50 protein-coding genes and 1 riboswitch (2 of these 51 cut by a window edge) are annotated in these 57,671 nt (G+C 57.8%); of the genes, 28 read left to right on the forward strand and 22 right to left on the reverse strand.

Annotated elements, in window-relative coordinates; genetic code table 11:
- The 6 genes from thiC to M5M_RS11035 all read right to left on the reverse strand — a co-directional run.
- Nucleotides 1-111, reverse strand: the 5' portion of a protein-coding gene (gene thiC, locus M5M_RS11010; RefSeq protein WP_037433314.1) for a phosphomethylpyrimidine synthase ThiC. Its footprint begins 1,785 nt before the window's first position; 111 of the gene's 1,896 nt are visible here — the first part of the coding sequence; it begins with the start codon at nucleotides 109-111; its stop codon lies off the left edge, out of view.
- The gene (gene thiD, locus M5M_RS11015; RefSeq protein ID WP_015047570.1) at nucleotides 104-964 is read right to left on the reverse strand and encodes a bifunctional hydroxymethylpyrimidine kinase/phosphomethylpyrimidine kinase; all 861 of its coding nucleotides are present in this window, start codon (nucleotides 962-964) and stop codon (nucleotides 104-106) included. The genes thiC and thiD overlap by 8 nt, the downstream gene beginning before the upstream one ends.
- Nucleotides 965-1,017: 53 nt before the next feature.
- A riboswitch (TPP riboswitch) is annotated at nucleotides 1,018-1,113 on the reverse strand.
- Nucleotides 1,114-1,181: 68 nt separating this feature from the next.
- Nucleotides 1,182-1,763: a DUF4136 domain-containing protein gene (locus tag M5M_RS11020; protein ID WP_015047571.1), complete on the reverse strand. Its 582-nt coding sequence runs from the start codon at nucleotides 1,761-1,763 to the stop codon at nucleotides 1,182-1,184.
- Between the two features lie 36 nt (nucleotides 1,764-1,799).
- Nucleotides 1,800-2,453: a DUF3313 family protein gene (locus M5M_RS11025; protein WP_015047572.1), complete on the reverse strand. Its 654-nt coding sequence runs from the start codon at nucleotides 2,451-2,453 to the stop codon at nucleotides 1,800-1,802.
- Nucleotides 2,454-2,577: 124 nt separating this feature from the next.
- Nucleotides 2,578-5,199, reverse strand: coding sequence for a TonB-dependent receptor (locus M5M_RS19550; protein WP_015047573.1), 2,622 nt, complete (start codon nucleotides 5,197-5,199; stop codon nucleotides 2,578-2,580).
- Between the two features lie 102 nt (nucleotides 5,200-5,301).
- Nucleotides 5,302-6,936 carry a GMC family oxidoreductase gene (locus tag M5M_RS11035; RefSeq protein WP_015047574.1) on the reverse strand — a complete coding sequence of 545 codons (1,635 nt, stop codon included), beginning with the start codon at nucleotides 6,934-6,936 and terminating at the stop codon, nucleotides 5,302-5,304.
- Nucleotides 6,937-7,121: 185 nt separating this feature from the next.
- On the opposite strand from M5M_RS11035, the gene M5M_RS11040 reads away from it, so the two are divergent.
- Nucleotides 7,122-8,135 carry an AraC family transcriptional regulator gene (locus tag M5M_RS11040; RefSeq protein ID WP_015047575.1) on the forward strand — a complete coding sequence of 338 codons (1,014 nt, stop codon included), beginning with the start codon at nucleotides 7,122-7,124 and terminating at the stop codon, nucleotides 8,133-8,135.
- A 5-nt stretch (nucleotides 8,136-8,140) separates the two neighbouring features.
- On the opposite strand, the gene M5M_RS11045 is transcribed toward M5M_RS11040, so the two are convergent.
- Complete coding sequence (locus M5M_RS11045; protein ID WP_015047576.1) at nucleotides 8,141-8,704, reverse strand: DUF4136 domain-containing protein; 564 nt, start codon at nucleotides 8,702-8,704, stop codon at nucleotides 8,141-8,143.
- Between the two features lie 191 nt (nucleotides 8,705-8,895).
- Between M5M_RS11045 and M5M_RS11050 the strand changes: the two genes are divergently transcribed.
- Nucleotides 8,896-10,269 carry a TolC family outer membrane protein gene (locus M5M_RS11050; RefSeq protein WP_015047577.1) on the forward strand — a complete coding sequence of 458 codons (1,374 nt, stop codon included), beginning with the start codon at nucleotides 8,896-8,898 and terminating at the stop codon, nucleotides 10,267-10,269.
- An 87-nt stretch (nucleotides 10,270-10,356) separates the two neighbouring features.
- Here M5M_RS11050 and waaA read toward each other — a convergent pair whose 3' ends face one another.
- Nucleotides 10,357-11,622 carry a lipid IV(A) 3-deoxy-D-manno-octulosonic acid transferase gene (gene waaA / locus M5M_RS11055; RefSeq protein ID WP_015047578.1) on the reverse strand — a complete coding sequence of 422 codons (1,266 nt, stop codon included), beginning with the start codon at nucleotides 11,620-11,622 and terminating at the stop codon, nucleotides 10,357-10,359.
- A gap of 93 nt (nucleotides 11,623-11,715) precedes the next feature.
- Between waaA and M5M_RS11060 the strand changes: the two genes are divergently transcribed.
- The 4 genes from M5M_RS11060 (at nucleotide 11,716) to M5M_RS11070 (ending at nucleotide 14,520) form a co-directional block, all read left to right on the forward strand.
- Entirely contained in the window at nucleotides 11,716-12,912 is a 1,197-nt protein-coding gene (locus M5M_RS11060; RefSeq protein ID WP_016389359.1) for an FAD-dependent oxidoreductase, read from the forward strand.
- Between the two features lie 11 nt (nucleotides 12,913-12,923).
- A complete protein-coding gene (locus M5M_RS11065; RefSeq protein ID WP_015047580.1) occupies nucleotides 12,924-13,718 on the forward strand; it encodes an aldo/keto reductase in 795 nt (264 codons plus the stop codon).
- Nucleotides 13,711-13,872 (forward strand): N-acetyltransferase GCN5, encoded by a 162-nt coding sequence (locus tag M5M_RS20350; protein WP_015047581.1) that lies wholly within the window; start codon nucleotides 13,711-13,713, stop codon nucleotides 13,870-13,872. The genes M5M_RS11065 and M5M_RS20350 overlap by 8 nt, the downstream gene beginning before the upstream one ends.
- A 258-nt stretch (nucleotides 13,873-14,130) precedes the next feature.
- Complete coding sequence (locus M5M_RS11070; protein ID WP_015047582.1) at nucleotides 14,131-14,520, forward strand: GNAT family N-acetyltransferase; 390 nt, start codon at nucleotides 14,131-14,133, stop codon at nucleotides 14,518-14,520.
- On the opposite strand, the gene M5M_RS11075 is transcribed toward M5M_RS11070, so the two are convergent.
- Nucleotides 14,517-15,419: a histone deacetylase family protein gene (locus tag M5M_RS11075; RefSeq protein ID WP_024330319.1), complete on the reverse strand. Its 903-nt coding sequence runs from the start codon at nucleotides 15,417-15,419 to the stop codon at nucleotides 14,517-14,519. The genes M5M_RS11070 and M5M_RS11075 overlap by 4 nt on opposite strands.
- A gap of 109 nt (nucleotides 15,420-15,528) precedes the next feature.
- Between M5M_RS11075 and M5M_RS11080 the strand changes: the two genes are divergently transcribed.
- Together M5M_RS11080 and M5M_RS11085 are read left to right on the forward strand one after the other, a co-directional pair.
- Nucleotides 15,529-17,130, forward strand: a complete 1,602-nt coding sequence (locus tag M5M_RS11080; RefSeq protein WP_015047584.1) for an ExeA family protein — start codon at nucleotides 15,529-15,531, stop codon at nucleotides 17,128-17,130.
- Complete coding sequence (locus M5M_RS11085) at nucleotides 17,130-17,801, forward strand: general secretion pathway protein GspB (RefSeq protein WP_015047585.1); 672 nt, start codon at nucleotides 17,130-17,132, stop codon at nucleotides 17,799-17,801. Before M5M_RS11080 ends, M5M_RS11085 begins: the two co-directional genes overlap by 1 nt.
- Nucleotides 17,802-17,822: 21 nt before the next feature.
- On the opposite strand, the gene M5M_RS11090 is transcribed toward M5M_RS11085, so the two are convergent.
- From M5M_RS11090 to pilG, 8 genes are all read right to left on the reverse strand, one after another.
- Nucleotides 17,823-18,317, reverse strand: coding sequence for a chemotaxis protein CheW (locus M5M_RS11090; RefSeq protein ID WP_015047586.1), 495 nt, complete (start codon nucleotides 18,315-18,317; stop codon nucleotides 17,823-17,825).
- A gap of 42 nt (nucleotides 18,318-18,359) precedes the next feature.
- Complete coding sequence (locus M5M_RS11095; RefSeq protein ID WP_029879689.1) at nucleotides 18,360-19,280, reverse strand: chemotaxis protein CheB; 921 nt, start codon at nucleotides 19,278-19,280, stop codon at nucleotides 18,360-18,362.
- Nucleotides 19,281-19,315: 35 nt separating this feature from the next.
- Nucleotides 19,316-25,759, reverse strand: coding sequence for an Hpt domain-containing protein (locus M5M_RS11100; protein WP_015047588.1), 6,444 nt, complete (start codon nucleotides 25,757-25,759; stop codon nucleotides 19,316-19,318).
- A gap of 26 nt (nucleotides 25,760-25,785) precedes the next feature.
- Nucleotides 25,786-26,637 carry a CheR family methyltransferase gene (locus M5M_RS11105; RefSeq protein WP_244431086.1) on the reverse strand — a complete coding sequence of 284 codons (852 nt, stop codon included), beginning with the start codon at nucleotides 26,635-26,637 and terminating at the stop codon, nucleotides 25,786-25,788.
- 21 nt (nucleotides 26,638-26,658) lie between these two features.
- Nucleotides 26,659-28,827, reverse strand: a complete 2,169-nt coding sequence (locus tag M5M_RS11110) for a methyl-accepting chemotaxis protein (protein ID WP_015047590.1) — start codon at nucleotides 28,825-28,827, stop codon at nucleotides 26,659-26,661.
- Between the two features lie 88 nt (nucleotides 28,828-28,915).
- Nucleotides 28,916-29,470, reverse strand: coding sequence for a chemotaxis protein CheW (locus M5M_RS11115; protein WP_015047591.1), 555 nt, complete (start codon nucleotides 29,468-29,470; stop codon nucleotides 28,916-28,918).
- Between the two features lie 27 nt (nucleotides 29,471-29,497).
- Nucleotides 29,498-29,860: a twitching motility response regulator PilH gene (pilH, locus tag M5M_RS11120; RefSeq protein WP_015047592.1), complete on the reverse strand. Its 363-nt coding sequence runs from the start codon at nucleotides 29,858-29,860 to the stop codon at nucleotides 29,498-29,500.
- A 72-nt stretch (nucleotides 29,861-29,932) separates the two neighbouring features.
- The gene (gene pilG / locus M5M_RS11125) at nucleotides 29,933-30,328 is read right to left on the reverse strand and encodes a twitching motility response regulator PilG (RefSeq protein ID WP_015047593.1); all 396 of its coding nucleotides are present in this window, start codon (nucleotides 30,326-30,328) and stop codon (nucleotides 29,933-29,935) included.
- Between the two features lie 329 nt (nucleotides 30,329-30,657).
- On the opposite strand from pilG, the gene gshB reads away from it, so the two are divergent.
- Genes gshB through ruvX form a run of 4 tightly spaced genes read left to right on the forward strand, consistent with a single transcriptional unit; the run spans nucleotide 30,658 to nucleotide 33,579 of the window.
- Nucleotides 30,658-31,614: a glutathione synthase gene (gshB, locus tag M5M_RS11130; protein WP_015047594.1), complete on the forward strand. Its 957-nt coding sequence runs from the start codon at nucleotides 30,658-30,660 to the stop codon at nucleotides 31,612-31,614.
- Nucleotides 31,611-32,507 (forward strand): energy transducer TonB, encoded by an 897-nt coding sequence (locus M5M_RS11135; RefSeq protein ID WP_015047595.1) that lies wholly within the window; start codon nucleotides 31,611-31,613, stop codon nucleotides 32,505-32,507. Before gshB ends, M5M_RS11135 begins: the two co-directional genes overlap by 4 nt.
- Nucleotides 32,508-32,567: 60 nt before the next feature.
- Nucleotides 32,568-33,152, forward strand: coding sequence for a YqgE/AlgH family protein (locus tag M5M_RS11140; RefSeq protein ID WP_015047596.1), 585 nt, complete (start codon nucleotides 32,568-32,570; stop codon nucleotides 33,150-33,152).
- Complete coding sequence (gene ruvX, locus M5M_RS11145; protein ID WP_015047597.1) at nucleotides 33,136-33,579, forward strand: Holliday junction resolvase RuvX; 444 nt, start codon at nucleotides 33,136-33,138, stop codon at nucleotides 33,577-33,579. The genes M5M_RS11140 and ruvX overlap by 17 nt, the downstream gene beginning before the upstream one ends.
- 9 nt (nucleotides 33,580-33,588) lie before the next feature.
- Here the strand turns inward: ruvX and M5M_RS11150 are convergent, their stop codons facing one another.
- Both M5M_RS11150 and M5M_RS11155 read right to left on the reverse strand, forming a co-directional pair.
- Nucleotides 33,589-34,731 carry a PilT/PilU family type 4a pilus ATPase gene (locus M5M_RS11150; protein ID WP_015047598.1) on the reverse strand — a complete coding sequence of 381 codons (1,143 nt, stop codon included), beginning with the start codon at nucleotides 34,729-34,731 and terminating at the stop codon, nucleotides 33,589-33,591.
- Between the two features lie 12 nt (nucleotides 34,732-34,743).
- The gene (locus M5M_RS11155) at nucleotides 34,744-35,778 is read right to left on the reverse strand and encodes a type IV pilus twitching motility protein PilT (RefSeq protein ID WP_016389360.1); all 1,035 of its coding nucleotides are present in this window, start codon (nucleotides 35,776-35,778) and stop codon (nucleotides 34,744-34,746) included.
- Nucleotides 35,779-35,868: 90 nt separating this feature from the next.
- On the opposite strand from M5M_RS11155, the gene M5M_RS11160 reads away from it, so the two are divergent.
- Genes M5M_RS11160 through M5M_RS11170 form a run of 3 tightly spaced genes read left to right on the forward strand, consistent with a single transcriptional unit; the run spans nucleotide 35,869 to nucleotide 38,021 of the window.
- A complete protein-coding gene (locus M5M_RS11160; RefSeq protein ID WP_016389361.1) occupies nucleotides 35,869-36,555 on the forward strand; it encodes a YggS family pyridoxal phosphate-dependent enzyme in 687 nt (228 codons plus the stop codon).
- Nucleotides 36,556-36,610: 55 nt separating this feature from the next.
- Nucleotides 36,611-37,429 carry a pyrroline-5-carboxylate reductase gene (proC, locus tag M5M_RS11165; protein ID WP_015047602.1) on the forward strand — a complete coding sequence of 273 codons (819 nt, stop codon included), beginning with the start codon at nucleotides 36,611-36,613 and terminating at the stop codon, nucleotides 37,427-37,429.
- 1 nt (nucleotide 37,430) lies between these two features.
- A complete protein-coding gene (locus tag M5M_RS11170) occupies nucleotides 37,431-38,021 on the forward strand; it encodes a YggT family protein (protein ID WP_015047603.1) in 591 nt (196 codons plus the stop codon).
- 12 nt (nucleotides 38,022-38,033) lie between these two features.
- Here the strand turns inward: M5M_RS11170 and M5M_RS11175 are convergent, their stop codons facing one another.
- Nucleotides 38,034-38,999: a calcium/sodium antiporter gene (locus M5M_RS11175; protein ID WP_015047604.1), complete on the reverse strand. Its 966-nt coding sequence runs from the start codon at nucleotides 38,997-38,999 to the stop codon at nucleotides 38,034-38,036.
- A gap of 225 nt (nucleotides 39,000-39,224) precedes the next feature.
- On the opposite strand from M5M_RS11175, the gene M5M_RS11180 reads away from it, so the two are divergent.
- The 7 genes from M5M_RS11180 to M5M_RS11210 all read left to right on the forward strand — a co-directional run bounded on the left by M5M_RS11180 (nucleotide 39,225) and on the right by M5M_RS11210 (nucleotide 47,870).
- Nucleotides 39,225-41,219: a dynamin family protein gene (locus M5M_RS11180; protein WP_015047605.1), complete on the forward strand. Its 1,995-nt coding sequence runs from the start codon at nucleotides 39,225-39,227 to the stop codon at nucleotides 41,217-41,219.
- A gap of 182 nt (nucleotides 41,220-41,401) precedes the next feature.
- Nucleotides 41,402-42,568 (forward strand): homoserine O-succinyltransferase MetX, encoded by a 1,167-nt coding sequence (gene metX / locus M5M_RS11185; RefSeq protein ID WP_015047606.1) that lies wholly within the window; start codon nucleotides 41,402-41,404, stop codon nucleotides 42,566-42,568.
- 2 nt (nucleotides 42,569-42,570) lie between these two features.
- Nucleotides 42,571-43,158, forward strand: a complete 588-nt coding sequence (metW, locus tag M5M_RS11190; RefSeq protein WP_024330320.1) for a methionine biosynthesis protein MetW — start codon at nucleotides 42,571-42,573, stop codon at nucleotides 43,156-43,158.
- A gap of 14 nt (nucleotides 43,159-43,172) precedes the next feature.
- Entirely contained in the window at nucleotides 43,173-43,646 is a 474-nt protein-coding gene (locus M5M_RS11195) for a DUF4426 domain-containing protein (RefSeq protein WP_015047608.1), read from the forward strand.
- Nucleotides 43,633-44,226, forward strand: coding sequence for an RdgB/HAM1 family non-canonical purine NTP pyrophosphatase (gene rdgB / locus M5M_RS11200; RefSeq protein ID WP_015047609.1), 594 nt, complete (start codon nucleotides 43,633-43,635; stop codon nucleotides 44,224-44,226). The genes M5M_RS11195 and rdgB overlap by 14 nt, the downstream gene beginning before the upstream one ends.
- Entirely contained in the window at nucleotides 44,226-45,392 is a 1,167-nt protein-coding gene (hemW, locus tag M5M_RS11205) for a radical SAM family heme chaperone HemW (RefSeq protein ID WP_015047610.1), read from the forward strand. Before rdgB ends, hemW begins: the two co-directional genes overlap by 1 nt.
- An 81-nt stretch (nucleotides 45,393-45,473) precedes the next feature.
- Entirely contained in the window at nucleotides 45,474-47,870 is a 2,397-nt protein-coding gene (locus M5M_RS11210) for a response regulator (protein ID WP_015047611.1), read from the forward strand.
- Here the strand turns inward: M5M_RS11210 and M5M_RS11215 are convergent.
- Both M5M_RS11215 and M5M_RS11220 read right to left on the reverse strand, forming a co-directional pair.
- Nucleotides 47,855-48,412 carry an isochorismatase family protein gene (locus tag M5M_RS11215; RefSeq protein WP_024330321.1) on the reverse strand — a complete coding sequence of 186 codons (558 nt, stop codon included), beginning with the start codon at nucleotides 48,410-48,412 and terminating at the stop codon, nucleotides 47,855-47,857. The genes M5M_RS11210 and M5M_RS11215 overlap by 16 nt on opposite strands.
- A gap of 47 nt (nucleotides 48,413-48,459) precedes the next feature.
- A complete protein-coding gene (locus tag M5M_RS11220; RefSeq protein ID WP_015047613.1) occupies nucleotides 48,460-50,568 on the reverse strand; it encodes an FAD-dependent oxidoreductase in 2,109 nt (702 codons plus the stop codon).
- Nucleotides 50,569-50,698: 130 nt separating this feature from the next.
- Between M5M_RS11220 and ppk1 the strand changes: the two genes are divergently transcribed.
- The 6 genes from ppk1 to M5M_RS11250 all read left to right on the forward strand — a co-directional run.
- Nucleotides 50,699-52,759 carry a polyphosphate kinase 1 gene (gene ppk1 / locus M5M_RS11225; RefSeq protein WP_015047614.1) on the forward strand — a complete coding sequence of 687 codons (2,061 nt, stop codon included), beginning with the start codon at nucleotides 50,699-50,701 and terminating at the stop codon, nucleotides 52,757-52,759.
- A gap of 151 nt (nucleotides 52,760-52,910) precedes the next feature.
- A complete protein-coding gene (gene trxA / locus M5M_RS11230) occupies nucleotides 52,911-53,237 on the forward strand; it encodes a thioredoxin TrxA (RefSeq protein WP_015047615.1) in 327 nt (108 codons plus the stop codon).
- Nucleotides 53,238-53,584: 347 nt separating this feature from the next.
- A complete protein-coding gene (gene rho / locus M5M_RS11235; RefSeq protein WP_015047616.1) occupies nucleotides 53,585-54,844 on the forward strand; it encodes a transcription termination factor Rho in 1,260 nt (419 codons plus the stop codon).
- A gap of 76 nt (nucleotides 54,845-54,920) precedes the next feature.
- Nucleotides 54,921-55,748 carry a mechanosensitive ion channel family protein gene (locus M5M_RS11240; RefSeq protein ID WP_015047617.1) on the forward strand — a complete coding sequence of 276 codons (828 nt, stop codon included), beginning with the start codon at nucleotides 54,921-54,923 and terminating at the stop codon, nucleotides 55,746-55,748.
- A 76-nt stretch (nucleotides 55,749-55,824) separates the two neighbouring features.
- Nucleotides 55,825-57,303 (forward strand): 4-hydroxy-3-polyprenylbenzoate decarboxylase, encoded by a 1,479-nt coding sequence (ubiD, locus tag M5M_RS11245; protein ID WP_015047618.1) that lies wholly within the window; start codon nucleotides 55,825-55,827, stop codon nucleotides 57,301-57,303.
- Nucleotides 57,300-57,671, forward strand: the start of a protein-coding gene (locus M5M_RS11250; RefSeq protein ID WP_015047619.1) for a patatin-like phospholipase family protein. It continues 1,821 nt past the right edge of the window; 372 of the gene's 2,193 nt are visible here — the first part of the coding sequence; the start codon lies at nucleotides 57,300-57,302; its stop codon lies beyond the right edge, outside the window. The genes ubiD and M5M_RS11250 overlap by 4 nt, the downstream gene beginning before the upstream one ends.

Raw genomic sequence — 57,671 nt, forward strand, 5'->3', positions numbered from 1 at the left:
CTGTATACCCGCATGGGTTCCCTGCACAAAAATTTTCCGCGAGTTGGGAAAAGGTTGCACCGAGTCCTGGTCGACAGCCGCCACATCGGACAACTTTTTGGGTTCAGTCATGCTGTTCATCGTGTTCCTCTCGAGGGTATAGGGGATCGGGAAAATGCCAGAGCGGGCCTTTTCCTGCGTCAAAATCACCAATGGCGTAATGTTTGGACCGCGCCAGACAGGCGCGTTGAAATGTGATGGCGCTGGCCACTGCACGTGCGAGCGGTTGACCGCGCACCAGAAACGCGGCAATGGCACTCGCCAGCGTACAACCGGTGCCATGGCTATTGCGGGTATTGATCAACGGTGCGCGAAACCACACGGGCGCTGCACCCGGTTGCAGCAACAAATCCACAGCCTGATCAGCCCGGTGTCCGCCTTTGAGCAACACGGCTTGAGCACTCTGCTGCAACAATGTGGTGGCCTGGACCAGCATGTCGTTGTCGTCGCGCGCAACGGCCTGGCCGGTAAGCTGTGCGGCTTCCTGCAAATTCGGTGTAATCAGCGTGGCGCCCGCCAACAAGCGCGCGTAGGCCTGGTCGGGCGCGCCCGCAAACAGCGGACAACCCGCGCTGGCGCGCAAGGGGGTATCCACAATCCAGGGCACGCGGGCAAGTACCGGTTGCTGCCTCAGCGCATTCAGACATGCCACCTGTGACGGATCGGCCAGCATGCCGACTTTGACACAAGCGATCTGGTGATCGACCAACAAGGATTCGATTTGCGCGCGCAAGACCGCTGGCGGCACTGGGTGTACTTCAGTCACGCCCAGGCTGTTTTGCACGGTCAACGCCGACACGGCGGTCACTGCGTAGACCTGCAAGGCCGCAGCGGTTTTTAAATCAGCCTGGATTCCCGCACCGGCAGACGGATCGCTGCCTGCGATGCTGAGAAGCACGGGCTGCGGGTTTTGGACAATGGACATGAAGCCCTCGCAAAACGAGCAGCGGCTTCAAGAACAAGAAAAATGGGTGTATCACCCCGGACTGGCCTTGTTCCCTACGCCGGTACTAACCGGATCAGGTCAACGGGTCTATCTCAGCTCGGCTATGCCGGGCACCCCGCAAGTTGGCAGGCAGTCTAAAGAGCACAAAGGCCGCTGTAAAGCGGCCTTTGGCTGAATGGTTCATCCAATCATAAAATCACAGTGCTTTTGGCATTGAGCTCATGACCTTTTGTACCGCAAGGTCCAGACGTGCACGGCGCTGCTCATCGCTAAGCAGGTGATCTTCGTCCAGGAACACTTTAATGGCACCACGCCACAAGGCCTGCACGCTACCGGGGCGCGCCACAGCCACAATCAGCATGCCCTTGTGCAATTGGCTGTCGCGACCCAGGCTGGGATAGAGCCGGAACAATTCGCGCATTTCTTCGCTCAGCTTCTCATCGCCCACCTGTACGACGGCAATAATCCGATAGTCCACGTCCACGCCATGGCCCAATGTATAGCCTTTGCGGGTCAGGTTTTTCTCGATATCGGCCTGGATTAACTCGACGCCCTGGCTGTCTTCCGCGGTTTCTTCTTCGCCGACAAACACCACATCGGCAGTCCAGCTGATGGTGTCGCCACGGTTGGGCTTGAATTCAGGGTCGGTCACGCTGACCACGGAAAAAGCCGCCAGATCCGCTTTTTCCTTGGCCTGAGCGTCGGGCTGGGGCGCTTGCTGAGACGCGCAGGCACTGAGCAGTAATGTGGCCAATCCCGCCAGAAGATATTTTTGCATTGAGTTATCCCTAGGTTATTCGGTTCCGTGAATATGTTACTCGCCCTGGGGCTGGATGACATCCTCGATGTTGGTGCGCACAATGCGCGCCCAGGAGCCCATCAGCTGGTTTACCTGTGACCGCACCTGTACCGAGTTGATTTCGCGCCACTGACGGGTGGGCTCGCGTTTATCCGTGGCCTGCACCAGCAACTCGCCAGTCTTGCCATCCACAAAATCAAACTGAATGGTCATTTTGCCCGCCGTTTCGGCGTACACCCGGTTGCGACCGCTGGTTTCCATCAGACTGTCGGGCACATAAGTGGGCGCAATCTCCAACACCCGGGCTTTCAGCACCAGCGCACCTTCTTTGGCGGCGGGTTCTGCCACCAGAAAACCGTCTTCCGACAATTCACGGGTAAACGCTTTCTGGTAGAGCTCTTTCAATTGAGCAATACCTTTTTCCGACAGCGGCTTCTGATCGCGCTTGTGGGTATCGCGCGGGTATTTAATCTCTACACCGGTGAGATCCAGCGGCTCGACATAGATACCCGCGTAGCGGGACCAATCCACATCCGGCTTTTTATACACGGTGTCCAGGCGCTTGACCTTGACCTTTTCCATCCCTGCCGGAGCATCCGCATGGACCTGCGGAATCGCCAACACACAGCAGGCAACCAAGGGCATAACGAGGGTTTTCCAGACTTTCATAGCACTCTCCTGTTGGCGTTCAGCTATTGGATAATATGAGAGCGAAAGAGTTCCGGCAAATTTTGTCTTGATAGGCATAAAAAAGGGGGCAGAGCCCCCGTAAAAACATCACACGAAAACCGGGTCAGAATCGGTAGCGGCCGCGCAGCTCAAACGAACGCGGGGCTTCGACCATGTACTGGAAGGTGCCATTGAACAGGGGCGTATCGTTGACATAGCTCACCACTGTCTCGTTGGTGAGGTTTTTACCGATCAGTGAAATATCCCACTGCCCGTCCTGCGGACCAAAGATCAACGCGCCGTTAAGCTTGTGACTGGCATCCTGCAGCGCATTGGCGTCTAAATCCCCTGAACGATAGACCTCATCCATCCAGTTGAAATCCACATTGGCAGTAAGATCATACTGGCCGATTGGCTTCACATACTGGGTGGCCAGCGAGGCGGTCCATTGGGGCGTGTTTTCCGATGTGCCACCGGCCAGGTCATTGATACCGGCTGCCGCACAGGAGCCGTTGTTGTACAGCATGGCAGCACCGGCGGCTGCACCGAGACCGGCAGCCCCGCCCAGACTCAATCCGGCCTCATAGGCCGCCTGACGAGCGGCAGCAAATTGCGCGGCCGTACAGGCCTGGTTGGGGAACGCGTCAAATGTGAAATCCACGTAGCCGAGGCTCGCCATCAGGGTCAGGTTTTCAGTGGCGCGCCAGCGACCATCCAGTTCAACCCCCTGGCTGGTAGCCTTGGCCGCGTTCTGCACTTCGAAGGTGGTGCCACCGGTGAAAATGGCCGCCTGCAGGTCGTCAAACCGGGTATGGAAGATCGCGGCGTTGAGTTCTGCAGCGCCATCCAGCAAACGCAATTTGGAACCAATTTCGAAGGTGATCACGCGCTCTTCATCGAACGCCACGTCATTCGAATCAGCGCCCTGCCCCTGTGTTAATCCGGTGTAAAAACTATTGAAGCCGCCGGCTTTGAAACCGGTAGAGGCCGAGCCATACACCATCGTGGTGTCGTTCAGGTCGTGTTGCAGATTCAGCGACCAGGTCACACCACTTTCATCGCGCGACATACCCGGATCATCTTTGCTGAAGTTATGTGGAGTGAATTCCCCGGCCGCGGTCGCCAGACCAATAACAAACGGATTGGCCGTTGCGGTTTTATTGTTTTCACTGAAGTCTGTGGCGTAGGCTACATGGCTCGCCTCTTTGGTCTCGGCGGTATAGCGCAAGCCCGCCGTCAAGCGGGTGCTGTCGGTAAGGTGATAAGTACCCTGAGCGAACACCGCCCAGGTGCGGCTATCCTGGTCCAACATCAGATAGCGGTTGCCGCCATTGATACCCGCCTTGACCAACGGATCAAACGCCGCCGCCTGGCCGCAGGCGTTGGCAATAGCCGCCCCTTGTCCAAATCCGGCGCCGATTGCCGCGGCGGTTTGCGCCGCGGTAGTGCCTGCATCACCCGACACGAACACACTGTTGTAGTCCGCGCCTAACGCGGTCAGGCCATTAAAACAGGCGCCGTTCAGCAATGGCTGCAACGTCCCGGCATTGAAATAGCTCAGGCCGTCGGCCTCGAGATGGTTCTGCTGATAAAACGCACCCACAATGTATTCAAAGTCCCCGCCCACATCCGACGCAAGCCGCAACTCCACACTGGATTGATCGAAGGTTTCACTGTCATCAAATCGCACCGCATTGAGCGGGCCAAAGTCAGCGTCCAGGTAACGATCGTATTCATAGGCAGAATAGCCGCCCACAAAGGTCAGGATATGGCCCGATGCCAGCTGATGCTCAACGGTGAGCGAGGCCTCTGTAGTATCACCTTTCATGGTATTGTTGGAACCAAAATCCATTACGCCATTGGAGTCGTTGGCAAACCCGGTTGGGTTAGCGGGCGACTGGCCAAAGAACTCAAACGGCGGACGCACGGTATTGCCCATATCGGTGCGGTATTTCGCGCCACCTTCAACGCCAAACGCAGACAAACTGCCCGCCACCAGAATATCCCAGGGCAGGCCCTGTACATCAAAATTGCCGTGCTCGGCTTTTGCGGTCACCAGCGTGTTGTCGCTGGCATCCCATTCAAGGCTGATGCGTCCGGCGGTTTCTTCGGATACCGGCACGTCGTGGCTGTAGTGGACATTTTCCATCCAGCCCTTGTCCATGCGCCGGTCCTGAATCACCGCGCGTGCGCGCACAGTATCGGATAGCGCACCTGACACGTGACCTTTGACAAACGACTCTTCAAATTCCGGCGTATAACCCGCGCTCAGTTCACTTTCAAATTCCTCGGTGGGCTTGGCAGTGGTGATATTGAGTGCGCCGGCGATGGTGTTTTTACCGAACAAGGTCCCCTGCGGACCGCGCAAGACTTCTACCCGCTCCACGTCCAGAAACGCAAAACGCGACTGCACGCCACGACCGCGGTAAACGCCGTCGACAAATGTGCCCACTGATTGCTCAAAGCCCGCCTGATTGCCGGATTGAATACCGCGGATATTGATTTTGTCGCCCACCGGGTCTTTCACCACGGCAAAATTGGGTACGTAAGCGGCCAGGTCTTCAAAGCGTTGAATGCCGGCATCTTCCATGCGGGCCTGATCCAGGGCGGATACGGATATGGGGACTTCCTGCAACGTCTGGGGACGTTTTTGCGCAGTGACAGTGACTTCTTCCAAAACCAGATTCTGCGCCATCAACGGCGAACTGCTGATGCCTATGGCCAGAACGAGGGGTAATTTTTTCATGCCGTACTCTCATCATTATCGTTATCGGGAGTACTATTCTTAAAGGATTCTGGCGCCCGGATTTGACCCGGGGCGCCAACAATTTAGCAATTTACGCCAAAATCAGGCCGCGCTTTCTATCGCCGCTGTCGCGCCAGATTGCAATATCATGTCGGCCGCTTTTTCGGCGATCATAATGGTGGGTGCGTTGGTGTTTCCGCTGATCAAGGTGGGCATAATCGACGCGTCCACTACCCGAAGGTTGTCCAGACCGTGCACTTTCAGTTCAGCATCCACAACGGCCATAGCGTCACTGCCCATTTTGCACGTGCCCACCGGGTGGTACACATGGTTGGCTTTCATGCGCAGGAAGGTTTCTATTTCCGCATCGCTGTTGAGCTTATCGCCCGGATCGATTTCGCCATCAAAACTGAAATCCAGTGACTGGGCGCGGAACAAATCGCGCAGGATTTTTACGCCCTTGACCATGGCGCGGGTATCGCGCGGATCGCTCAGTAAATTCAGATCAATTCTGGGATCGTCTGCCGGGTTGCCGGAATTCAATGCCACACTGCCGCGGCTGTGTGGGCGTAAATAACACACGTGAACACTCATGCCGTATTTGAAATAGTAGGCGGGATTACGGCCGTGGTCATCCATTGCCAGCGGGGTAATGTGCAGCTGTAAATCGGGCGTGGGTACACTGTCATCGCTTTTGATAAAGGCGCCGGCCTCAGCAATGGTGGATGACAACATGCCGTCCCGGCGGAAAATATAGCGGAACAAATCGCGCACATTGCGCAGCATCTGCAATGGCCGCAATACCCCCCACGAGGTGGCGGTTTTATCTTTGGCGACCACCAGCACGTCCACGTGTTCCTGCAGATTTTCACCCACACCGGGCAGCTCATGCACCTGAGAGATACCGTGGGCAGCCAGCTTGTCGGCGGGGCCTACACCCGAGAGCAACAACAACTGGGGCGAACCAAAAGCGCCACCGGAGAGGATGACTTCGCGATCGGCATGAATGGTGTAAAGGCTGCCGTCGTGCTCCACTTCCACGCCCACCGCGCGCTTGCCCTCGAACAGGATTTTGTGGGTACGGGTATGGGTCATCACCGTCAGGTTCCGTCGCTCAGCCAACACCGGGTGCAGGTAGGCAGCAGCGGCCGAGTGGCGCTGGCCGTTTTTCTGCGTGGTCTGGTACCAACCAAAGCCTTCCTGGCTGGCACCATTGAAGTCGTCGTTGCGCGGGTAACCCATTTCGGCACCGGCATCGATAAACGCCTGGCACAAGGGGTGATGGTTACGGATTTCAGCCACGTTGAGCGGACCGCCAACCCCGTGCCACTGATTCTCGCCACGCTCCTGGTTCTGGGCTTTGCGGAAATAGGGCAACACGTCCTGAAAGGACCAGCCTGCATTGCCTGCCGCCGCCCATGCATCGTAATCCTCGGCCTGTCCTCGCACGTACAGCATGGCGTTGATGGAGCTGCTGCCTCCCAGCGTTTTGCCACGCGGGCAATAGATTTCGCGATTGCCCATGGTGGGCTGGGGTGGGGTATTGAATTTCCAGTTGAACAGGCCACCCGCCAGCGCGGCGATTACGCCCATGGGGGTGTATACCAGCGGGTTGCGGTCACTGCCGCCCGCCTCTATCAGGCACACCTGCACATCCGGATCGGCTGATAAACGGTTGGCCAGTACACAGCCGGCAGAACCCGCACCGACAATTACGTAATCGAAACGCTTGGTCATTGTTATTCTCCAGTTCGCTTAAGTAATACAAGCCATCCAAACGACCACAGGCTCGCCCATTGCCAGACAGTCTAGCGCCAGCGCCGGGATCAATTTGACCTTTGGCGCCAAACAATTGATATTATGCGCCAATATTGCTCATTATGTGGTCTAAACGGGACTTCTGAGCCGCGAGTGTCAGCGCCATGCATTACCCCCTAATCAGTAACGGTTTCCTGGAAGGCTACTGTGACTTGCTGCAGGAGCGCGGTGTAGACCCCAAACCGCTGTTTCAAACGGTGGGGCTTGATATCAGCCTGCTCGGGCTGCCCGACACGCTGATTCCCTTCGACCTGCACAATCAATTATTGATGCTGGCAGCCAATCGCCTGCAGTGCCCCCACTTTGCCCTGGCGCTGGCACAACGCCAGGGCCTGCACATATTCGGCCCGTTGGCGACCATGACCAGCCAATGCAGAACGGTGGGCGAGGCGTTGGCGGTGTTCCAACGGCATTTACCGATGATCGTACAAACGGTGGATTTACGCCTGACCACCAATGGTCCTCTGGCCACGTTTTCCATCCACGGGCATTTTCCCAAGGTAAGCCAGACCGTCACTTTTCAGGATCATGGACTGTCGCTCGCGTACGATTTGATCCGCATTTTTTGTGGCCGGGACTGGGTGCCCCGGGCCGCGTATTTTCAGCATGCCGAGCCCGCCAATACGCGCCCGTACACAGATTTTTTCCACTGTGTACTCGGGTTCAGCAACACCCAATTGGCACTGGTATTTGACGCCAGCATCCTGACCCAGCCCATACACAACGATGCCAATTTGTTACCCCGGCAATTGCGCCACTATCTGGAACAACGACACCAGGATGACCTGCTCAATCAGGTCAAGCACGTGATTGCACTGACGCTTGCGGCGGACGAATGCTCCTTACGTTCAGTGGCACAATCCATTGGCTACTCCACCCGCACGCTGCAGCGCCGGTTGTCGGAGGCGGAGACACAATTTCAGATGCTGGTCGATGAGGTACGGCAGGCACAGGCGATCACCTATTTGCGCCACCCTTACTACCGTCTTACTGACGTTGCCGCCATGCTCGGCTACTCCGAACTGGCGGCCTTTACCCGCAGTTTCAAGCGCTGGTTCGGGCAGAGTCCCCAGCGCTGGCGGCAGCAGGACAGAGCCGCCGCGCCCTCACACGGGTGAGCGGATCAATCAGCGGCGCGCGGTTTGAAATTGGTGAATAATTTTTTCACCACCCGGTCCACATTCGCCTGCATGTTGGCCACATCGCGCTTTTCATCCAGCATTTTTCCGGCGTAAATTTCCCACAGCCCCTGCTTTTTATCGGCGCTCAGAAACGCCAGATTGAGTACACCCATCGGGTATTCACTCATGCCGGGGTCGTTACTCCAACCCACGAACCGGCTGCCGGCCTGGTCGCGGGTCCAGCCATCGTAACTGCCATCCATTGTCGCGGTGGCGGTCTGGGTCTCTATCTCGCTGAAACGATAATCCACCAGAAACTCGGCCTTATCCGCCTCCACGCGCTGGTACCCACGCGCGCTCAATTCGGCGTCGACCGCACGTTTTACCAACTGATCAAAACGCGCCATCAAACTGTCGCTGGTGACCGGCTCGGCCGCCCAGGCATAGTAGTTCATCTGTGCCAGGCTACTGCTGGGTTTGTCAGCTTCCAGGATTTTGATGCCCGAACAAGCGGTTAACACCAGCAGACAAAAACAGAGCCAGACTTTTTGTACTGAAACAACCATAGCGTTTACTTCCTCCGTTGAAGCCTCCGAGTCTAGCACCGCCTCGTCTCAAAGGCCTGTCTTTTCAGCCTGTATGGGGCTTGCTGCCTAGGCTCGGGGGTACCTTTAATGTACTCTTGCCTCATTCCAAGCCCGGGGCGATACTGCCCTCGCAACAGGACTCATGTCATATCGTGAACAAGGAACCTTATATGTTTTCCCGAACTCCCCTGGCTGCCAGCTTGCGCTGGATTTGTGCCGCCGGCCTGCTGAGTGCAGCGCCACTCTCGATGGCCGACACCCTGAACCAGATTTATGAATTGGCGGTTAAGAACGACCACCAGATCAAAGCCGATGAAGCCGCTTACCGCAGCGCCCGCGAAGCCAAGACCATCGCCCGCGCGAATTTGCTGCCGCTGATCAGTGCAAATGCTTCCTACAGCCAGAGCGATCAGGACATTACCAGCTCAGGTGTAGGCCCCGTGCCCACCAAAACCAATGTGCAAAGCTGGGGCGCAACGCTCGCGCAACCGCTGCTCAATATGCCGGCATGGTTTGGTTACAAACAGGGCGAAGAGCTGACCAACAAAGCGGAAGCCGATTTCAGCGCCGCACAACAGGACCTGATTGTGCGCACCGCCACCGCCTACTTCAATGTGCTGCGGGCCATCGATACGCTGGAAGCCTCCATCGCGGAAGAAAACGCTAACTCGCATCAGCTGGCGCAAACCAAGCAACGCTTTGAGGTGGGCCTCACCGCCATCACCGATGTACACGAAGCGCAGGCGTCTTACGATATCGCCACGGCACAGACGCTGACCGACCGGGGTAATCTGGGCATTGCGTTTGAAGCGCTGGAAGTGCTCACCGGCAAACCGCACGATAAAGTGGCGCCGCTGAAAGAGGAGTTCCCGGTGCTGAAGCCCCAGCCCGAAGCGCGCAGCGAGTGGGTCGAATTTGCCCTGCAAAACAACTACAGCCTCAAGTCGGCTAAGTTTGCCTCCGAGGCTTCCCGCCGCGGCGCCCAGGCCAGCCAGGCGGCACACTACCCAACACTGACTGCATCGCTGTCATACAACGATTCAGACCGCGACATTCAGGACACCATTCTGGGTGACAATGTCACCACCGGCAGCAGTGCGGCGATCAGCCTGAACGTGCCGATCTACGAAGGTGGCGGCACCAGTGCCCGTTCGCGCCAGGCCGCTGAAAATGCCATGCAATCGCAGGAGCTTTTCAACAAAACCCAACGCGACACCATTCAGGCCGCACGCTCGCTGCACCTGCAAGTGACCACCGATGTGGCCCGCGTAGCTGCGCGTAAGCAGGCCATTACCTCCAGCCTCAGTGCCGTACAGGCCACCCAGGCCGGTTATGAAGTGGGCACCCGTAACCTGGTAGATGTGTTGCAAGTTCAGCGCACCCTGTACCAGGCGCGCCGCGATTACTCCAATTCGCTGTACGACTACGTCATCAACCTGTTCCGGCTCAAGGCCGTAGCGGGCAACCTGACGCCTGCCGATGTGGTGCAAATCAATCAATGGCTGGATGAAGCGGCAGCGCAGAATCGCGCCAAGTACGAATAAGCTGTTGCAGGATTGGAAAAGCCGGCATGATTGCCGGCTTTTTTTTGCCGTCGACCGCGGAACAGTGGGAATGCCGGTGACGGTTCCTTAGCCGGCCAGGAGCCGCTTTATTTCCGCCAACAACCGATCCAGCGCACCGCGGTTGGCATCGGCGACTTGCAATGCCGCCTGGCCCTTTTGCATCGCCAACGCGGGCTGTTCACACCAGGACACCAACACCTCAGCCAATTGCTCGCTGTTTTCTGCCAGCGTCAACGCCTGCGCCTGTTCGAGCAGTCGCGCCACTTCGGAAAAATTAAACAGGTGCGGCCCCGATATCACTGGCCTGGCCCAGGCTGCCGGCTCAATCATATTGTGGCCACCGCGCGGCACCAGCGATCCCCCCACAAAGGCGAAATCACAGGCGCCATAAAACGCCAGCAGCTCCCCCATGGTATCGCCCACCATCACCTCAAAATCGCCACCGCCATACTCGCTCCGGCGCACAGTGCGAAAACCCTGCTCGGCCGCCAGGGACGTCACCTTGCCAAAGCGCTCCGGGTGTCGTGGTACCAACAATAGGCGCAGCCCGGGTATTTGGCCGCTGGCCAGCCGATGCGCCGCCAGGCAAATGGCATCTTCTCCCTCGTGGGTGGAAGCCGCCAGCCAGAGCTTGCCATCGGCCGGAACCCAGGCCTGGTGCAGCGCTTGCGCCTGCGCCCGCAGCGCTTCCGGCAGGTGCAAATCAAATTTAATACTGCCGGTCACCCGCAACCGGGACGCGGGCAGGCCCAGCGCCACAAACCGGTCTGCGTCTGCCTGCTGCTGGGCCGCCACGCAAGCCAGCCGCTGCAGCATGGGCCGGGTCAGCGCGGAAAATCGCGCGTAGCCGCGCGCCGAGCGGGCCGATAAACGCGCATTGGCAAGCAGCACCGGTATGTGCCTGCGACTGGCGGCCGCCACCAGATTCGGCCAGAGTTCGGTTTCCATCACGATCAGCACACGCGGTCTGAGCCGGCGGAAAAAACGCCACCAGTGATCCGGCAAGTCGTATGGCAGGTACACATGGTGCACACTGTCACCGAGCGCGGCGCGCACCCGTTCGGAACCGGTGGGCGTGGTGGTGGTGACCAGCAGGGGCTTGTCGGGGTATTCCGCTTGCAGCCGCCTGATCATATCCAGTGCCGCCAATGTTTCCCCCACCGATACCGCGTGCACCCAGATGCAGGGTTCGGTGGGCAGGGCACCGCCCGCTGCAAAGCGCTCGGACCAACGGCGGGCGTAGGCGGGGGCTTTGCGCGCGCGCCACAAAAGGCGCAGTGCGATAAAGGGCAGTGCCAGATAAAGTGTCAGGGTGTAGAGAAGGCGGGCCATAACTCAAGTCGCAGCAAACGAGGCCTAAGGATACCGGAATCGGCTTCTCACTCCCACGTCTTGTATAATGGCCGCCAGCACAACGAGTTGGTTATGACGCACTATCATTACGACACCCTGATCCTCGGCGGCGGTATCGCCGGCCTGTGGCTGGCCAACCGGCTCACTGCCGCCGGTTACGATTGCCTGTTGCTGGAACAAAACGCCTTGGGCTGTGACCAGACGCTGGCCAGCCAGGGCATGATCCATGGCGGCGTGAAATACGCACTCACTGGTGCACTCACCGGCGCCAGCGAAACCATTGCCGACATGCCCGCGCACTGGCGCCGCTGCCTGGCCGGCCAGGGCGACGTGGATTTGTCCGGCGTGCCGGTGTTATCCGACCATTTCTATATGTGGGCCAGCCGCAGCGTCACCGCACGGGTGACTACGTTTTTTGCCAGCAAAGCGCTGCGCGGGCGGGTGGACAAGGTCAAACCGGAAGACTATCCGGCACTCTTGAAAGCCGCTGACCAGCGCTTCGACCTGTACAAACTGGTGGACATGGTGCTGGACGTGCCCGCCGTGATTGCCAAGCTGGCGGCCAACCTCGACGGTCGCTGCAAACACATCGATTGGCGCACCGCCAGACTGACCCAACAGGATGGCAACGCCTTCATCGAATCCGCCGACTTCAGCCTGAGCGCCAAACGGCTGATTCTGACGGCGGGCAAAGGCAATGCCGGTTTATTGAATCAATTGGGCATCGCGCAGCCGGCCATGCAAACCCGACCGCTGCACCAGGTCATGGTCAAGCACCAGCATCCGTTTCCGTTTCAGGGACATTGCCTGGGCGCCGACAAAACCCCACGCCTGACGCTGTCCAGTCACCGCGCGCTGGATGGTGACTGGGTCTGGTACCTGGGCGGCGAGCTGTCGGAAGCGGGCGTTGCGCGCAGCGCCAGCGAGCAGATTGCGGCCGCGCAGTCCGAACTGAAGCAGTTGATGCCCTGGGTGGATTTGTCGGACGCCCAGTGGCAAACCCTGCCGGTGGATCGCGCCGAGCCACTGCAGCCCAATCGGCTGCGGCCCGATAACGCCTTTGCCGGTCGCGCACCGGGTATCGGCAATGTGTATGTAGGCTGGCCCACCAAGCTCACGCTGGCCCCCAATCTCGCCACCGAAATGCTGGCACTGTTGACACAGGATGGCGTCGTTCCAAGCCACACGCACACCGCCTGCCCGGCACTGCCGCAAGCGGCCATTGCACCCACCCCCTGGGACCTGGCCTTTGGTCTGGCCCAGAGCTGACAGGTATCACTATGCAACGCAGAGCGCTCGGCAGTACCGGCCTGCACATCAGCCCGCTCGGTCTTGGCACCGTTAAGCTCGGCCGCGACCAAGGGGTAAAATACCCGCAGGGTTTTACCATTCCCGACGACACCGCCGCACTGGCGTTGATCAACCAGGCGCGCGAATTGGGCATCAATCTGATTGATACCGCGCCCGCCTATGGCAACAGCGAAACCCGTTTGGGCGAGCTGCTCAAAGGCCAGCGTCAGTCATGGGTGATCTGCTCAAAAGTGGGTGAAGAATTTGAGCAGGGCAAATCACATTTTGATTTTTCGCCCGCCCACACGCGCTTCAGTATTGAGCGCAGCCTGCGCCGATTGCACACCGACTATATCGATCTGGTATTGGTGCATTCCAATGGCGACGACGAACAGATCATCCGCGAAACCGGCATACTCGAACAATTGGCCGAGCAGAAAAAAGCGGGCAATATCCGCGCCTTTGGCATGTCCAGCAAAACGGTCGCGGGCGGTTTGCTGGCGGCCAGCCTGGCCGATGTGGCCATGGTCACTTTTAATCTGAACGAGCAAGCGGAAAAACCGGTGATTGATTACTGCGCGCAACACCACAAAGGTGTGCTGATCAAAAAAGCGCTGGCCAGCGGCCACATTTGTTTGTCTGAACAACACCGCGATCCGGTGCAAGCGTCGCTGGATTTTGTCCTCAACACCCAAGGTGTCACCAGTGCCATTGTGGGTACCATCAATCCCAAACATCTGGCGGACAACGTGGCGCAAGCCTGCGCGGTGTTGTCGGATGCATAGTCCCGAGCGCTCGGCCCGTTGTTGGTATCGGCCACTGGATGCCGCCGATGCGGATCTGTTTTTGGCCCTGGACCGCGATCCCGAAGTGATGAAGTACATCAATGGCGGAGTGCCGGCCACGCGCGAAAGCATTGAACAACAAGCAGGCTATTGATAGACCCCTTACATGCTCAGCGAGACCTGAAGCGTGCAGATGTTGCGGTTTGTCTCGACGCTCAGGGTGGCTCCCTTTGCAAGAGCCAAAGCGCAGCAGATGTGCGCTTCAGGCCTCGCCCGGAGGGGCTTTCAGGCTGGTCCGTACTTGTCGTTGCCGCTTTTCGGTGGGTGGACACACACCTTCAAAACGGCGCCTAAACTACGAACCAGCCTGAAAGCCTGAGCATGCAAGGGGTTTATCAATAGCCTGCTAGCTTTGCCGCGCCTGCAGGCGTACCGCAATCCTGCCAAAGGCTGGGGCTTGTGGGGCGTTTTTCTGAACCACGACGATCGATTTATCGGCTGGGTACTGGTCCGGCCCATGCACTTTTTTTCCGACCAGCCCCACTGGAATGAACTGGAATTGGGTTGGCGGTTTTTACGCAGCCACTGGGGCATGGGTTATGCCACGGAAGCGGCCCGTCACCTGATGCAGCATATGCAAGCCGCCGGCTACCGCCATTTCAGCGCCATCGCACTGCCGGATAATCAGGGATCGATCGCCATCATGCAGAAACTCGGTATGACCTTTGTGGCCCGGGAGCTGCACAAGGCGCCGGTTGGCGAGGCGGTGGTAGATTACTATTCCGTTCGGGTGTCGGATTAGCCGAAAAGCCGGTGCGCCTGTTCCACACAAATGGCATGCCGACGCGCGACCGCGGTCTGGTCCTTGTCGTAACCGCCACCGATAACAGTGGCAATGGGTATGTTCCGGTCCCGCGCCATGGACAACACCAGTGCATCGCGCGCGGCAATGCCCTGCAAGCTGATATTAAGTCGGCCCAGTGGGTCATCGGCAAACACATCCACGCCCGCGTCGTACAGAATGAAATCTGGCTGGTAATCGCGTAACAGTCGCATCAGCGTATCGCTCACCACCTGCAAATAGCCGTCGTCCGACATAGCCACGGGCAGGTTCACATCCAGGTCGCTTTGGGCTTTGCGCACAGGAAAGTTTTTTTCGCAGTGCACCGAGCAGGTGTAGGTACCGGGTACGTCGGCCAGAATACGGGCCGTGCCATCGCCCTGATGCACATCCAGATCAAACACCAACACCCGCGTGGCCAACTGTTGTTCCAATAACACCCGGGCGGTTACCGCCAGGTCATTGAACACACAGAAGCCGGAGGCAAAATCCCGGTGAGCGTGGTGGGTTCCGCCGGCGAGATGGCAGGCGATACCCTCGCGCAGTGCAAAGTGGGCTGCCAACAGCGTGCCAGCCGGTGAAATAAAGGTGCGCCGCACCAGCCCTTCCGACCAGGGCAAACCCAATCGCCGCTGTGCCTGCGCATCCAGCAAACCCGAGGCAAACGCGGTGACGTACTGCTCGCAGTGCGCCAGTGCCAGCTGACTGTGCTTGATTTTACCGGGCCGGAAGGTGTTGGTCGGCTGCGCGATACCCTGCTGCTGCAGATAGCTATGCAACAAACCGAACTTGGCCATCGGAAACCGGTGCCGGTCCGGAAAGGGGTAGCTATAGGCGGGATGGGTGACAAGCGGTATCACGGGCGCACACTGTGATGGTTGGCCCCGCAGTTTATCAGTGCGGTAAAGCGGTTGCGACCCGGGCCGCGAAAGACTACATTCACCCCTTCGGAACCAGTAAACAGCGGATATGTACGCGGACTATTTCGGGCTGAAGGATACGCCCTTCTCCATTGCCCCCAACCCCAAATACCTGTTCATGAGCGCCAAGCACAGGGAAGCACTCGGCCACCTGCTCTATGGCGTCACGGTGGAGGGTGGCTTTGTCATGCTGACCGGCGAAGTGGGTACCGGCAAAACCACCATTTGCCGTAGCCTGCTCGAACAAATGCCGGAAAATACCGACGTGGCCTTCGTGCTGAATCCGCTGCAGAACGCCAAAGAGATGCTGCAGTCGATTTGCGATGAGCTGCATGTGGCTTTCGACAAAGACGATGCCAATATCCGCAGTCTCAGCAACGCTCTGTACAAATTTTTACTCGCCAATCACGGCCGCGGTCGCAATACCGTGTTGCTGATTGATGAAGCGCAGAATCTGGATGCAAAGGTACTTGAACTGATCCGGCTGCTCACCAATCTCGAAACCAATACCAAAAAACTGCTGCAAATTATTTTCATCGGGCAACCGGAATTGCGCGAGCTGTTGAGCAAACCGGAACTGCGTCAGCTGGCGCAACGCATCACGGCACGCTATCACATAGAGCCGCTGACCCAGTCAGAAACCAAAGACTATATCCGGCATCGGTTGCAGGTTGCGGGCTTGCCGGCCAGCCAGGAATTATTCAGCCCGGGACTGGTCAAATCGATTCACCAGCATGCGCAAGGCATCCCGCGCGTAATTAACATTTTGTGCGATCGCCTGTTGCTGGGTGCCTATGCAGAAAATAAATCCCAGGCCGACAAACACACGCTGAAAAAAGCCTTGCGCGAAGTCGCGGGTGAAACACCGGGACTGCGTATTCCCCAATGGCTGCCCTGGTCCGTCGCCGGTGTGTTTGCTCTGCTCGCAACCAGCCTGTGGTTGTGGCCCGAGCCGGAAAGTCCCGTGCCAGTGGTCGAGCAGATCAAACCGGAGGTGAAAGTATCGGCGCCCGTGTTTTTCGATCGGGAAACCAGTGCCCTGAACAGCTTACTGAATCTGATGGGTCTGGCGACGTTTGCCGGTCCGCTGCCGTGTGAAACCCTCTCGCTCAATGGTTGGCGCTGCGGCGCCGAGCAGGTTAAGAATTGGCAGGAATTGATGGATATCAATCGTCCGGCGGTGCTGACACTCTCGCAGCAAGGGCAACAGCGCTACGTTGCACTGTTGGCGCTCGACGGCAACGAAGCCATCCTTCAGACCGCAGAAAAAACCGAACGCGTACCGCTCATGGCGCTGGGTAATATGTGGAATGGTCAATTCACTTATTTATGGCAGAGCCCCAAGGACTTTGACAAACCCATGGCCAAAGGTGAACGCAGTGCGTTGGTGCGCATCATCGCCGCGCAATTCGCCACCCTCGACCAGCAAACGACACCCCTGGCGACACTGGAATATAACGATCGGCTGGCGCAGCGCGTAAAACTGTTTCAGGCCGCACATGGGCTCGAAGCTGACGGAATTGTGGGCATCAAGACTTTGCTGAAACTGAACGAAGCCGTGGGCAATGCCATTACTCTGAGCGGCCCGCAATCACTGCAGCATCGGCTGAACAGCGATGTATTGTCCAGCGATAGCCAGGAGGTGCACTGATGTCTTACATTCTGGATGCACTGAAAAAATCCGAGCAGGAAAGACGCCAGCATGCGGCCGCACCCGATCTGAGCAGTATTCATCAGGCCGCCGATGCACACGACAGCCCTTCACCCTTGCGCTTGCTGTTGTGGTTGCTGGTGGTCGTCGTGCTGGGAGTTGCAGTATGGGCGGGCTATCTGGTGCTCAACAACCAAGCGCGCTCGCCGTCAGCCGTACAAACGACACAAGTCACACCAGCACCACCCATCGCGACCGACCGCACGCGTCAGAACAGGGCCGCCCCCGATCCGCAGGCACAGTCGCTTTATAAGCCTGACGCCGGCGACGGCGATGAAAAAGTCACCCAACTTTACAGTCAGCCTGAAGCGGTCGCTCCAACAGCAACTGACACACAACCTAAGGCGCAATCCACCGACACCAATCGCTTACCCAATATCAGGGAACTGCCGTTGAGCGTTCAAAGCCAGATCGGGCCGATGGATTATTCTGCCCACGTGTATTCGAGTGATGTCAGTCGGGGCTTCGCGATCATCAACGGCAAACGCCGTTATCGCGAAGACCGCATGGAAAATGGACCGACTGTGGTGACCGTGCTGGAAGAAGCGATTGTGCTGGAGTTTATGGGGCAGTTATTTATGCTGGATGCAATGCAGAGCTGGCCGGAATGAGCCGGCCGCTCGGATAGAAAATCAGATTTCACCGCCATTGCGACGGTAATCCAACAGCAGTTGTTCCATCGCGGCTACATCCGGAATTGAACACACTTCACCTTCAACATGCACCCGCAGCCGTTCAAAAGGCAGTGGGCGCTGATCTTGTACTTCGCTGATACTGGCTTCCAGAACCCGGGTAAGACGCGGAATACCCTGGGTGACAACCGCAAAAAACGGCAGGTCGTCACTCACGCCCGTGTTATTGAAAACGGCCACACGCGATTTGGCGGTGATCTCGGCGCGCGCTTCACCGCGCAGGACTTCCAATGACAGCAAGGGCAATTTTTGCTTGCGCCACTCAATCAACCCCACCAACCAATCGGGTGCATCCAACACCGGTACCGGCGTTTGGTAAGACACAATTTCCGCTATTGAAACAGTGGGCGCCAGCATCTGATGCTCACTCATCGGCAGCATTAGGCAAGGAATATCCATTGCCACCTGATGTTCAATCGCCGCTTTTGCTTTCATAGACTTGTCTGTTTCATCAATATTTTAAAAGATACACAATCACTAGCCGGCCTGTTCCGCCCGATAGCGCGCGTGCATTGCTCTGGCCAGTTGCTCCGGTGTGCCCATCTGACTGATGACACCGGTGCTGATCACTTCATCCGGCATACTCGAAACCGTGCATGATTCCGGCGTTTGCACCCAAACTTCACCGCCCTGTTGCTTCATCAAACGACAGCCGGCTTTACCATCGTCACCCATGCCGGTGAAGATGATCGCGCCCGAGCGTGACCCGTACACCGATGCCACATTGGCAACCACCTGGTTGATGGCAGGGCTATAAGGTCCTGCCCACCCCCTTGGGTGAACCAGTAAGGTGCCATTGGCCAGCATCTCGGTTTCGCGGTCCGGCCGGACAATGGTTACACTATCCGGTAACAGTAAGCCGCCGTGCCCTGCCAGCACAGCACCATAGGCGCTGCCCCGACTGATGACCTGCGCCAGCGTGACATCAAAGCCCTGGTCAATGTGTTGCGCGTACACAAACGCAATACCCAGCCCTTGTGGCACTGACTGCAAAAACGCTTTGACTGCGGCGGGACCGCCCGTGGAGGCGCCTAACACCCAAACTGCACGCACCGCATTGGCAATGCCGCCCTGCCGGCTTGCCTCCAGACTCACCATGCCAGCGAGCTGGTATAACTTCTTTTCCAACCTGCGTTGCCAATTATCATCCTGACAATGCAAAGCATCGTCGAAAATGATCGGCGCCTTCTGGTTTTCCAGCCAGGCATCCAGCGCGGGATTTTCCAGCGCCTCTCCCAACACCACCAACCATGCATCAGCTTCCACGTCGGGCATGCTATCAGCCCTGGCATCATAGGCGCCTGCGAGCTGCCCCATTTGCATCTGAATCAACTGCTGGTATTTGACCTTCAGGGTCATATCGTCCAGAAGCAGGCCCACGCGCAGTGGCTTATCCATTTTCATTCATCCCTGAAACGCCCGGGTCCTTTGCCTCAGTGCAGCGTTTCGCCACTCAGATCACGGATATTGGCCAGCAAGGCATCTTCCTGATACGGCTTGCCCATGTACTTGTTAACGCCCAGACCCAGTGCGCGCTCTCGGTGTTTTTCACCGGTACGCGAGGTAATCATAATGATCGGAATGTCTTTCAGGCGGCTGGAGGAGCGAATATTTTTCGCCACTTCAAAGCCGTCCATCCGGGGCATTTCGATGTCGAGCAACATCACGTCCGGAATCACATCCTGCAAGACCCGCAGGGCATCTGCGCCGTCTTTGGCGGTGATCACGTTATAGCCTTCGCGCTCGAGGAAGCGGGTGGTTACTTTGCGAACCGTCACCGAGTCGTCCACCACCATCACCAATTTGGCTTCATCTTCTTCTGCCGAGGCACGCGAAGTCGTCACGTCCAGCAACTGCGCCTGCGTCAAACTGAGTGCAGCTTCCTTACGGATCATCGCATGCAGATCGAGAATCACCACTACCGAACCATCACCCATGACGGTAGCACCGGACAGGCCCTGCACCGCACTGAACTGTTGACCCAGGGTTTTTACCACGATTTCACGTGAACCCATGAGCGTGTCCACCTGCAAGGCCACAGAATGCTCGGAACTGCGCACCAGAATCACCGGCAGCGGCAACGCATGGCCTTCCAGTTTAGGGCGCAGGTCTTTGTTCAGCATGTTACCCAGATAGCGTACCTGATAGTTTTCGCCGGCGTATTCAAACCGGGCATCGGCATCCTGGTAGTAGTGTTCGAGTTCAAACGGACTGACCCGCACAATACCTTCAATGGTATTCAACGGAATCGCGTAGCGGTCGTCGCCAATCATGATCATCAACGCGCGGTTGACCGACACGGTAAATGGCAGGCGAATAATAAACTCGGTACCTTCGCCGTAGCGCGAGTCGATATACATGGCGCCGCCGAGTTGTTTAATCTCGGAGTGCACCACATCCATGCCCACACCGCGACCAGAAATCTGGGTAACTTTTTCGGCCGTGGAAAAACCTGCAGACAAAATAAACTGCATGATTTCCTGGTCTGATAATTTGGCGTCTTCGGCCATCAGGCCACGCTCAATGGCTTTGGCTTTTACTCTTTCCAGATTAATGCCACGGCCATCGTCCGACAGGCGCAGCACCACGTCGCCGCCTTCGCGCCCAAGTTCAAGGACAATCCTGCCCTCGGCTGGCTTGCCGGCAGCCTTGCGACCGGCGGCATCTTCGATACCATGGTCAACCGCGTTGCGCAGCATGTGCTCCAGCGGCGCCACCATGCGTTCCAACACCGAACGATCCATTTCGCCTTCGGCATTTTCCAGTTCGAAACTCACCTGTTTATCGAGTTCACCAGCAATCTGACGAACAATCCGTCGCAGTCGGGGCACCAGGCGGGAGAAGGGCACCATGCGCGAGCGCATAAGGCCTTCCTGCAATTCCGTATTAATACGCGATTGTTGCAGCAACAAGGTTTCTGCATCGCGGGTCTTATCTGTCAGCGTACTCTTCAAATCCAGCAAGTCAGATGCGGACTCAATCAGCGAGCGCGACAGCTGCTGCAACTGGGAATAGCGGTCCATTTCGAGCGGGTCGAAATCTTCCATCTCTTCCATTTGTTCCTGACGGAAAATAATCTGCGCTTCGGTTTCAATATCCAGGCGCCGCAACTGCTCCTGCAAACGACTGATAGTCGCTTCCATTTCATCGATGGCAAAACCGATTTCACTGACCTGTTCTTCCATCCGACCTCGGGAGATCGACGTTTCACCCGCCAGGTTTACCAATTCTTCCAGCAGATCCGCAGAGATCTTCACCACTTCCTGTGGCTGGTTGCGTTTAACCGCCAGCTGCGCTGCCGGGCGGGCAGGCGTTGTCACATCTTTGCTGGTTTTATTACCCGCCACCGACGGCGCCGGCATACGCGGGTTAAACGGAATCACATCAGCGCTGGTTGCAGGACGAGCCTCAGCGGCCGGCTTTTCCGGCATGGCGGTTACATTACTCGCCACGGGTTCGGGTGCAGGCGCCTCATTGTCGTCCTGCTCAATCGGCTCAATATCTGCCGCCGGTTCTGCGCTCGCTTCTTCGCTGGCGGACACATCCGCCAGGCCTTGCGCCGCAGCCTTCTCGATATCGCGCATGGCTTGCGCTAATCCGGCGGGCTCATAGCTGTGCACCGCCTGACGGACTTTTTCGGTACCGTTCAGCAGCAGGTCCTGATAACCGTGCATGGTTTCGAACAGACTTTCATCAGGTTCGGTGCCGGCGTTTTCCCGATTGATCAGGTAGGTTTCGAACTCGTGCGCCACATTGCCGAGCCCCATAAGCCCGGCCAGACGTGCGCCACCCTTCAGCGTATGCAATACCCGCTTGAGTTCTTCGAGGTGCTCATTGCTGGACCAATTGTCCGACCAGCCATTGATGGCCATGTCGATCTCTTCCAACAACTCTTCCGCTTCTTCGAGGAAAATTTCGAAGATTTCCGGGTCGATATCTTCGTCCAGTGCCTCCAGCTCTGCGTCTTCCATAAGCGGCGCGGCTTCGGCTTCGGCTTCGGCTTCGGCTTCGGCTTCGGCTTCGGCTTCGGCTTCGGCTTCGGCTTCGGCTTCGGCTTCGGCTTCGGCTTCGGCTTCCAGATCAAGTTCCGGCAGCGGCAAATCACTGTCAAGCGAGTCGTTCATCGCATCCCATGCGGTGGGCGACTGAACCGGTTCGCTCTGCGCTTCCGGCTGCGCAATGACCGATACATCCTCTACAGGCATGTCCTCTACAGGCACGTCCTCTACAATCAGGTCCGGCGTGTCGGCAATGTCAGTATCCAGGCTAAAGGGCGAGGGATCGTCTTCCTGCTCGAGCTCTTGTTCAGTGACGTCAGGCAAACTGAGCTCAATCTCTTCACCGAGATCGATGGTCTCGACGTCTTCCTGCTGATCTTCCGGCAACACCTCCGCCAATGCGGATTCACTTTCGACATCCGCTTCGGGCAGGGTGAATACGATATCCTCTTCGGATTCTGACGGCACCTGATCTGCGGGTGTTTCACCCACCAGGGCCACGGGGGCGAGTGCCACCAGGCGAGCCATGATGTCGTCATCAACAGGCAACAAATTCTGGCCGGCGGCGACTGCATCCACCATATCCAGCAAGGCATCGTGACCCGTATGTAGCAGGGCGAAGCCCGAGTCGTTCAGCTCTACCAGGCCGGCACCGACGCCATCGTAAACCTGGCGGATTTGACCGGCCAAACCGCTCATCTGCGCCAGGTTGGCATGCTCCGCGCCGCGCTCCAGATTGGCCAACTCGTTTTTCAGTGCCGACAGTTCATCGGCATTAATGCCGCTGGCCTGCCAGGTGTTGAGCATCTGGTCCGCTTCCAGCAGCAGGTTCATTTCTTCGGCCATGAAAATGGCCAGCAGCTGAGGATCGACCTTCTTCTTGCCCGCCGCTTCAGCTTCCTGTTGGCGGATCAAATGGCCAACCGAGAGTTCTTTCAGTTCCGCAACGCGCGCCAGGAATTGCTGAAGGCGCGGAATTTCCACGGTGCGACCCGCTTCGATTTCTTCTAATGCCTCGCGGGTATAGGCCACTGCATCGATGAGCAACTGCAGAATGTCATCGTCGATATTGACCTGATAGGAACGCAGCTCCTTGACGAAACGCTCAAGTGGCGTTGCCAGCTCAGCAATCGGTGCCACATCGGCCATGTGCGCACTGCCTTTGAGCGTGTGCAACGCGCGTTGCATTGCTTCAGACGGTGGCGTGTAGAGCGGAGACTGCTCTTGCATCTCGGCAATGAACGCTTCCACCACATCCAGATGGGTGCTGGCCTCCGAACCAAAAATCTCCCACAACATGGAGTCCGGTTCGCCGTCATCATCCTCTTCTTCGAAGTGCAATACAGGCGCTGGTTGCTCGGGCTCAGGTTCGGGCTCGGTACTCTCGGCTTCCACGCCGGCAAGCAATTCGGCGGGGATATTGCCTTTGGATAAGGCTTCGCCCCATTCCATGTATTGTGCCACCAACGCGGGCTCAGGCATGGGCTGGCGGGTACGGAAGGATTCAATCATGCCGGGCACAAGGCCAACGACGCGCTCAATCAGATCCACGTGCATGCTGTTGGGCTCGACACTGCCATCGATCACGCGATTGAGCATATTCTCGATTGACCAGGCCAGTTCGCCAATGTCCATGGCTTTCACCATGCGGCCCGAGCCTTTCAACGTGTGGAAAGCACGACGGAATTCGGTCAGTGATTCGGCATCATTGAAATCTTCTTTCCAGCGAGGGAAGTATTCATGGATCGTTTCCAGAACTTCTTCGGCTTCCTCGATGAAAATCTCGCGGATTTCCTCATCGACATCATCCTCTTCCACTTGCGGCGCAGGCGGTACTGCCGCGGCCTCGGAAATATTGACGTCTACTGGTTCTTGTTCAAACGCTTCATCGGCCTCGGATACCGGTGCCTCAAACGCCACTTCGTCTGCATCAACGTCGTCATCCGCCTCAATCGGCTCAGGCTCAGGCTCAGGCTCAGATTTGGGCTCAGAATCGGGCTCAATGAAATTGTCAACTGGCGCTTCAGCTTCGACCGTCACCGGCTGTTGCTCTGCAATATCGTCGACCGATTCCGGTTCGTCCTGTTCCGTTTCTGGCACCGGCACGTTCATGTCGACGTCTTCAACGCCGCCCATTTTCTTGAGTACCGTTTCGGCATCATGACGTTGTTCAGGCTGTTCAGCTTTCGGCTTGGTAGGCGCCACTGCATAGCCCAGATCACTGACGCTTTCTTCTGCCACGCTCAATAGCAGATCGTCGTCTTCGTCCAGATCACCGGCCAATCGTTCGAGGTAATACTCAACACTGGTAATGGCATCGGCCAATGTGTCTAACGTTGCCCACTCGGGCGCTGCATCACTGTTCAGCAGCTGCTCTTCAATAAACCGTGCGCACGCACCGATAATTTTCGCGGGTCGGGACAGCGGCACCATTTCCAGGCCACCACGGATCTCGCGCAATAAACTCGGCACATTGACCAGATGCGAGCGATCCCACTGCGAAGCGATATATTCGATGACCGCATCTTTGGCCTGCTCCAGACCATTGCGACATTCACGTAACACTTGCTCCTGAGCCGCGTCCAGATTCAGATCGCGACCGCCGCCCTGATCTTCTTTACCGCCAGCGGTTCGCAGCAAATTCTGCAGACCGTTTTCAATATCAATAATTTCGCCGGCCACGCCCATCAACACATCGTGGGTGAGTGTCGTGTTGTCGTCGTGTGCCCGTTCGAGAATCGTGGTTTGCGCGAGCACCTGGTTGCGCAGTGCGCCGATTCCCAGTACCGCCATGGTGTCCGCCACACGCTTCAGGACCGGCAATGCTTCCTGAATATGGGCGCCGGTGTTCTCACCGGACAGACACATGTCCATCGCGTGCTTGATGATATCCAGCTCATCATTGATCGCTGCCACAACCGAGCGCATGGCGTCGGTGTCTGCACCGCTCAATAACTCTTCTGGCTCCAACTCGTCGGATTTTTCTTTGGGCAGCGCTTCTTCCAGCTTGTACTTGGCCTTGACCAAGCGGATGGTGCCGGCATTGGAGTCGGAGCGGGCGATGTAATACAGCAGGTTTTTGAGTAATTCATGGGAAGCGCCGGCTTTCAGCGCTTTGGTGCCGTACACGGCCAGCACTTTCATTTCTACATCGAGCTGACGCAGCAGGTTTTTAACCGATACACTGGCTTCAATGCTGTCGTTCTGAAGCCCTTCAACCAAGGCGACGGCGATTTCCCAGAGCGGCTGACGGGCGGTGCCGCTGGTCAACTTCTGCAAGCGGGCAAACACCTTGTGCATATAGCCAAGATTTTCTTCCGGCTTCACGCCGCGAATTACACCGGCAGCTGCCATCTGGTACATCTGACGAAGCTTGCCGACCATGGCGGTGAACTGTGCCGCATCGCGGGCGGCAGGAATCATCTCACCAGTAATGCGCTTAGCCGCAGACATGTCCGGCGTAAACAGCTGGGTTTCGGTCAGTAACGTTTCACCGCGCACAGCGCGCAAATCGTTCAGCAACGGCAATACAATTGCCGGCTGATCTTTGCGATTGGCCTTAATGTGGTCCAGATACAGTGGCAGCTGCAGGATGGCTCGCATCAGGACTTCCTGACCGTCCGGCAGGTTTTTGACCTTGCCATCCAGTAGCGCCTGCGCCAATTGTTCCATTTCCTCGGCCATCAGGGCCGCACCGTAGAACTCCACCATTTTCAGGGAGCCATGGACCTGATGGATATGGGTCAGACAAAAGCGTATACGCGTTTCGTCCTTGACGTTCTCAACCCAGGCTTCAAGCGCTTGGCGCGCCTGGCGCAGAGTTTCGCCAATTTCTCCGATTACCCAATCGAGGGCTGCAAAATTACGGTTATCTCCCAAAGGGCCGTCCTCTCGTTCTTCCGGGCTTACGCCTCGGGCAGGCGCACGTAGGCCTGAATTTCGTCGTCAGCGACTCGTTTGATTTTGGGGTTGGTCCAATCGGTGATTTCACCCAGCCCCACTATCAACACACCGTTGGGCTTGAGCCGGTCAACCAGTGCATTCAGCACTTCCCGGCGGCGCCAACGGCGGAAATAGATCAACAGGTTCTGACAGAAAATCACATCCATCATCACCCGGGGCATGCGCGCCACGTCCAAAACATTGCCGTGGCTGAAGCACACCCTATCGCGAATTTTTTCCACCACCTGCAGCTCTTTGTCTGCCGGTATAAAGTAGCGAGCGCGCTCCTCCCGGGTGACCTGCTCCACCTTGCGGGGGTGGTACAGGCCTTTGCGCGCTTTTTGCAGAGATTGCAAACTGATATCGGTGGCGGTCACACCGAAATAGGGGTCGAGCGCCGCCAGTTCAAAGCAATCATTAATGGCCATAGCCAATGCATAAGGCTCTTCACCGGTGGCACAGCCCACGCTCCAGACATCAAAACTACCATTGAGTGCCTGATTATTGATGCGCGATTGCACCAGCCGGCGAACAAATTCGATAGACGGGCGATGACGGAAAAAACTGGTCTCTTTGACCACCAGTCGATCCACTAAAATCGACCACTCCACCATACCCTGCAAGCCATCGACCACCTGGGTCAGGTAGTGGCTGTAGCTATCGCATTCCAGTTCGCGCATACGCCCGCCAATCTGGGTTTGCAAAAACGCGCGCTGATGGGGAGCAATCTGGATGCCGGTGCGATCTTCCAGCAGCTGACTCCAGCGCTGGAATTCATCCTCCGACAATTCAGGCAGTTCCCGCAAAGACCACACCACAGCGACTTGCCTCTACCGTTACGCTTTGTTCAGCGCTTCTTCGTCTTCCAGACTGCTGAGCTCTGCATTGAACTCGCCATCCAGATCAAAAGATACATCGTCTTCAGCGTCCATCTCATCCACGGATTCTTCCAGTGTCAGAGTTTCCGCTTCACCGTAGCCTTCGCTCAGTTCTTCTGGCAGCTTGAAGCCCGCTACCGATTCCCGCAGATCCAATGCCATTTCGGCCAGGGTACCAATCGACTGGGCGGTAGCTGAGGTACCGGCAGACGTTTGCGAGGTAATTTCCTGAATCACGTTCATCGTGTTGGAAATGTGACCGGCCGATGAGGCCTGCTGACGGGCAGCGTTCGAAATGTTCTGAATCAATTCCGCCAATGACGACGATACGTTTTCAATTTCTTCCAGTGCCACACCCGCATCCTGTGCCAGGCGAGCACCGCGCACCACTTCCGCGGTGGTTTGTTCCATCGAGATTACCGCCTCGTTGGTATCGTTCTGAATCGTTTTAACCAGCGCCTCAATCTGCTTGGTAGCCGCAGCAGAACGTTCCGCAAGGCGCTGTACTTCGTCCGCTACCACCGCGAAGCCCCGGCCTGCGTCACCGGCCATCGAGGCCTGGATCGCAGCGTTAAGTGCCAGAATGTTGGTTTGGTCAGCAATGTCGTTAATCAGCGATACGATGTCACCAATTTCCTGTGACGATTCACCCAATCGCTTAATCCGCTTCGAGGTGTCCTGGATCTGTTCACGAATGGTATCCATCCCGTGGATGGTGTTCTGTACCACTTTTGCGCCGTTACTCGCGATCGATACCGACCGCTCCGCTACCGCGGCTGATTCGGCGGCGTTGGCAGATACCTGGTCAATGGTTACCGCCATTTCGTTTACCGCCGCCGATGCACCGGCAATTTCCTGCGCCTGGTGCTCGGAGGCCTCGGCCAGATGCAGTGCAGTCTGCTGGGTTTCCTGGGCGGCCGAGGATACGTTTACCGCCGTTTCGTTGATTCGCGATACCAGTACCCGCAGTTGGTCAATGGTGAAGTTGATCGAGTCAGCAATTGCACCGGTGAAGTCTTCGGTTACCGTTGCAGTGGTGGTCAGGTCACCGTCTGCGAGGTCAGCCAGTTCGTCCAGCAGTCGCAAAATCGCGTTCTGGTTACGTTCGTTGGTTTCTTCTTCCACCAGCAGTCGTTGACGGGTGCCTTTCGCCCACTCCAGACCGATCAGGATAATCGCGATCACACCAATCAGACCGAGGATGGAGATGGTCAGGTTATTGGGCTGACGCTCGCCGGCGTTAACCACAATTTTGTCGGCCAGGTTGGTCAAGGCTTCCAGCATGCGGGGCGAGTCATCGAGAATCTGGTTGGTCGCCTGACGGGCTTTAAACAGCGCAGGTGACGCTTCGAAGATTTCCCGGATGGACGAGTTTACGAACTCGAACAGTTCGGAAATTTCATTCAGCGAGGTAACCGCTTCAGGCTCGGTCACACGCGAGATTCCCATGGCAATGTCGCCGCCTTTCATACCGGTCAGTACCTTACCGAACAAGTTGGCGTCGAGGTTGAACTGGTCAGCGGCCACGTCTGCGTCACCACCACCCCGGAGCATCTTGTCCACGTTTCGTCCGATACGTTCCGCACGCCAGGACTGCATCTGGGCTACCGACACCTGGTCGGCAGGGGCATCGCTTTCGAGCAGGATCTCAACAATGTTGTTGTGCTCAGCCTGCAGTTCAGGCAGCGATTCGTTCAGGGTAATGGCCACGTCATTCAGGAAGATGATCGTGTCTTTGTTGGTCACAATCGCGTTGGCGTTGGCTTTCACGCTTTGCCAGATGGCATCGAAACCGGCAAATTCTTCAGCCAGGGCGGTGCGGGTATCAATGTCGGATGCGCGCAAACGATCCCAGATGCTGCCCATTTCATTGATTACGCTGGCCAGTCTGGGGAATGCCTCTTCGTTACCGGAGGTAGCTTCACGGGCCAGCGAGGTTACCTGGAACGACAAGGCGCGTAATTCAGCGGTAAGCTGCAAATAGCCCTGGTCTTTGGCAGTATTCTGCTGCACCAGATAAAAACTCAAACCCATCAATACGACCACAACCACCAGTGCGGCGCCCAAGACGCCCATCACCGGGTTGCCTCGCAAAGATGCGACGAGGCCTCTTTTTTCGTTTTTCATGCTACGCTCCTGACCAACGTTGCGTGTGTAAAATGATGCGCCTAGGCGCTACTGCTTGTATTTCCAAAAACGACGACAGTTTCCGCACTCAGCTTTCTGCTGCGTTAATAAAACGCGGCTCGACCGCCAAGTGCGCCGGACTGAATACATTCCATTGGTTCTCGCCCTGACGGTAAGCACCCTGAACAAAGGGGCTCAGTGCCTCGGGCAGATCGACCTTGTCGTCGCTGAATGTATCCACGGGAAAGTGTTGCATTCCGTACACCTGATCCACGATCAGGCCGGAGTAGATGTCATCTCGGTCGAGAATCAGTACCCGCCGCTGCTTGCGCTGGCTGGCAATTTTGGAACCAAAAAATGCCGCCAGATCAAACAATGGCAGCAACCGGCCCCGCACGTTGGCCACCCCTCTCACCCACGGCTGTACACCGGGCAGACGGGTATAGGGCGGCACTTCGAGCATTTCACTGATTTCGTCCATGGGCGCCACAAACCGGCGCCCCATGAGAGAAAAACCAATTCCACTCCAATGCGGCTTGATCGCAACCTGTGCGGGCAGACCGCGGGCGAAGTGCTTACTCCGACCGGCCAGCTCAAGCAGCGCCTGAAATGCATTGGATTTTTGCGCCTGGGCGTCAGACATGGCGTCCCCTTTTCGCCTGGATTAGGGTTACGCCATTGCCTCGGCAATGGCCTGAACCAGGGTTTTTTCGCTGATCGGCTTAGTGAGGTAAGCCTTGGCGCCCTGGCGCATACCCCAGACCCGATCGGTTTCCTGATCTTTGGTGGTCACGATAATGACCGGGATATGTGCAGTCTCGGCCGCTTTGGACAGCTGGCGCGTAGCCTGAAAGCCGTTTAAACCCGGCATCACGATGTCCATCAGCACCAGGTCGGGCCGCTCTTTTTTGGCAACCGCCACGCCCTGTTCGCCGTTTTCGGCGGTAATGACCGCGTGGCCGTTCTTTTCAAGGATGCTGGTGAGCTTGTAGGTTTCGGTTGGTGAGTCGTCGACGATTAGCACTCTTGCCATAGGTCCCCCGGGAACATCTGTTTTTTTTATCTACTTTTGGGTCAATAGCCGGCGATATGCTGGCTACCGGTTTCAGGATGCCTTTGCCTGCCCCACGTGGGCGGTAATAGCACCGAGCAGTTCCGTCTTGGAGAAGGGCTTGGTCAGATACTGATCCGAGCCCACTATCCTGCCTTTGGCCTTGTCAAACAGGCCATCCTTGCTGGATAGCATAATCACTGGTGTGGATTTGAATTCGCTGTTGTTCTTGATTAACGCACAGGTTTGGTAGCCATCCAGACGCGGCATCATGATATCCACAAAAATGATGTCCGGCCGGGTATCGGCAATTTTCGCCAGTGCATCGAAGCCATCGGTGGCCGTGATGACCGTGCAACCCGCTTTATTGAGCAGGGTCTCTGCCGTACGACGAATGGTTTTACTGTCGTCGATCACCATGACTTTCAGGCTTTCCAGATTGACGTCCATAAGATGCTTTTGCCTTTCGCTATTATCTACCACATTGATCGGCCAGCCGGATGCCACTTTGAAGCTGGCTTGGAAGGATTGATGCCCTTGCAGGTCATCTCCTTTAGCTTAGCAGTCGGATTGTCATCCGACGGCCCGCAAACGGGGCTTTTGCCGATTGGATGTTTTAACACAGATGTTAAGCTTAGGCTATAAGCGCCTGAATAAAATGGGAATTTGCCCTCAGCGTGAGCTGGTCTATGGAAGCTCAAAGCCGATAGCGCTATGCTGCCCGCGAGAGCATCAGAGGCTCCAATCATTCCCGACTAACTGCCATTTTGAGGTTATCAATGACACGCCTGGGGATAGTGCTGGATCCAATCCACAGTTTTAACCCGAAAAAAGACACCACCCTGGTCCTGATGCAGGCTGCACAGGCGCGCGGCTGGCAGGTTATCGGGTTTGAACAAGGTGATCTCTGGCTGGACCAGGGTATCGCCATGGGCCGCGGCCGGGAAATACGGGTGGACGCCGATGCCCACCTGAAAAAAGCCGACTGGTTCCAGTTATCGGACGCCACCGATTACCGGCTGGGCGATCTGGATGCGCTGCTGATGCGCAAGGATCCACCCTTCGACGGCGAATATGTGTACAGCACCTACATCCTGGAGGCCGCCGAAACCCAAGGTGCGCTGGTGGTCAACAAACCCCAGTCCCTGCGCGACTGCAATGAAAAGGTATTCGCCACCCGCTTTCCCCAGTGCTGCCCGCCGGTGCTGGTAAGCCGCAACAATGCCCAATTGCGTGCATTCCACGCCACGCACCAGGATGTGATCTTCAAGCCCCTCGACGGCATGGGCGGCGCAGGCATATTCCGGGTCAAAGCCGACGATCCCAATCTCGGCGTCATCCTCGAAACCCTGACCCGGCACGGGCGCGAAACCATTATGGCGCAAGCCTATCTGCCCGCCATCAAAGACGGTGACAAGCGCATTCTGGTGATCGATGGCGTGCCGGTGGACTATTGCCTGGCGCGCATTCCCGCCCAGGGCGAAACCCGTGGCAACCTGGCCGCCGGCGGCACCGGACGCGCACAGCCGCTGACCGAGCGGGATCGCTGGATCGTCTCGCAGGTGGCGGACACCCTGGTCGCGAAGGGCCTGCTGTTTGTGGGTCTGGACGTGATTGGCGACCACCTGACCGAAATTAACGTCACCAGCCCCACTTGCGCGCGCGAGATCAATACCGCCTTCAACACCGATATCGGCGGGCTGCTCATGGATGCCATCGAGAAACGCCTGCAATGACCGCTATGGCCGCACCCGCTTCCCCGGAACACGCCCGCGAAACTGCCGGCGACCGACTGACCTTTACGATTTTTGTGGCCCTGGCGGTACACGCCCTGCTGATATTCGGCGTGGGCTTCACCTTTACCCCGGCGGGCGGCCTGATGCCCACGCTGGAAATCACCCTGGCCAACCACAAGAGCGCCACTGAGCCTGAAAAAGCCGACTTCCTGGCCCAGCACAACCAGGAGGGCTCAGGCACCATTGACGACACCAAGGCCCAGACCACGGACCAGTCCTCCGAGTTCTTTGCCCCCAACATCAACGAGGTCAACCCGCTGCCCCAGCAACGGCAGATCAAACCCAGCGAGCGCCGGGATGACCAGATTGTCACTACCGTCAGTGCCAGCCCGCGTTCAGCCAACCTGAACCAGGAGCAACCCACCCCCGAGCAGGAGCAGCGCGAAGGTGAGCTGGAAGAACGCACCAACTACAATGCAGAAATCGCGAGCCTGATGGCGGAAATCGACCGTCAGCGCCAGCAATACGCCAAACGCCCGCGCATCCGCCACCTCACCTCGGTGGCCACCAAAAGCTCACCGGAAGCAGCCTACCTGCTGAAATGGACCGACAAGGTGGAATTCGTGGGTAACCGCAACTTCCCCGAAGAAGCCCTGCGCAAGGAAATTTTCGGCCGTCTCACGCTGGCAGTGCGCATCCTGCCCGACGGCCGGCTCGACAAGGTGGAAGTCACCACCCCGTCCGGCTACCGGCTGCTGGATGACGCGGCGATCGGCATCATCCGCGATGCCTCGCCTTTTGCGCCGGTGCCGCTCGAGGTACTCAAGGACCACACCCACCTGGAAATCGTCCGCAGCCTGAGCTTCGAGATCACCGGGCTGCACACCGACTAAGCGCGTGGATTTGAACGCCAAGCCGCTTGTTTTTACCGTGCCGGCCCCCATACTGAACTTATGAAGCAGACACAGCGCGCAGAACTTACCGCCGGCAGCCTGAAGGGGCATTTCCTGATATCCATGCCCAGCCTGCAGGACCCGCACTTCAATCACTCGGTCACCTACATTTGCGACCACAGTGAGGACGGGGCCATGGGGCTGGTGCTGAATCACCCCTTCAGCGATATCAATCTGGGCGACATTTTTGAGCAACTGGAGCTGGAGGACGTGCAGGGGCGCAGCGACGAGCCCGTGTTCGCCGGCGGTCCGGTCCAACAGGAACGCGGCTTTGTGCTGCATCCCACAGGCTTTGAGGGCGATTCCACTCTGCAAGTGGCCGATGATGTCAGCCTCACCGCCTCCCGCGATGTACTGATCTCCATGGCCGGCGGCAAGGGCCCGCAGCGTGCCATTGTGGCCCTGGGTTATGCCGGCTGGTCGGCCGGCCAACTGGAAGACGAAATCGCCAACAACAGCTGGATTACCCTGCCCGGCGACAGTGTGCTGCTGTTTGATACGCCCGCGCACCAACGCTGGTCCGCCGCGGCGGAACGGCTCGGTTTTGATCTCAATTTGCTGTCCTCCAATGCCGGCCACGCCTGACGCGCACACCACCGTATTGGCCTTCGATTACGGCACCCGCAACATCGGCGTGGCGTTCGGCCAGACCATTACCGGCACCGCATCCGAGTTACCCTCATTGAAAGCGCGCGACGGCATCCCGGATTGGGGGCAAATCGAAGCGCTACTGAAGGAGTGGACCCCCGACGCGCTGCTGGTGGGATTGCCCCTGAACATGGACGACAGCGACAGCGAGCTGGCGCAGCGGGCAAAGAAATTCGGCAACCGATTACACGGCCGGTTTGGCAGCAAAGTCATTTTCTGGGATGAGCGCCTCAGCACCCGCGAGGCAAAAGAAGAAGCGCGCCGCCGCGGGCACAAGGGCCACTACAAAAGTGACCCGGTGGATTCCATTGCTGCGCGCTTAATACTCGAAAGCTATTTTGACGAACTAGCAACTAGTGACTAGTTGCTGGTTTCAATACATCTTATTGCCGGAATTCTCTTCTTTCTGAATCGACAATTCATCGGCCGCATTAATCAGATAATCCGCATCGGTTTCCGAGCCCAGCTTGATCAGCAGGCGCAGGTCGTTGGGTGAATCCGCGTAAGACAGCGCATCTTCGTAAGTGATTTCGCCGCTGTCATAAAGCTCGTACAGCGCCTGGTCGAAAGTCTGCATGCCCAGCTCGGTGGATTTTTTCATCAGCGGTTTCAGTTCATGCACCGCGCCCTTGCGAATCAGATCCTGCGCCAGCGGCGTATTCAACAACACTTCCAGACACGCGCGACGGCCATTGCCATCGGGTGTGGGAATCAATTGCTGGGCGATAATGCCGCGCAGGTTCAGGGCCAGGTCCATCCACAACTGACTGTGGCGATCGGCCGGGAAGAAATGGATGATCCGGTCCAGCGCCTGGTTGGCGTTGTTGGCGTGCAGCGTACACAAACACAGGTGGCCGGTTTCGGCGAACGCAATGGCGTGCTCCATGGTTTCGCGCGAACGCACCTCACCAATCAGAATCACGTCGGGCGCCTGACGCAGCGTATTTTTCAGCGCGATCTCAAACGAATCCGTATCAATCCCCACCTCGCGCTGGGTCACGATGCAACCCTGGTGCTGGTGAATGAATTCGATCGGGTCTTCGATGGTGATGATGTGGCCTTTGGAGTTGCGGTTGCGGTGTCCGATCATCGCCGCCAGCGAGGTGGACTTACCGGTACCGGTGGCGCCCACAAAGATAATCAGGCCGCGCTTGGTCATCGCCAGCTCTTTGATGATTTCCGGCAAACCCAGATCATCCACTTTCGGAATATTGGTTTCAATCCGACGCAACACCATGCCCGCCAGGTTGCGTTGGTAAAAGGCACTCACACGGAAACGGCCGATACCGCGCGCGGAAATCGCAAAGTTGAGTTCCTTGGTTTCAAGAAATTCGGTGCGCTGCTTTTCATTCATCACCGATAACACCACTTCGCGCGATTTTTCGGGCGACAGGGGTGTGGTGGTCACCGGCACTACTTTGCCGTGCAATTTAACCGAGGGCGGCACGCCGGCAGTAATAAACAAATCCGAGGCGCCTTTTTCAACCATCAGCGTCAGAAGCCGATCAAAATCCATGCTATGTGCCCCTTAGAAGTTTTCCGGAATTTTGGCTTTTTCGCGCGCCACATCGCGCGCAATCACCCGTCGGGCCACCAGGTCGGCCAGGCACTGATCCATAGTCTGCATGCCTACCGAAGCACCGGTCTGAATGGCCGAGTACATCTGCGCCACTTTATCTTCACGGATCAGGTTACGGATCGCCGGCGTACCGCGCATGATTTCGTGCGCCGCCACCCGACCACCGCCGTTTTTCTTCATCAGGGTCTGTGAAATCACCGCCTGCAATGATTCCGACAACATGGAACGCACCATGGCTTTTTCTGCGGCCGGGAATACGTCGATAATACGGTCGATGGTTTTCGCCGCCGACTGGGTGTGCAGGGTGCCGAACACCAGGTGACCGGTTTCGGCCGCTTCCAGCGCCAGCTTGATGGTTTCCAGATCGCGCATCTCACCCACCAGAATAATGTCTGGGTCTTCCCGCAATGCCGAACGCAAGGCGGCGGAGAAGCCGTGGGTATCGCGATGCACTTCCCGCTGGTTAATCAGGCATTTTTTTGATTCGTGCACGAATTCGATCGGGTCCTCAATGGTGAGGATGTGCTGGTATTTGTTGTCGTTAATGTAATCCACCATGGCCGCCAGCGTCGTGGACTTACCCGAACCCGTGGGCCCGGTCACCAGACAAATGCCGCGCGGGGTATTACAGATATCGCGGAACACCTGACCCATGCCCAGCTCTTCCATGGTCAGAACTTTTGAGGGAATGGTCCGGAATACCGCACCGGCTCCGCGGTTCTGGTTAAAGGCGTTAACCCGGAAGCGCGCCACACCCGGCACTTCGAAAGAGAAGTCAGTTTCGAGGAATTCTTCGTAATCTTTGCGCTGCTTGTCGTTCATGATCTCGTAAATGAGACTGTGAACCTGCTTGTGCTGCATGGGCGGCAAATTAATCCGGCGCACATCGCCGTCTACGCGTATCATGGGCGGCAGGCCGGAAGACAGATGCAAGTCAGACGCCCCTTGTTTCGCGGAGAATGCCAATAATTCGGTAATATCCATACAACAGCCTTATTCTTTTTGAACCATTTGATGAATTCAGCGGCAAACCGGTCAGAGAATGTGCGGCCGGCGCCCGATCCTATCCAGTATATGCACAAGATTGCCGACAAACTAATGCAGGTCACCGCCCGTTTGCAACAGGCAAGCCAACAGGCAGGCCGTGGCCGTGATGCGGTGCGCCTTTTGGCGGTATCGAAAACCCGCCCGGCCGACGACATCCGGGCGGCATACGCCTGTGGTCAACGGGACTTTGGCGAAAACTACCTGCAGGAGGCGCTCGACAAACAGGCGCAACTCGCCGATCTGGCCCTGAGCTGGCATTTCATCGGGCCGATCCAGTCCAACAAAACCCGCCCTATCGCGCAAGCGTTTGACTGGGTGCACAGCGTGGATCGGCTCAAGATTGCCCAGCGCCTGAGCGATCAACGGCCCGAGGATCTGCCGCCATTGAACATCTGCCTGCAGGTCAATATCGACGGTGAGGCCACAAAGTCAGGTGCTGCCCCAGCCGATTTGCCAGCGCTGGCACAGGCGGTAAACCAGTTGCCCAGACTCAAGCTGCGCGGCCTGATGGCCATACCCACCCCCTCCGATGACCCAACACAGCAACGGCAGGCCTTCGGGCGACTGGCGCAACTGATGACCGACACCAATCAACGCCAGGGACTCCAGATGGATACCCTGTCCATGGGCATGTCGGGCGACCTGGAAGCCGCCATCGCCGAGGGCGCCACCTGGGTCAGAGTGGGCACCGATATCTTTGGTGCACGGCAGTAAGATTTGCAATCCCCCCACTCGCCCCCACCTAGGCATAAGAAACCAGAGGAATACCATGTCTTATACCATCGGATTTATCGGCGCCGGCAACATGAGCGGCGCCATCATTGGCGGCATGATTGCCAAGGGCATAGCGCCGGAACGGATCATCGCCAGTAACCGCGGACGGGAAAAACTGGACGCATTGCAATCCAAATTCGGCATCCGCGTCGCGCAGGACAATCTGGAGGCGGCGCAAGCGGATGTGGTAGTGCTGTCGGTCAAACCCCAGATGATGAAGGCCGTGTGCGAGGCGCTGAAGCCAGGCCTTGGCCATAACCCTTTACTGGTTACCGTCGCCGCCGGGTTGGAAGTGAGCAGTTACCAACGCTGGCTGGGTGATCACATTGCACTGGTACGCTGCATGCCCAATACGCCGTCTCTGGTGGGCAAAGGCGCCAGTGGCCTGTACGCCAATGACAATGTATCGGCGGCCCAGCGGCAACAGGTGGAACAACTGATGCAATCCGTGGGCATCACTCAATGGGTGGAAAAAGAGTCCCTGATCAACGCGGTCATCGCCGTGGCCGGCTCGTCGCCGGCCTACTGTTTCCTGATCATGGAGGCGATGATTGAAGAGGGCGTGCGCCAGGGCCTGACCCATGCCGTCGCCAAAGCGCTCACCATTCAGGCGCTGGCCGGGGCCGCTGAACTGGCGGCGCAGTCTGACGTGGAAGTGGATGAGCTGAAACGCCGGGTCATGTCGCCCGGCGGTACCACCGAGCAGGCTATTTTTTCGCTCGAAGATGGTAACCTGCGGGAAATTTTCAGCCGCGCCATGCAACGCTGCGCCAACCGCGCCGACGAAATGGCCAAACAAATGGGAGAGCAATAAGGTGGGAACCCTGAGCCAGATTCTGATTTTCCTGCTGCAGGCATTGGGCGGGCTTTACCTGACGGTAGTGATTCTCCGGCTGATGCTGCAAATTGCCCGCGCGGATTTTTATAACCCCATTTCCCAGTTTGTGGTGAAAGCCACCAACCCGCTGCTGCTGCCGCTGCGCAAAGTGATTCCGGGCATCATGGGTGTGGATTTTGCGTCCATTGTGCTGGCGCTGTTGGTGGCCATGGCGCTGGGGCAGCTCACCCTGTTACTGGCCGGTTTCGGTATTGTGAATCCGTTTCACCTGCTCAGCTGGAGTGCCGTGGGCGTGCTCGCCGCGACCGCTAACCTGCTGTTCTGGGCACTGATTATTCTGGTCATTGCCAGCTGGGTGGCGCCCACCAGTTACAACCCGGCGCTGATGCTGATCCGCCAGTTGCTGGCACCGGTCATGACGCCTTTCCAGCGCCTGCTGCCGCCCATGGGTGGCCTGGACCTTAGCCCCATTCTGGTCATCCTGGTCCTGCAAGTGATCAGCAACTTCCTGATTCCCGCCTTTGCCCGCAGCCTGGGTATGCCAGGCGGTTTGTTTATGGGCGTTTGAGGCAAACTGCCGTTAAGCCACCACACTCCAGGCCAGCGTAGCGTTATACGCCACGTAAGCGCCCACCAACAACGCGCCCTGCCAGCGGTTGATCCCTCCGCGGCGGGCCCCGCGCCAGCACAGCACCGCCAGCGCGATCGTCAGCAGCACCATCACAACACTATCGCGCTGCACCACTATCGCAGACACCAGGTCTGGGTGGATCAGGCCGGCAATGCCCACCACCCCCAGGATATTGAATACGTTGGAGCCGATCACGTTGCCCACGGCCAGGTCGTGCTGGTTTTTGCGCACACTGGCGATGCTGGCGGCCAACTCCGGCAAACTGGTACCCAGGGCGACAATGGTCAGACCAATAATCAGCTCGCTTACACCCAGCCCCGTGGCAATTTCTGTGGCCGACCACACCAGCAGGCGCGAACTGGCCAACAACACCAGCAGACCAAAGCCCAACGCGACACCCGCTTTCGCCGGGCTTTGCTCGTGACTGATGGCGGCATCGGAATCCGCCGCCAGCGCATCGCCTGGCGACTGCACGGATTGCCAGATACCAAACGCGATGTAAGTCGCCAATGCCCCCAGCAACAGGACGGCGTCACCACGACCCAGAAACCCGTTGAGCAAAACCACCACGCCAATACCGGTAGCCAGCAACAGCAAGGGAATCTCCTGCTTCACCACTGTGGAGTGAATCGCAATGGGTGCCATCAATGCCGTCAGGCCCAGAATCAAGCCTACGTTGGCGATATTGGAGCCGATGGCATTGCCGAGCGCCAGATCGGGCTCGCCCTGCCAGGCGGCAATGGCGGACACCAGCATTTCTGGCGCTGAAGTACCAAAACCAACAATGAGAATGCCCACCAACAGTGGCGACATGCCCAGCAACTGGGCCACAGCTGCCGCGCCGTCAATAAACTTGTCTGCACTCCAGGTCAATAAAACCAGGCCTAATACCAATCCACCCAAGGCAATCAGCACAATTATTCCCCAATATAAAGATTCCGAATTCCGGCGCCATTGTAATGACCTGTTGGCTGAATGACAGACCTGCAGCGGCGCTTTCTTTACCGTTCAGTAATAAAAAACAACTAATAGATCCAATACGTTATAACCAAAACTTTGAACCTGCCACGCTTTGGGTTTAAATGGTGGGTTCAGATGTTTCAGTAGAGTCAGATTGACTGACCGCGACCCGGGTGCCCCATGGATCACGCTTCGCTCTATCGCCAGATCGCCGGCTTCCAACGCTGGAAGCAACAGCTGCACACGCAAGTGCAGGCATTTGTAAACTGGCTGGATGAACACAAAATCACCTCTAAGGCCGCCCGCCAGAGTCTGGCGCATGCGCGCAATATGCTGGCCGAAGATCAGTTTACCCTGGCACTGGTGGGCGAGTTTTCGCGCGGCAAAACCGAGCTGATCAACGCCCTGCTGTTTGGTGAATACGGCCACCGGCTGCTGCCGTCTCAACCCGGCCGCACCACCATGTGCCCCACCGAGATCTATCGCGACCCGGACGAGAAAAAAGGCTGCGTGCGGTTGCTGCCCATTGAAACCCGTCGCTCCAACGTGGCGCTGGCGGCGTTCAAGCGCATTCCGCAGAAGTGGGTCAGCTACGCGTTTGATCCTCACAATGCGGACCAGGTGGCCAAAGCCATGGCGCGCATTGCCGAAGTGAAGACCGTCAGCAGTGCCGAAGCTGAAGCCCTGGGCTTCGACGTGGACCGGCTGGCCCGTTCGCGCGACTCCGGCGACAAGGTGGAAATCCCGGTCTGGCGCCACGCGCTGGTGAGCCTGGATCACCCGTTGCTGGCGCGGGGTCTGCGCATTCTGGATACGCCGGGTCTCAATGCCCTGGGCAACGAGCCGGAATTGTCCCTGTCGACCCTGCCCAGCGCACAGGCCATGTTGTTCCTGCTCAGCGCGGATGCCGGTGTGACTGCGTCGGATATGGAAATCTGGAATGAGCACATCAATATCCTGCGCCACACCCAAAGCACGGAAGTCATCACCCTGCTGAACAAAATCGATGCCCTTTGGGACGATGTGCTGCCCCAGGAAGATGTGCTGCTGGCGATCCACAAAGTGCGCGAGACAACCGCGCGCCAACTGGGCCAACCGCTGGAACAAGTGCTGGCCGTGTCGGCCAAGCAGGCGCTGCTGGCGCGCGCGCACAACGACGCCACCACGCTCGCCCGCAGTCAGATGCCCAAACTGGAAAAGATCCTGTCGGAGAAACTCATCGACAGTCGTTCGCGCCTTGCCAGCCACCGCCTGATCAACGACCTGACCACCATCATGGACGACACCAGCAATCTGCTGCGCGAACGCCTGTATGCCGCCGATCAGGATCTGGCGCGGGTGGAAGCCGCACGCAATGAAGGCGAGCGCAAAGCCACCCTGGCTGGCCTGCGCACCAACATCAAGTGCATTCACCACAAATTCCACAAACAGAGCCTGTCACTCAAATCCAGCGAACGTTTGCTGTACGGCCAACGGGAAGACCTGCTGGCGCCCATTTCGCCCGATATCATCGACCAGCACATCCGCACTGCGCACGACGAATTCAGCCATAGCTGGCACACCTTTGGCGTCGGTTCGGCGGTGAACCAATTTTTTGAAAACCTGGAATACTGTCTGGCCAACGTGCTCGAACGTCTGGAGCAGGCCAACAAGGTGATGTACTCCATTTACCTGCGCGAAGACAGCAACGCCAACCCGGACCTGCTGCGCACCCATGAATTTGACATCCGCCGTCACCGCGCGCGCTTGAATATGTTGCGCACGCAGGGCCGCCAGTTTTCGCTCAGCCTTGGCAATCTGCTCGCCAGTAAGCACGCCCTGATGGATCGCTTCATGTGCACATTGGCGCAGGAAGCCCGCAAGCTGATGACAGAGCTGCGCACCGATATCGACAACTGGCTCAAGGACGCACTGGCACCGTTGAACCACCGCAATCTGTACCAGAAACAGCTGCTGGATCAGCAGTTATTGCAGCTGGCGAACCTGAACCTGCAGGAGCGTACCGACGATGAACAGGTGCAGATGCTGCGCAAGCAAATTGCCGGCTTTGAACAGGCGCTGATGGACCTGGATGCAATCATCAAAGCCACCAAAGCCCTGAAGCCCGCCAAAGACGAAGCCAGTGCCAAGGTGGTGAGCCTGCACAACCGCGCGGATAACAGCCAGGCCAGCTGAGGCACATGACCGCCCCTGTGCGGGCGGCTGGCCGTTAGCGGAAAAGGCCTGACGCGGCAGGTTTACCTTGCAACCTTGCGCAGGCGGTCAGGCCGCCTGCCGCCAGGTAACATTTGCAACAATTGGCATCGAACACACCATCCCTTAGACTTGCGGCCTCTCAACCATGCGGGAAGTCGCTTTTGTCTGCCTCAGTCGATTCACCCTTCGGTCCCGGTTCTGTCGGCCTGGTAACTCCCCAGTGCTTTCAGTACGACGCGCCCTTTACCCTGGCTTCAGGACGACAGCTGCCCGGGTTTGAGCTGGTGTACGAAACCTATGGCCAGCTCAACGCCGACGCCAGCAATGCCGTGCTTATTTGCCACGCCCTGTCGGGCACCCACCACGCTGCCGGTTATCACTCGGCCGATGACCGCAAGCCAGGCTGGTGGGACCACTACATCGGACCGGGCAAACCCATCGATACCAACCGGTTTTTTGTGGTGGCGTTGAACAACCTGGGCGGCTGTGCCGGTTCCACCGGGCCCACCAGTATCAACCCGGACACCGGCAAGCCCTGGGGGCCCGATTTCCCCATGCTGCGGGTGCGCGATTGGGTCAACTCCCAGAAGCTGCTCGCCACCCACCTGGGCATTCAGGTCTGGGCGGCCGTAGTGGGCGGCTCACTGGGTGGCATGCAGGCCATGCGGTGGGCACTGGAATACCCCGATCAGGTGCGCCATTGCGTGGTTATCGCCTCCGCCATGAAGCTGACCGCGCAGAATATTGCCTTTAATGAAACCGCGCGCCACGCCATCACCTCGGACCCCGAGTTCCACGACGGCGATTACCTGGCGCAGCAAACGAGCCCCAAACAAGGCCTGGCCACGGCGCGCATGATCGGCCACATCACTTACCTGAGCGGGGACGGTCTGGGCGAAAAATTCGGCCGCGAATTGCGCTCGGGCAGCTTTGCCCGGGGCCAGGACAGCCTGGTGGAATTTCAGGTGCAGAGTTACCTGCGTTACCAGGGCGATGTGTTCTCCGACAAGTTTGATGCCAACACCTATCTGCTGATGACCCGCGCACTGGATTATTTTGACCTGGCGCGCGAATACGGCGACGACCCCGTGGCGGCATTCAAAACCGCGCAGGCCCGTTTTCTGGTGGTGTCCTTCAGCACCGACTGGCGCTTTTCACCCGAACGTTCGCGTGAAATTGCATTGGCACTGATGAACGCCAACCGCTCCGTGTGCTATGCCGAGATCGAATCCAACTTCGGTCACGACGCGTTCCTGTTGCCCAGTGAGCGCTACGAAACCGTATTCCGCAATTTCATGAACACCATTGTGACGGAGGCACAGTCATGAGCCTGCGTATCGATCATTCCATTATTGAGTCCTGGGTCAAACCCGGCAGCCGGCTGCTGGATCTGGGCTGCGGCGACGGCAGCCTGCTGCAATTGCTGGCACAAAACCGGCAGGCAGAAGGGTACGGCGTTGAAATCGGCGAGGCTGAAATCAACGCCTGTATTGCGCGCGGCGTGAATGTGATTGAGCACAACCTGGACCGCGGCCTGACCCAGTTTTCCGACAAGAGCTTTGATCTGGTGATCATGACTCAGGCGCTGCAAACCATGCGCTTTCCGCACAAGGTGTTGGATGAAATGCTGCGGGTGGGGCGCGAGTGCATTGTCGCTTTCCCCAATTTCGGCCACTGGCGCGCGCGCTGGCACCTGGCCGTCAGCGGCCGCATGCCGGTGTCGGATATACTGCCCTACCAGTGGTACGACACACCCAACATTCACTTCTGCACCGTGCGCGACTTCGATGTGCTGTGTCGCGAGCAGGGCATTAAAGTCCTGCAACGGCAGGTGATAAACACCCAGGGGCCCAGTCGCTGGTGCGATATGATGCCGAACCTGCTGGCGGTGAATGCCGTATACCACCTGAGTCGATAACCAGGAGTCACACTATGCACCAGATTCTGATCTTGGCCTTCGCCCTCTTTCTGCCACTGGCAAGCGCACAGGCCCAACCAGAGCCGCCAGCGGCCAGAATCATTGAGCAGAAACCCTGGCAGGACCACGGTGATTACCGGGTTTTGATCAGTCATTTCAACAGTGACTTTTTACAGCCCGCCACCGCCAGTGCGCTCGGCCTGACACGGGCGGCAAACCAGGCCATCATCAACATTGCGGTGACCCGCAAAGGCGCCGATGGCTACTACAGCCTGGGCCTGCCGGCACAGGTGTGGGGTCACTCGGTGAACCTGATGCAACAACAGAAAACCCTCGACTTTGTGGAAGTGGCCGAGCAGACCGCCACCTACTACCTGGCGCCGGTCCGCATCACCAATGAAGAAGTGCTGCACTTTTCGCTGACCGTGCAGATCGATGATGTGAGCCTTCCGATCACCTTCACCCGGACCTTTTATGTCTCAGATTAAGCAACTGGTACTGGCCAGCAACAACGCCGGCAAGCTGGCCGAGTTGTCCGACATGCTCGCACCCTCACACATCGAAGTACTGCCGCAGTCGGCCTTCGACATCAGCGACGCCGACGAAACCGGCCTGTCGTTTGTGGAAAACGCGATACTCAAAGCCCGGCACGCAGCGCGCATCAGCGGTTTACCGGCACTGGCCGACGATTCGGGGCTGGCGGTGGATGCGCTGGGCGGGGCGCCCGGCATCTACTCGGCGCGCTATGCCGGTGAGCACGGCAATGATGCGGCCAACAATGCCAAATTGCTGCAGGCACTGGATGGCATCGAACACCGGTCTGCGCAATTTGTGTGTGCGCTGGCGCTGGTGCGCCACGCCGACGACCCCCTGCCAATCATCTGTGAAGGCCTGTGGCGCGGTCAGATCCTGACCACAGCGCGCGGCGATAACGGCTTTGGGTACGACCCGTTGTTTCAGCCCGACGGCATGACCTGCGCGTCGGCCGAACTCAGCAAAGCGCAAAAGAATGCCGTGTCGCACCGGGCCTTAGCATTGAAAGCGCTGGTCGCCCGTCTCGGTACCTGATGCTGCCGCCGCTGTCGCTGTACATCCACACGCCCTGGTGTGTGCGCAAATGCCCCTATTGTGATTTTAATTCGCACAAGGCCGCAGCCGGCCTGCCGGAGCAGGACTACCTTGCCGCGCTGAAACAGGATCTCGCGCGCGAATTGGCCGGGGTGCAGGGGCGCAAGCTCCGCTCGGTGTTCTTCGGCGGCGGCACACCCAGCCTGATGTCGGCCGGCTTTATCGGCGACATTCTGGCCGACGCCGAGCGGCAGATCGGCTTTGCACCGGGCGTGGAAATCACACTCGAGGCCAACCCCGGCACCGCCGAGCAAGCGCGATTTGAAGGCTATCGCGCCGCCGGCGTGAACCGCCTGAGCCTCGGCATCCAGAGCCTGAACCCGTTGCACCTTAAACACCTGGGCCGCATTCATTCGGCTGAGGAAGCCACCTCGGCGGTCAGCATGGCCCGGCGCGCCGGCTTCGACAATATCAATCTGGACTTCATGCACGGCCTGCCCGAGCAAAGCCCGGAGGACGCCTGCAACGACCTGCGCCAGGCCTTAGCGCTGGCCACCGAGCACCTGTCCTGGTACCAGCTGACCATCGAGCAGAATACCGAATACTACCGCCATCCCCCCACGCTGCCTGAAGACGACTCCCTGGCGGAGATTCAGGATCGCGGCAGTGAATTGTTGCAGGCCGCCGGCTTCCGGGCCTACGAAGTATCGGCCTGGAGTCAGCCCGGCAAAGCGTCAGTGCACAACCAGAATTACTGGACTTTTGGCGACTATATCGGCATTGGCGCCGGCGCCCACGGCAAAATCAGCTGGCCCACGGACACGGGCCTCAGCGTGAGCCGGCACTGGAAAACCCGGCTGCCCGAGCACTACCTCGCGCGCCTGCACCAACCGACGCCACAGGGTTTTGACGCCGGGCGCGAAACCGTGGCGGCCGATCAGCTGCCGCTGGAGTTCATGATGAATGCCCTGCGCCTGCACGCCGGCGTGGACGAAACCCTGTACGCTGAACGCACCGGCCTCAGTCTCGCGCCCTGGGCCGATACCCTGTCCGCGCTCAGACAACAGGGCCTGCTGCAACCCGACCGCCTGCAAACCACCGAACTCGGAGGCCGCTTCCTGAACCGGCTGCTCAGCGCCTTCGACCAGGCCCCACACAACCAATAACTGCTACACTGGGGCTAGCAGGCTGTTGAAAAACACCTGACAGACCGCCGACAGGCACAGACCAAGGACCCAACGGCATCCATGTTCAGTTTTTCCCGTTATCGGCGTGAAAACCCTATCGCGACCCGGCTGTTGGCGCTGATCATCCTCAGCAGCTCACTGATGGCGCTGATCGCCATTCTGTTCCAGCTGTACGTGAGCTTTCACGACGACATCGACGCCCTCAACAAGCGCCTGGATCAAGTGCGTATCTCTACTCTGCCCTCGATCACCAAAAGCCTGTGGGGATTCGACGAAGAGCAACTGAATGTGCAGATTCAGTCCGTACTTGAAGTAGAAGACGTGGCCCAGGTGACGGTGGTGTGGCGCGACTGGAATAACATGGACCAGGCCATGACCGCGAGCTCACTCAACCTGGACCTGGACAATCTGGAGCAAAGCAGCCGCGGCGTACTGGTGAAAGAATACCCGCTGATTTATTCCGACCCGAATACGCCCGAGCAGGAGCTGGGCACGCTCATCATCACCGCCAGCCTTAACTCGGTGTACAACAAATTATGGGAGCGGGCCGCCTACATCGGTGTGCTGCAAGGGACCAAAACCCTGCTCATCTCGCTGTTTATTCTGTGGTTGGTGCGCTCCCTGCTCACCCGCCATATGGAAACCATCGCCCAATACGCGCGCCAGCTGAGCCTCGACAACCTGAGTAAACCTCTGGCCCTGAAACGCAACAAGGATTCCGAGCAGCCGGACGAACTCGACAATGTGGTCAACGCCTTCAACCAGATGCGCACCTCACTGCTGGAAGACATTGAACAACGCCAGGCCATCGAGACCGCCCTGCTGACCGAAAAACAGCAGAAGCTGGAATCCGAGCGTCAGAAAGCCGTGGCCGAAACCGCGAACCGGGCCAAGAGCCAGTTCCTGGCCACCATGAGCCATGAAATCCGCACCCCCATGAACGGGGTGATCGGCATGGTCGAGCTATTGCGCGACACGCCGCTCAACGCAACCCAACAACATTATCTGGACGTGATTCACCGCTCCGGCGAAACACTCATCGATATCATCAACGACATTCTCGATTACTCCAAAATCGAAGCCGGCAAAATGGAGCTGGAGTCGGCACCCTTCAATCTGGAAGACCTGGTAGAAGATTGTGTGCAGCTGTTCGGCGCCACCGCCAACAAACGTCACATCGAATTGATCGGCAGCGTCAGCCCAACCACGCCGCTGAATCTGATGGGCGATCCGACCCGCTTGCGGCAGTTGCTGATTAATCTGATTGGCAATGCCTTTAAATTCACCAGCGAAGGTTACGTCATCGTTGAAGCGCGCCGGGAAGAAAATTCCGACCCGGATCAACCCACCATCCGCTTCTCTATCCGCGACAGCGGCATCGGTATCAACGACGAGGGCATGGCGCGGCTGTTTCAATCTTTCAGCCAGGCCGACAGTTCCACCACACGCAAATTCGGCGGCACCGGTCTTGGGCTGGCAATCTGCAAACGCCTGGCGGAAATGATGGGTGGTGAAATTGGCGTGGTCTCCACCGAAGGCAAAGGATCCACTTTCTGGTTTACCGCCCGCTTCCAGCGCGAACAAATCAAACTGCCCGCCAAATCGAACACCTCGGGCGGCGCGCTGGCCGGCAAACGCCTGCTGGTGGTGGAAGACAACATTTATCTGGCTGACATTATCAGCCACCACTGCAAAAGCTGGGGCATTCACGTCTTTATCGCAGACTCCGAATCCGCGCTGGATCATCTGCTGGCAGACAACCACGCCGCCGGCTTTGACTTCGCGTACCTGGATTACGAAATGCCCGATGTGGACGTGTTGGCGTTGAGTAAAAAAATCCAGCACTACCGCGACGCGCCGGTGCCTACGGCCATGCAGATTGGTTCTGACATCATGCCCGAGTCCGAGCAACTACAAGCCGCGGGCATTGCTGAAGTCCGCCGCAAACCAGTGACACCGAAAAAACTCAAGCAAGCGCTGTCGGGTCTGCTGGGTATCGACACCGGACATGCGGAAGCCAGCGTCAAGGAAAACAATCTAAAACTCTACAGCCATTTGAAAGTACTGGTTGCAGAAGACAACAATGTCAACCGCATGGTGATCAAGGGCATGCTGGGCAAGTTTGGTATCGAGCCTGAAATGGTGGAAAACGGCAAACTGGCCTTTGAAGCTGTCACCGCCCCCGACGCCGATTTCGACCTGGTGCTGATGGATTGCGAAATGCCCGAGATGGACGGATTTGAAGCCACGCGCTGCATCCGCGAGTACGAGCGCCGCAACATGCTGCCCGACACCCTGATCGTTGCACTCACCGCACATGCCATGCAGGAGCATCGCGAGGCCGTCTACCAGGCCGGCATGAACCACTACATGAGCAAACCCGTGACCGTGGATGCGCTCAAAAATGCGTTCGAAAAAACCGGGCTGTTAAAGACCGCCGCTCAGGCCATGAGCTGATCACTGGTCACCAACTCGGCGTATTCACAGGCCAGATTGGCGCAAAAAATGTCATGCACTTGCTGCGCTGACACCATGTCCCCCGACGGCAGCGCCAAAGGAAATGCAGCGCAGCCATCGGTTACCAACCTAACAGCGTATCCCAACGCCCGCGCGTGCCTGACGGTTGCATCCACTGAATGATTGGTGGTTACACCACAAATCACCAGTTTATCGCACCGCAGTTGTTTCAGTTCCGCGTGCAGCGATGTGTTCACAAAGCCGCTGTTTTCCCGCTTGGTGACCACCAGTTCTTTGACGCCGGTTTGCACTTTCAATTTGAACGCAAAACCGGGCGAGCGCGCATGGTAAGCAGACTCCGGCGAATGCGACGAGTGACGCACATGCACGATGGGCCAATGGCGCGAACGCCAATACTCAAGCAGGCGAGCAATAACCTGCTCCGCCTCCGGATTATTGCGCGCACCCTGTTTGTGCCAATAATCCGCATCAATGGCTTTTTGCACATCAATGATCACCAATGCCGCCTGAATCCAGTTCACTGCCATCGCACCTATCTACTGCCTCCGGCAGATTCTAAGCGGGCCGACTACCGGCGCCAAGCGTGCAGACGTGCCACCCACGACAATATTTTTTCCGGCGCATGCGCGCGCTTCCAAACGCCCGCGGCGTACTTGTTCGCCTCGCTCATGGTCGGATAAATGTGGATAGTACCCAGGATGCTGTTGAGGCCCCGTTTGTGCTTCATGGCGCTGACAAACTCGGTAATCAGATCACTCGCGTGCGCACCAACCACCGTTGCACCCAGAATACGATCCTTGCCTTTTTCGGTGATGACTTTGACAAAGCCCTCGGCGCTGCCATCGGCGAGCGCGCGGTCCAGATCATCGATACCGTAACGGGTCACCTCAAAGGCCAGTCCGGCATCGGCCGCACTGGCCTCGCTGTGCCCCACGCGCGCCACTTCGGGCGCGGTAAACGTCGCCCAGGGCACCACCGAATAATCCACCTTGAATTTTTTCAGCCAGCCAAACAGTGCATTCACACTCGCATACCAGGCCTGATGCGAGGCCATATGGGTGAACTGATACGGGCCCACCAAATCACCACAGGCCAGAATGTTGGGAAAACGCGTGCGCAAAAACCCATCCACCGCCAACGCCCCGTCACGGCATTCCAGGCCGAGCAGGTCAGCACCCCAACCGTCCACGTTTGGCGTGCGCCCCACCGCCAGCAACAATTGGTCAAACGCCAATGTATGTTGTCCCTGATCATCAGACACATGGGCCACAAAACCGGTATCGGTACGCTCAAACCGGTGAACCTTGGCGCCCAGATGCAGGCGGATACCTTCCTGCCGGAATCGCTGCTCAATAAAATGCGACACCTCGGCGTCTTCACGCGGCATCAGATGCGGCGCCCGCCCCACCTGGGTAACGTTTGCGCCGAGGGCGGCAAAGGCCTGCGCCAATTCACAACCAATGGGACCGCCACCCAAGACCAACAGCCGACCGGGATTGTCGCGCAACTGCCAGAGATTGTCCGACGTCAGGTAGGGCACCTGATCCAGCCCCGGAATGTCGGGCACCGTCGGGCGGGCACCGGTGGCCACAATGATATGGCGCGCGCTCAGGGTGTTGCCGTTGACCTCCACCGTCCAGGGTGAGGTCAGCCTGGCTTCGCCGGTGACGCATTCCACCCCCAGCCCGGTATAGCGTTCAATCGAATCGTGCGGCTCCACGGCAGCAATCACCGATTGAATACGCTCCATGACCGCGGGCCAATTGGTTTCCGGCGCCGGGGCTTGCACGCCAAATTGTTCGGCCGCACGCACGGTGCGTGCCGTGGCGGCGGATTTAATCAACGCCTTGCTCGGGACACAGCCGGTGTTGAGGCAATCGCCGCCCATCTTGTGCTTTTCGATGAGAATGACTTTGGCTTTTACCGCGGCGGCAATGTAGGCAGAAACCAGACCGGCGCTGCCGGCACCGATGACAATCAGGTTGGCGTCGAAGCGGGACGGTTTTTGCCAATCCCGGTAGACCCGCGCAGACTGAATGCGGGCCATCAGTGCACGCGCCAACCAGGGAAACAGACCCAGCAGCACAAACGCGCCCAACAGTCCCGGCGTCATGATGCCCGACAGGGACAATTCATCCAGCGCACCCAATTGCACACCGGCATTCACATACACGGCAGTGCCCGCCAGCATGCCCACCTGACTGACCCAGTAAAACGTCCACAAGCGGACGCGCGTCAGACCGAATACCAGGTTGATGACAAAAAAAGGCACCAGCGGGATCAGCCGCAAGCTGAAAAGGTAGAAAGCACCGTCTTTTTCCACGCCGGCGTTAATAGTTTTCAATTGCGCGCTGAAACGCGCCTGAACCCAGTCACGCAACAAGGTGCGCGACACGGCGCACGCCAGAGTCGCACCCAGGCTGCTGGCGAAAGATACAATCAGCAAGCCCCATCCCAATCCGAACAGCGCACCGGCCACCAACGTCAGAATCGCGGCACCAGGCAACGACAATGCGGTCACCAGCACATACACGGCACCAAAAACCAGCGCCGTTGCCACTGGCTGGTCTGCCTGCCACTGGCGGTACAAGGTGGGATCCAGCAGCTGTTCGCCGCCCAGTAAATAAAACGCTGCAGCGGCCAATACCAGTATCAGCAGCAGTCCGATTTTTTTCATAGTGTCACACGTGAGTCATTGTTTGGGTGTAGGATACCGGACTTCCTGCTAACCGATGCCGGTGATTGGGACTATCGTTTTCTATACTTGTTACATCTGCATGTTGGATGAATCATAGGTTAATGTACCGATGAATGACCTGGCCAGCGACCACCTCGCCAATCCCGCGTTTTATCTGAATCGCGAACTCAGCCACCTGCAGTTTAACCGGCGGGTGCTGGAACAGGCACTGGACGAATCGCACCCGCTGCTGGAACGATTGAAATTCCTGCTGATCTGCTCCTCCAATCTGGACGAATTTTTCGAGATCCGGGTGGCTGGCCTGCGTCAGCGCATCGCCATGGAGCGGGAAGTAGCAGAGCTGGATGGTTCCACCCCGCAGGAAGTGCTCGCGGCCATCTCCCGCGCCGCGCACGAACTGGTGGCCGAACAATACCGGATATTGAACGAAGTGATGCTGCCCGCGCTGGCAGATGAAGCCATTCATTTCGTGCCCAGAGGCCTGTGGACCCCCGAACAGGTCGCCTGGGCCAATGCGTTTTTTGAATCCGATGTATTGCCCATCATCAGCCCTATCGGACTGGACCCGGCCCACCCCTTTCCCCGCCTGGTGAACAAGAGCCTGAACTTTATCGTGTCACTGGAGGGCCAGGATGCCTTTGGCCGGGAAACCGGACTGGCGGTGGTGCCCGCGCCCCGTTCCTTGCCGCGCATCCTGAAGATTCCCGACGAACTCAGTGACGTGGGTGATCATTTTGTATTCTTGTCCTCCATTATTCACGCCAATGCCGACAAGCTGTTTCCCGGCATGGAAATCAAAGGCTGCTACCAGTTCCGCATCACCCGCAATGCCGACCTCGACTTCGACACCGAAGGCGTGGCCGACCTGGCGCGCGCACTCAAAGGCGAACTGCATTCGCGCCGGTTCGGCAATGCGGTGCGACTGGAGGTGGTGGACGACTGCCCAGAACCGCTGGTGAATTTCCTGTTGCGCGAAACCGGGCTCTCGCAAGCCGAGCTCTACATGGTCAATGGCCCGGTGAATTTCAAGCGCCTGATGGATGCCGAAAAACAGATCGACCGGCCCGACCTGCAATACGCCAGCTTCGTCCAGACCATTCCCAAGGGCCTGACCCGCAAAGACAATATTTTTCAGGCCATCGCCCACCGCGACCAGCTGCTGCACCATCCGTTTGAGTCCTTTACTCCGGTGGTGGAACTGCTCAGTCAGGCCGCTAAGGACCCGGATGTGCTGGCCATCAAACAAACCCTGTACCGCACCGGCTCCAGTTCACCCATCGTGGATGCGCTATTGGAAGCGGCCCGCAACGGTAAGGAAGTAACCGCCGTGGTGGAGCTGCGCGCGCGCTTTGACGAAGAGGAAAACCTGGAGCTGGCGAGCCGACTGCAGGAAGCCGGCGCCGTGGTGGTGTATGGCGTGGTGGGTTACAAAACCCACGCCAAGATGATCCTGATTGTCCGGCGCGAGGCCGGCAAACTGCGCCGCTACGTGCACTTGGGTACCGGCAACTACCACAGCGGCAATGCGCGCCTGTACACCGACTACTCCCTGTTCTCGGCCGATCAGGTGCTCGGTGCGGACGTGCACATTATTTTCCAGCAGCTCACCGGCATGGGCAAAACCGAGCGACCCCAGAAGCTTCTGAACGCACCCTTTACCCTCAAGCGGCAGTTGATCCGCATGATTGATGCCGAGATCAAGGCCGTGGATGAGGGTGGCAGTGGCCGCATTATCATCAAGTGCAACGGCCTGACCGAACCTAAAATCATTCAGGCGCTGTACCGGGCATCCCAGGCCGGCGTGGCCATCGACCTGATTATCCGCGGCATGTGCTGCCTGAAACCCGGCGTGGAAGGCATTTCCGACAATATCCGGGTCACCTCGGTGGTGGGCCGGTTTCTGGAACACAGCCGGGTGTTTTACTTTGCCAACAGCCAGCCCGGGCTCTATTGCGGCAGCGCCGACCTGATGGAGCGCAACCTCAACCGGCGGGTCGAAGTGGTGTTTCCCGTTGAGGAACCCGCCCTCGCCCGCCGCCTGCTGGCCGATCTCGACACCTATCTGTCCGACACCCGCCAGGGCTGGGAATTGTCACCCACCGGCGATTACGAGCGCACGGGTAATTCCGGTCAGGCGTCTCAATCGCAACTGCTGGGCGAACTGACCTGACGCAAATTTGTGCCAAAGGGGTTTAAAAGCGCCGGACAAACCCCACTATTGCTACACCACAAGTACAGCAGCGCCTTGTACCTGCTATGCTCAATCATTATCATGCAGCCCCTGAGCCCTGCTGATTTTCCTTACTGATGGAGAACCCCCAATGAGTGACGCTATCGTTCACGTATCCGACGCCAGCTTTGAGAACGACGTACTCAAGGCCGAAGGCCCCGTTCTGGTCGATTTCTGGGCAGCCTGGTGTGGCCCCTGCAAGATGATCGCCCCGGTACTGGACGAACTGGCCGGCGAGCTGGCCGGCAAGATCACCATTGCCAAGATGGACGTTGATGCCAACAAAGAAACCCCGGCCAAGTTCAACATCCGCGGCATTCCGACCCTGATGATCTTCAAGGGCGGCCAGATGGAGTCCATGAAAGTGGGCGCGCTGTCCAAATCCCAGCTGGTCGAGTTCATCAACTCCGCCATCTGACCGGATGCCACTGAACGTCGCTTATGCGGCGTTCAGTTTTTGCACTATCCAGAATTAGTGTTTATACTCAGGCCATCTTGCATTAGCATTTGTTTTACCCCGTCTGACCTTTCCCCCAAGCCACATTGAATAAAGGCCCCAGAACCGGCCGCAACCGCTTGGAATACCCCGGGAATGTTCAGACACAGGCAATGCGCCCGCCGCCGACGCGCAAGCCCAAAACGCTTACATTGCCCCCAGGACAACACAACCTGTTGAATACAGACATTCGTTAACCCTTTTGCACCACCGGACCTTCCCGGGCCCAGGTGGATAGCGCAAACCTTTTCCATACAGCACACGCGTTTATGAACCTGACCGATCTGAAAACCAAACCCATTGAAGAACTGCTTGATATCGCCAAAGAGATGGGGCTTGAAAACCTCGCCCGCTCGCGCAAGCAGGACATTATCTTTAACATCCTCAAGCGCCACGCCAAAAGCGGCGAAGACATTTACGGCGACGGGGTTCTTGAGATTCTCCAGGACGGGTTTGGTTTCCTGCGCTCTGCCGATGGCTCTTTCCTGGCCGGCCCCGACGACATCTACGTGTCGCCGAGCCAGATCCGCCGGTTCAACCTGCGCACGGGTGACTCCATTTCGGGCAAGATCCGGCCACCCAAAGAAGGTGAACGCTATTTCGCGCTGCTGAAAGTTAACGACATTAACTTCGACAAACCGGAAAACTCCCGCAACAAGATCCTGTTCGAGAACCTCACGCCCCTGTTCCCGAACCAGCGCCTGGTACTGGAAGCCGGTAACGGCTCCACCGAAGACCTCACCGGCCGCATCATCGACCTGATTGCGCCCATCGGCAAAGGCCAGCGCGGCCTGATTGTGGCCCCGCCCAAAGCCGGTAAAACCATCATGATGCAGAACATCGCTCAGGCCATTACCCGCAACAACCCGGAATGCCACCTGATCGTTCTGCTGATCGATGAGCGCCCCGAAGAAGTAACAGAAATGCAACGCTCGGTGCGCGGCGAAGTGGTCGCCTCCACCTTCGACGAGCCACCTGCCCGCCACGTACAAGTGGCCGAGATGGTGATCGAAAAGGCCAAGCGCCTGGTTGAACACAAGAAAGACGTGGTGATCCTGCTGGACTCCATTACCCGTCTGGCACGCGCCTACAACACCGTGATTCCGTCCTCCGGTAAGGTGCTGACCGGCGGTGTGGATGCACATGCGCTGGAAAAACCCAAGCGCTTCTTTGGTGCCGCGCGGAACATCGAAGAAGGCGGCAGCCTGACCATCGTAGCCACCGCACTGGTAGACACCGGTTCCAAAATGGACGAAGTGATTTACGAAGAATTCAAAGGCACCGGCAACCAGGAATTGCATCTGGATCGCAAGATTGCAGAAAAACGCGTTTACCCCGCCATCAACATCCGTCGTTCCGGCACCCGCCGTGAAGACCTGCTGATGAAAGAAGATGAAATGCAGCGCGTGTGGATTCTGCGCAAATTGCTGCACGATATGGAAGATCTGGGTGCGACCGAATTCCTGACCGACAAGCTCAAGGACTTCAAGACCAACGATGAATTCTTCCTCTCGATGAAGCGCAAATAATTGCTCTACACAAGGCCCGCTCAGCGGGCCTTGTTCGTTCTACACCACTCATACTTTCGTTTGCAAGGAGTTAACAATGGAATTCGACAGCAAGTGGATTGATCACATCAACGAACTGGCCATGACCCACGGACCCAAAATTCTGATGGCACTGATTGTGCTCTGGATTGGCTGGAAGCTGATCGGGGTAGTCACCAAAGTACTGGACAAGGGCCTGGAAAAAAGCGGGACAGAACTGACCTTACGCAAGTTCCTTGGCAGCCTGATCGGCTCCATTCTGAAAGTCATGCTGGTAATTTCGGTCGCCTCCATGATCGGCATCCAAACCACCTCCTTTATCGCGGTATTGGGCGCGGCCGGTCTGGCTGTCGGTCTGGCACTGCAGGGGAGCCTGTCCAACTTCGCCGGTGGCGTACTGATTTTATTGTTCAAGCCGTTCAAATCGGGCGACTTTATTGAAGCGCAAGGCATTGCCGGTAAAGTGGCCGACATCCAGATTTTTGTGACCCGGATTATCACCGGCGACAACAAAATGATTTTTGTCCCCAATGGCCCTCTCGCCAACGGCAACATCATCAACTACTCGGCACAAACCCATCGCCGCGTGGATTTCGTGTTTGGTATTGGCTATGGCGATTCTATCGACAAGGCGCGCGATTCCATCAACAAAGTCATTGCCGCCGATGAGCGCATAATCCGCGATGAGGAAGGCCGTGAACCGCTGGTGGTCATCTCCGCACTGGCCGACAGTTCGGTAAACTTCACCGTGCGGGTCTGGACCAAAACCGAAGACTACTGGGGCGTGTATTTCGCTATGCAGGAAAACGTGAAAAAGACGTTCGACGCCGATGGCGTTTCCATCCCCTTCCCACAGCGGGACGTCCATATCCATCAGGCCAGTTAAGGTCTGATATCCATGCCGGGGAAGGACGCCCTTTCCCGGCTATGGTAAGGTAGCGCCCAGCAACAGGTGACTACCCATGAAATATTCCGACCTCAGAGACTTCATCGCGCAACTGGAAAAACAAGGCCAGCTGCAACGCATTTCCCATCCGGTCGACCCCAATCTGGAAATGACCGAAATCTGCGACCGGACACTGCGCGCTGGCGGTCCCGCACTGCTGTTTGAGAATCCCGTGGGCTTTGATATGCCCGTGCTGGCCAACCTGTTTGGCACGCCCGATCGCGTCGCCATGGGCATGGGACAGTCCGATGTCAGCGCCCTGCGGGACGTTGGAAAAATGCTCGCATTCCTGAAAGAACCCGAGCCACCACAGGGCTTTAAAGACGCCTGGGAAAAACTGCCGGTGTTCAAACAGGTTTTAAATATGCAGCCCAAGGAAGTCAGTCGGGCGGCCTGGCAGCAGCAGGTTGACACGGGCGATCAGGTCGACCTGTACCGATTGCCGATCCAGACCTGTTGGCCCGGGGACGCAGCGCCGCTGATAACCTGGCCTCTGGTAATCACCCGGGGACCGCACAAGCCGAGGCAAAACCTCGGCATCTACCGGATGCAATTGATCGGCAAAAATAAATTGATCATGCGTTGGTTGTCTCATCGCGGCGGCGCCTTGGATTTCCGCGAGTGGTGCCAACAGAACCCGGGACAGCGCTTCCCGGTGGCGGTCGCGCTTGGCGCCGACCCGGCTACCATTCTCGGTGCAGTCACGCCCGTACCCGACACCTTATCGGAATACGGGTTTGCTGGACTCTTGCGCGGAGAAAAAACCCAGGTAGTCAAAGCCCAGGATTCCGACCTGCAGATTCCCGCCAGCGCGGAAATCGTTTTAGAGGGCTATATCGAACCGGGCGAAATGGCCGACGAAGGACCCTACGGCGATCACACCGGCTACTACAATGAAGTAGACCGGTTTCCCGTGTTCACCGTCACCCGTTTGTGCCGCCGCTTCGACGCCATTTACCACTCCACCTATACCGGCAGACCACCGGATGAGCCGGCCGTGTTAGGTGAAGCGCTGAACGAAGTGTTCGTGCCCATTCTGCAAAAACAGTTTCCCGAAATTGTCGATTTCTATTTGCCACCGGAGGGTTGTTCTTACCGGCTGGCGGTGGTGACTATCAAGAAACAATACCCGGGGCATGCCAAGCGGGTGATGATGGCGGTCTGGTCTTTCCTGCGTCAGTTCATGTACACCAAGTTTGTGATTGTCACCGATGACGATGTCAATGCACGCGATTGGCACGATGTGATCTGGGCCATCACCACACGCATGGACCCGGCGCGGGACACGGTGCTGGTGGAAAATACACCCATCGATTATCTGGATTTTGCATCACCTGTGTCGGGACTCGGCTCAAAAATGGGCCTGGACGCCACCAATAAATGGCCGGGCGAAACCGACCGGGAATGGGGCCAACCCATCGAAAAAGACCCGGCAGTGGTCGCCCGCGTGGATGCAATGTGGGAACAACTCGGAATAACACTGAAGTCGAAATGAAATTGCGCGCATTGGCTTTGGCCCTACTGATCAGCTGTAGCCCGTTAACCTATGGCCTCGATAAAGACGGCAACCGGATCGGCTTGGTTCTGAGTGGCGGCGCAGCGCGCGGCCTGTCCCATATCGGCGTCATCAAAGCGCTCGAACAGCAAGGCATACAGGTAGACGCAGTGGCCGGCACCAGTATGGGGGCAATTGTCGGCGCCATGTATGCCAGTGGTTATTCAGTTAACCAATTGGAGTCCATCGCCACCAGTCTCGATTGGAACTATGCCCTGGCCGACTTTCCACCCCGGCGCGATCTCACCTTCCGGCGCAAAGAAGAGGAACGCAGACACCTGCTGAAAACCAAAATACGGATTACCGGC

Origin of the sequence: Simiduia agarivorans SA1 = DSM 21679 (assembly GCF_000305785.2) — a bacterium.
GTDB lineage: Bacteria > Pseudomonadota > Gammaproteobacteria > Pseudomonadales > Cellvibrionaceae > Simiduia > Simiduia agarivorans.

Excerpts from the sequence above, each read along its gene's own strand:
- thiD (WP_015047570.1), bottom strand. The coding sequence starts at position 964 with ATGTCCATTGTCCAAAACCCGCAGCCCGTGCTTCTCAGCATCGCAGGC.
- M5M_RS11020 (WP_015047571.1), bottom strand. The coding sequence starts at position 1,763 with ATGCAAAAATATCTTCTGGCGGGATTGGCCACATTACTGCTCAGTGCC.
- M5M_RS11025 (WP_015047572.1), bottom strand. The coding sequence starts at position 2,453 with ATGAAAGTCTGGAAAACCCTCGTTATGCCCTTGGTTGCCTGCTGTGTG.
- M5M_RS19550 (WP_015047573.1), bottom strand. The coding sequence starts at position 5,199 with ATGAAAAAATTACCCCTCGTTCTGGCCATAGGCATCAGCAGTTCGCCG.
- M5M_RS11035 (WP_015047574.1), bottom strand. The coding sequence starts at position 6,936 with ATGACCAAGCGTTTCGATTACGTAATTGTCGGTGCGGGTTCTGCCGGC.
- M5M_RS11040 (WP_015047575.1), top strand. The coding sequence starts at position 7,122 with ATGCATTACCCCCTAATCAGTAACGGTTTCCTGGAAGGCTACTGTGAC.
- M5M_RS11045 (WP_015047576.1), bottom strand. The coding sequence starts at position 8,704 with ATGGTTGTTTCAGTACAAAAAGTCTGGCTCTGTTTTTGTCTGCTGGTG.
- M5M_RS11050 (WP_015047577.1), top strand. The coding sequence starts at position 8,896 with ATGTTTTCCCGAACTCCCCTGGCTGCCAGCTTGCGCTGGATTTGTGCC.
- waaA (WP_015047578.1), bottom strand. The coding sequence starts at position 11,622 with ATGGCCCGCCTTCTCTACACCCTGACACTTTATCTGGCACTGCCCTTT.
- M5M_RS11060 (WP_016389359.1), top strand. The coding sequence starts at position 11,716 with ATGACGCACTATCATTACGACACCCTGATCCTCGGCGGCGGTATCGCC.
- M5M_RS11065 (WP_015047580.1), top strand. The coding sequence starts at position 12,924 with ATGCAACGCAGAGCGCTCGGCAGTACCGGCCTGCACATCAGCCCGCTC.
- M5M_RS20350 (WP_015047581.1), top strand. The coding sequence starts at position 13,711 with ATGCATAGTCCCGAGCGCTCGGCCCGTTGTTGGTATCGGCCACTGGAT.
- M5M_RS11080 (WP_015047584.1), top strand. The coding sequence starts at position 15,529 with ATGTACGCGGACTATTTCGGGCTGAAGGATACGCCCTTCTCCATTGCC.
- M5M_RS11085 (WP_015047585.1), top strand. The coding sequence starts at position 17,130 with ATGTCTTACATTCTGGATGCACTGAAAAAATCCGAGCAGGAAAGACGC.
- M5M_RS11090 (WP_015047586.1), bottom strand. The coding sequence starts at position 18,317 with ATGAAAGCAAAAGCGGCGATTGAACATCAGGTGGCAATGGATATTCCT.
- M5M_RS11095 (WP_029879689.1), bottom strand. The coding sequence starts at position 19,280 with ATGGATAAGCCACTGCGCGTGGGCCTGCTTCTGGACGATATGACCCTG.
- M5M_RS11110 (WP_015047590.1), bottom strand. The coding sequence starts at position 28,827 with ATGAAAAACGAAAAAAGAGGCCTCGTCGCATCTTTGCGAGGCAACCCG.
- M5M_RS11115 (WP_015047591.1), bottom strand. The coding sequence starts at position 29,470 with ATGTCTGACGCCCAGGCGCAAAAATCCAATGCATTTCAGGCGCTGCTT.
- pilH (WP_015047592.1), bottom strand. The coding sequence starts at position 29,860 with ATGGCAAGAGTGCTAATCGTCGACGACTCACCAACCGAAACCTACAAG.
- pilG (WP_015047593.1), bottom strand. The coding sequence starts at position 30,328 with ATGGACGTCAATCTGGAAAGCCTGAAAGTCATGGTGATCGACGACAGT.
- gshB (WP_015047594.1), top strand. The coding sequence starts at position 30,658 with ATGACACGCCTGGGGATAGTGCTGGATCCAATCCACAGTTTTAACCCG.
- M5M_RS11135 (WP_015047595.1), top strand. The coding sequence starts at position 31,611 with ATGACCGCTATGGCCGCACCCGCTTCCCCGGAACACGCCCGCGAAACT.
- M5M_RS11140 (WP_015047596.1), top strand. The coding sequence starts at position 32,568 with ATGAAGCAGACACAGCGCGCAGAACTTACCGCCGGCAGCCTGAAGGGG.
- ruvX (WP_015047597.1), top strand. The coding sequence starts at position 33,136 with ATGCCGGCCACGCCTGACGCGCACACCACCGTATTGGCCTTCGATTAC.
- M5M_RS11150 (WP_015047598.1), bottom strand. The coding sequence starts at position 34,731 with ATGGATTTTGATCGGCTTCTGACGCTGATGGTTGAAAAAGGCGCCTCG.
- M5M_RS11155 (WP_016389360.1), bottom strand. The coding sequence starts at position 35,778 with ATGGATATTACCGAATTATTGGCATTCTCCGCGAAACAAGGGGCGTCT.
- M5M_RS11160 (WP_016389361.1), top strand. The coding sequence starts at position 35,869 with ATGCACAAGATTGCCGACAAACTAATGCAGGTCACCGCCCGTTTGCAA.
- proC (WP_015047602.1), top strand. The coding sequence starts at position 36,611 with ATGTCTTATACCATCGGATTTATCGGCGCCGGCAACATGAGCGGCGCC.
- M5M_RS11180 (WP_015047605.1), top strand. The coding sequence starts at position 39,225 with ATGGATCACGCTTCGCTCTATCGCCAGATCGCCGGCTTCCAACGCTGG.
- M5M_RS11195 (WP_015047608.1), top strand. The coding sequence starts at position 43,173 with ATGCACCAGATTCTGATCTTGGCCTTCGCCCTCTTTCTGCCACTGGCA.
- rdgB (WP_015047609.1), top strand. The coding sequence starts at position 43,633 with ATGTCTCAGATTAAGCAACTGGTACTGGCCAGCAACAACGCCGGCAAG.
- hemW (WP_015047610.1), top strand. The coding sequence starts at position 44,226 with ATGCTGCCGCCGCTGTCGCTGTACATCCACACGCCCTGGTGTGTGCGC.
- M5M_RS11210 (WP_015047611.1), top strand. The coding sequence starts at position 45,474 with ATGTTCAGTTTTTCCCGTTATCGGCGTGAAAACCCTATCGCGACCCGG.
- M5M_RS11220 (WP_015047613.1), bottom strand. The coding sequence starts at position 50,568 with ATGAAAAAAATCGGACTGCTGCTGATACTGGTATTGGCCGCTGCAGCG.
- ppk1 (WP_015047614.1), top strand. The coding sequence starts at position 50,699 with ATGAATGACCTGGCCAGCGACCACCTCGCCAATCCCGCGTTTTATCTG.
- trxA (WP_015047615.1), top strand. The coding sequence starts at position 52,911 with ATGAGTGACGCTATCGTTCACGTATCCGACGCCAGCTTTGAGAACGAC.
- rho (WP_015047616.1), top strand. The coding sequence starts at position 53,585 with ATGAACCTGACCGATCTGAAAACCAAACCCATTGAAGAACTGCTTGAT.
- M5M_RS11240 (WP_015047617.1), top strand. The coding sequence starts at position 54,921 with ATGGAATTCGACAGCAAGTGGATTGATCACATCAACGAACTGGCCATG.
- ubiD (WP_015047618.1), top strand. The coding sequence starts at position 55,825 with ATGAAATATTCCGACCTCAGAGACTTCATCGCGCAACTGGAAAAACAA.